The sequence below is a fragment of the Streptomyces sp. NPDC001407 genome (genome assembly GCF_042895325.1).
Classification (GTDB): Bacteria; Actinomycetota; Actinomycetes; order Streptomycetales; family Streptomycetaceae; genus Streptomyces.
On the sequence record NZ_JBIAWF010000001.1, the window covers coordinates 580421 to 633806 of the forward strand.

General features: G+C 67.3%; 81 protein-coding genes and 1 other RNA gene (2 of these 82 cut by a window edge). 50 read left to right on the forward strand and 32 right to left on the reverse strand.

All coding sequences use genetic code 11. The features are described from left to right. Together ACFY1P_RS02600 and ACFY1P_RS02605 are read right to left on the reverse strand one after the other, a co-directional pair. A protein-coding gene (locus ACFY1P_RS02600; protein WP_361528813.1) for an APC family permease crosses the window boundary here: on the reverse strand, window positions 1–80 show its start. The gene continues 1564 nt to the left of window position 1, outside the view; only the first 80 of its 1644 coding nucleotides appear in the window; the start codon lies at window positions 78–80; its stop codon lies beyond the left edge, outside the window. 338 nt (window positions 81–418) lie between these two features. After that, the gene (locus ACFY1P_RS02605; RefSeq protein ID WP_361528823.1) at window positions 419–1171 is read right to left on the reverse strand and encodes a GntR family transcriptional regulator; all 753 of its coding nucleotides are present in this window, start codon (window positions 1169–1171) and stop codon (window positions 419–421) included. Window positions 1172–1540: 369 nt separating this feature from the next. Between ACFY1P_RS02605 and ACFY1P_RS02610 the strand changes: the two genes are divergently transcribed. From ACFY1P_RS02610 to ACFY1P_RS02625, 4 genes are all read left to right on the forward strand, one after another. After that, the gene (locus tag ACFY1P_RS02610; protein WP_390749408.1) at window positions 1541–2467 is read left to right on the forward strand and encodes an alpha/beta fold hydrolase; all 927 of its coding nucleotides are present in this window, start codon (window positions 1541–1543) and stop codon (window positions 2465–2467) included. Between the two features lie 73 nt (window positions 2468–2540). Then, window positions 2541–3116 carry a Uma2 family endonuclease gene (locus ACFY1P_RS02615; protein ID WP_390749409.1) on the forward strand — a complete coding sequence of 192 codons (576 nt, stop codon included), beginning with the start codon at window positions 2541–2543 and terminating at the stop codon, window positions 3114–3116. A 215-nt stretch (window positions 3117–3331) separates the two neighbouring features. Then, on the forward strand, window positions 3332–3601 hold the full coding sequence (locus ACFY1P_RS02620; RefSeq protein WP_039633133.1) for a type II toxin-antitoxin system Phd/YefM family antitoxin: 270 nt from the start codon (window positions 3332–3334) through the stop codon (window positions 3599–3601). After that, window positions 3594–3857, forward strand: coding sequence for a type II toxin-antitoxin system RelE/ParE family toxin (locus ACFY1P_RS02625; protein WP_390749410.1), 264 nt, complete (start codon window positions 3594–3596; stop codon window positions 3855–3857). The genes ACFY1P_RS02620 and ACFY1P_RS02625 overlap by 8 nt, the downstream gene beginning before the upstream one ends. Before the next feature lie 252 nt (window positions 3858–4109). On the opposite strand, the gene ACFY1P_RS02630 is transcribed toward ACFY1P_RS02625, so the two are convergent. From ACFY1P_RS02630 to ACFY1P_RS02760, 27 genes are all read right to left on the reverse strand, one after another. Next, on the reverse strand, window positions 4110–5372 hold the full coding sequence (locus tag ACFY1P_RS02630) for a tyrosine-type recombinase/integrase (protein WP_390749411.1): 1263 nt from the start codon (window positions 5370–5372) through the stop codon (window positions 4110–4112). A 35-nt stretch (window positions 5373–5407) separates the two neighbouring features. After that, window positions 5408–5590: a helix-turn-helix domain-containing protein gene (locus tag ACFY1P_RS02635; RefSeq protein WP_390749412.1), complete on the reverse strand. Its 183-nt coding sequence runs from the start codon at window positions 5588–5590 to the stop codon at window positions 5408–5410. After that, entirely contained in the window at window positions 5587–5862 is a 276-nt protein-coding gene (locus tag ACFY1P_RS02640) for a hypothetical protein (protein ID WP_390749413.1), read from the reverse strand. The genes ACFY1P_RS02635 and ACFY1P_RS02640 overlap by 4 nt, the downstream gene beginning before the upstream one ends. Then, window positions 5859–6089: a hypothetical protein gene (locus ACFY1P_RS02645; protein WP_390749414.1), complete on the reverse strand. Its 231-nt coding sequence runs from the start codon at window positions 6087–6089 to the stop codon at window positions 5859–5861. Before ACFY1P_RS02645 ends, ACFY1P_RS02640 begins: the two co-directional genes overlap by 4 nt. 22 nt (window positions 6090–6111) lie before the next feature. Next, window positions 6112–6543, reverse strand: a complete 432-nt coding sequence (locus ACFY1P_RS02650; RefSeq protein WP_390749415.1) for a hypothetical protein — start codon at window positions 6541–6543, stop codon at window positions 6112–6114. Next, a complete protein-coding gene (locus ACFY1P_RS02655; RefSeq protein ID WP_390749416.1) occupies window positions 6540–6776 on the reverse strand; it encodes a hypothetical protein in 237 nt (78 codons plus the stop codon). Before ACFY1P_RS02655 ends, ACFY1P_RS02650 begins: the two co-directional genes overlap by 4 nt. A gap of 66 nt (window positions 6777–6842) precedes the next feature. Continuing rightward, window positions 6843–7679 (reverse strand): hypothetical protein, encoded by an 837-nt coding sequence (locus tag ACFY1P_RS02660; protein WP_390749417.1) that lies wholly within the window; start codon window positions 7677–7679, stop codon window positions 6843–6845. A gap of 29 nt (window positions 7680–7708) precedes the next feature. Continuing rightward, window positions 7709–8050, reverse strand: a complete 342-nt coding sequence (locus ACFY1P_RS02665) for a hypothetical protein (RefSeq protein WP_390749418.1) — start codon at window positions 8048–8050, stop codon at window positions 7709–7711. Between the two features lie 214 nt (window positions 8051–8264). After that, on the reverse strand, window positions 8265–8834 hold the full coding sequence (locus tag ACFY1P_RS02670; RefSeq protein ID WP_390749419.1) for a hypothetical protein: 570 nt from the start codon (window positions 8832–8834) through the stop codon (window positions 8265–8267). Window positions 8835–8851: 17 nt separating this feature from the next. Continuing rightward, entirely contained in the window at window positions 8852–9280 is a 429-nt protein-coding gene (locus ACFY1P_RS02675; protein ID WP_390749420.1) for a hypothetical protein, read from the reverse strand. Window positions 9281–9296: 16 nt separating this feature from the next. Continuing rightward, window positions 9297–10589 carry a DNA cytosine methyltransferase gene (locus ACFY1P_RS02680; protein ID WP_390749421.1) on the reverse strand — a complete coding sequence of 431 codons (1293 nt, stop codon included), beginning with the start codon at window positions 10587–10589 and terminating at the stop codon, window positions 9297–9299. Continuing rightward, a complete protein-coding gene (locus tag ACFY1P_RS02685; RefSeq protein WP_390749422.1) occupies window positions 10589–10789 on the reverse strand; it encodes a hypothetical protein in 201 nt (66 codons plus the stop codon). Before ACFY1P_RS02685 ends, ACFY1P_RS02680 begins: the two co-directional genes overlap by 1 nt. 7 nt (window positions 10790–10796) lie before the next feature. Continuing rightward, on the reverse strand, window positions 10797–11339 hold the full coding sequence (locus tag ACFY1P_RS02690) for a hypothetical protein (RefSeq protein ID WP_390749423.1): 543 nt from the start codon (window positions 11337–11339) through the stop codon (window positions 10797–10799). A gap of 21 nt (window positions 11340–11360) precedes the next feature. Continuing rightward, window positions 11361–11678 carry a hypothetical protein gene (locus tag ACFY1P_RS02695; protein WP_390749424.1) on the reverse strand — a complete coding sequence of 106 codons (318 nt, stop codon included), beginning with the start codon at window positions 11676–11678 and terminating at the stop codon, window positions 11361–11363. A 74-nt stretch (window positions 11679–11752) separates the two neighbouring features. Continuing rightward, window positions 11753–12043 carry a hypothetical protein gene (locus ACFY1P_RS02700; RefSeq protein ID WP_390749425.1) on the reverse strand — a complete coding sequence of 97 codons (291 nt, stop codon included), beginning with the start codon at window positions 12041–12043 and terminating at the stop codon, window positions 11753–11755. Window positions 12044–12049: 6 nt separating this feature from the next. Further along, window positions 12050–12373: a hypothetical protein gene (locus ACFY1P_RS02705; RefSeq protein ID WP_390749426.1), complete on the reverse strand. Its 324-nt coding sequence runs from the start codon at window positions 12371–12373 to the stop codon at window positions 12050–12052. Beyond that, window positions 12370–12912 (reverse strand): antirestriction protein ArdA, encoded by a 543-nt coding sequence (locus ACFY1P_RS02710; protein ID WP_390749427.1) that lies wholly within the window; start codon window positions 12910–12912, stop codon window positions 12370–12372. Before ACFY1P_RS02710 ends, ACFY1P_RS02705 begins: the two co-directional genes overlap by 4 nt. A 59-nt stretch (window positions 12913–12971) precedes the next feature. Then, the gene (locus ACFY1P_RS02715) at window positions 12972–13160 is read right to left on the reverse strand and encodes a hypothetical protein (protein ID WP_390749428.1); all 189 of its coding nucleotides are present in this window, start codon (window positions 13158–13160) and stop codon (window positions 12972–12974) included. Between the two features lie 21 nt (window positions 13161–13181). After that, window positions 13182–13246: hammerhead ribozyme type II (locus tag ACFY1P_RS02720), an RNA gene on the reverse strand. Between the two features lie 9 nt (window positions 13247–13255). Then, complete coding sequence (locus ACFY1P_RS02725; RefSeq protein WP_390749429.1) at window positions 13256–13591, reverse strand: hypothetical protein; 336 nt, start codon at window positions 13589–13591, stop codon at window positions 13256–13258. Window positions 13592–13712: 121 nt separating this feature from the next. After that, complete coding sequence (locus ACFY1P_RS02730; RefSeq protein WP_390749430.1) at window positions 13713–14033, reverse strand: hypothetical protein; 321 nt, start codon at window positions 14031–14033, stop codon at window positions 13713–13715. Between the two features lie 18 nt (window positions 14034–14051). After that, on the reverse strand, window positions 14052–14486 hold the full coding sequence (locus ACFY1P_RS02735; RefSeq protein ID WP_390749431.1) for a hypothetical protein: 435 nt from the start codon (window positions 14484–14486) through the stop codon (window positions 14052–14054). 23 nt (window positions 14487–14509) lie between these two features. Continuing rightward, on the reverse strand, window positions 14510–14824 hold the full coding sequence (locus tag ACFY1P_RS02740; protein ID WP_390749432.1) for a hypothetical protein: 315 nt from the start codon (window positions 14822–14824) through the stop codon (window positions 14510–14512). A gap of 75 nt (window positions 14825–14899) precedes the next feature. Continuing rightward, complete coding sequence (locus ACFY1P_RS02745) at window positions 14900–15718, reverse strand: hypothetical protein (protein ID WP_390749433.1); 819 nt, start codon at window positions 15716–15718, stop codon at window positions 14900–14902. Window positions 15719–15787: 69 nt separating this feature from the next. Then, window positions 15788–16120 (reverse strand): hypothetical protein, encoded by a 333-nt coding sequence (locus ACFY1P_RS02750; RefSeq protein WP_390749434.1) that lies wholly within the window; start codon window positions 16118–16120, stop codon window positions 15788–15790. A 1290-nt stretch (window positions 16121–17410) separates the two neighbouring features. Continuing rightward, window positions 17411–17851, reverse strand: coding sequence for a Pycsar system effector family protein (locus tag ACFY1P_RS02755; protein WP_390749435.1), 441 nt, complete (start codon window positions 17849–17851; stop codon window positions 17411–17413). A gap of 11 nt (window positions 17852–17862) precedes the next feature. Continuing rightward, the gene (locus tag ACFY1P_RS02760) at window positions 17863–18162 is read right to left on the reverse strand and encodes a hypothetical protein (RefSeq protein WP_390749436.1); all 300 of its coding nucleotides are present in this window, start codon (window positions 18160–18162) and stop codon (window positions 17863–17865) included. Window positions 18163–19157: 995 nt separating this feature from the next. Here ACFY1P_RS02760 and ACFY1P_RS02765 point away from each other — a divergent pair. The 23 genes from ACFY1P_RS02765 to ACFY1P_RS02875 all read left to right on the forward strand — a co-directional run bounded on the left by ACFY1P_RS02765 (window position 19158) and on the right by ACFY1P_RS02875 (window position 39012). Further along, window positions 19158–19316, forward strand: a complete 159-nt coding sequence (locus ACFY1P_RS02765; protein WP_390749437.1) for a hypothetical protein — start codon at window positions 19158–19160, stop codon at window positions 19314–19316. 765 nt (window positions 19317–20081) lie between these two features. Next, window positions 20082–21014 carry a hypothetical protein gene (locus tag ACFY1P_RS02770; protein ID WP_390749438.1) on the forward strand — a complete coding sequence of 311 codons (933 nt, stop codon included), beginning with the start codon at window positions 20082–20084 and terminating at the stop codon, window positions 21012–21014. A 34-nt stretch (window positions 21015–21048) separates the two neighbouring features. After that, a complete protein-coding gene (locus ACFY1P_RS02775) occupies window positions 21049–22473 on the forward strand; it encodes a phage portal protein (protein ID WP_390749439.1) in 1425 nt (474 codons plus the stop codon). Continuing rightward, window positions 22470–23597 (forward strand): hypothetical protein, encoded by a 1128-nt coding sequence (locus ACFY1P_RS02780; RefSeq protein WP_390749440.1) that lies wholly within the window; start codon window positions 22470–22472, stop codon window positions 23595–23597. The genes ACFY1P_RS02775 and ACFY1P_RS02780 overlap by 4 nt, the downstream gene beginning before the upstream one ends. Window positions 23598–23600: 3 nt before the next feature. Next, window positions 23601–24098: a hypothetical protein gene (locus tag ACFY1P_RS02785; protein ID WP_390749441.1), complete on the forward strand. Its 498-nt coding sequence runs from the start codon at window positions 23601–23603 to the stop codon at window positions 24096–24098. A gap of 80 nt (window positions 24099–24178) precedes the next feature. Then, entirely contained in the window at window positions 24179–25240 is a 1062-nt protein-coding gene (locus ACFY1P_RS02790; protein ID WP_390749442.1) for a hypothetical protein, read from the forward strand. Window positions 25241–25311: 71 nt separating this feature from the next. Next, on the forward strand, window positions 25312–25767 hold the full coding sequence (locus ACFY1P_RS02795; protein ID WP_390749443.1) for a hypothetical protein: 456 nt from the start codon (window positions 25312–25314) through the stop codon (window positions 25765–25767). After that, window positions 25764–26099 (forward strand): phage head-tail adapter protein, encoded by a 336-nt coding sequence (locus tag ACFY1P_RS02800; protein ID WP_390749444.1) that lies wholly within the window; start codon window positions 25764–25766, stop codon window positions 26097–26099. The genes ACFY1P_RS02795 and ACFY1P_RS02800 overlap by 4 nt, the downstream gene beginning before the upstream one ends. Then, entirely contained in the window at window positions 26099–26482 is a 384-nt protein-coding gene (locus ACFY1P_RS02805; protein ID WP_390749445.1) for a DUF5403 family protein, read from the forward strand. Before ACFY1P_RS02800 ends, ACFY1P_RS02805 begins: the two co-directional genes overlap by 1 nt. Then, on the forward strand, window positions 26483–26980 hold the full coding sequence (locus ACFY1P_RS02810) for a hypothetical protein (RefSeq protein WP_390749446.1): 498 nt from the start codon (window positions 26483–26485) through the stop codon (window positions 26978–26980). Window positions 26981–27057: 77 nt separating this feature from the next. Beyond that, on the forward strand, window positions 27058–27798 hold the full coding sequence (locus ACFY1P_RS02815; RefSeq protein WP_390749447.1) for a hypothetical protein: 741 nt from the start codon (window positions 27058–27060) through the stop codon (window positions 27796–27798). 100 nt (window positions 27799–27898) lie between these two features. After that, complete coding sequence (locus ACFY1P_RS02820) at window positions 27899–28237, forward strand: phage tail assembly protein (RefSeq protein ID WP_390749448.1); 339 nt, start codon at window positions 27899–27901, stop codon at window positions 28235–28237. A gap of 134 nt (window positions 28238–28371) precedes the next feature. Beyond that, window positions 28372–28614, forward strand: a complete 243-nt coding sequence (locus tag ACFY1P_RS02825; RefSeq protein ID WP_390749449.1) for a hypothetical protein — start codon at window positions 28372–28374, stop codon at window positions 28612–28614. Window positions 28615–28617: 3 nt separating this feature from the next. Further along, window positions 28618–32628, forward strand: a complete 4011-nt coding sequence (locus tag ACFY1P_RS02830) for a hypothetical protein (RefSeq protein ID WP_390749450.1) — start codon at window positions 28618–28620, stop codon at window positions 32626–32628. Between the two features lie 4 nt (window positions 32629–32632). Then, complete coding sequence (locus tag ACFY1P_RS02835) at window positions 32633–33478, forward strand: phage distal tail protein (protein ID WP_390749451.1); 846 nt, start codon at window positions 32633–32635, stop codon at window positions 33476–33478. A gap of 27 nt (window positions 33479–33505) precedes the next feature. Further along, a complete protein-coding gene (locus ACFY1P_RS02840) occupies window positions 33506–34693 on the forward strand; it encodes a siphovirus ReqiPepy6 Gp37-like family protein (protein ID WP_390749452.1) in 1188 nt (395 codons plus the stop codon). Next, on the forward strand, window positions 34693–34995 hold the full coding sequence (locus ACFY1P_RS02845) for a hypothetical protein (protein WP_390749453.1): 303 nt from the start codon (window positions 34693–34695) through the stop codon (window positions 34993–34995). The genes ACFY1P_RS02840 and ACFY1P_RS02845 overlap by 1 nt, the downstream gene beginning before the upstream one ends. 293 nt (window positions 34996–35288) lie before the next feature. Then, window positions 35289–36092 carry a hypothetical protein gene (locus ACFY1P_RS02850; protein ID WP_390749454.1) on the forward strand — a complete coding sequence of 268 codons (804 nt, stop codon included), beginning with the start codon at window positions 35289–35291 and terminating at the stop codon, window positions 36090–36092. A 13-nt stretch (window positions 36093–36105) separates the two neighbouring features. Then, entirely contained in the window at window positions 36106–36336 is a 231-nt protein-coding gene (locus ACFY1P_RS02855; protein ID WP_390749455.1) for a hypothetical protein, read from the forward strand. A gap of 13 nt (window positions 36337–36349) precedes the next feature. After that, window positions 36350–37606 (forward strand): tail fiber domain-containing protein, encoded by a 1257-nt coding sequence (locus ACFY1P_RS02860; RefSeq protein WP_390749456.1) that lies wholly within the window; start codon window positions 36350–36352, stop codon window positions 37604–37606. After that, window positions 37596–37949, forward strand: coding sequence for a hypothetical protein (locus ACFY1P_RS02865; protein WP_390749457.1), 354 nt, complete (start codon window positions 37596–37598; stop codon window positions 37947–37949). Before ACFY1P_RS02860 ends, ACFY1P_RS02865 begins: the two co-directional genes overlap by 11 nt. A gap of 74 nt (window positions 37950–38023) precedes the next feature. Next, complete coding sequence (locus ACFY1P_RS02870; RefSeq protein ID WP_390749458.1) at window positions 38024–38788, forward strand: N-acetylmuramoyl-L-alanine amidase; 765 nt, start codon at window positions 38024–38026, stop codon at window positions 38786–38788. Further along, window positions 38785–39012, forward strand: coding sequence for a hypothetical protein (locus ACFY1P_RS02875; RefSeq protein ID WP_390749459.1), 228 nt, complete (start codon window positions 38785–38787; stop codon window positions 39010–39012). The genes ACFY1P_RS02870 and ACFY1P_RS02875 overlap by 4 nt, the downstream gene beginning before the upstream one ends. A 48-nt stretch (window positions 39013–39060) precedes the next feature. Here ACFY1P_RS02875 and ACFY1P_RS02880 read toward each other — a convergent pair whose 3' ends face one another. From ACFY1P_RS02880 to ACFY1P_RS02890, 3 genes are all read right to left on the reverse strand, one after another. Further along, entirely contained in the window at window positions 39061–39528 is a 468-nt protein-coding gene (locus ACFY1P_RS02880; protein WP_390749460.1) for a hypothetical protein, read from the reverse strand. A 76-nt stretch (window positions 39529–39604) separates the two neighbouring features. Then, window positions 39605–40306 carry a hypothetical protein gene (locus ACFY1P_RS02885; protein ID WP_390749461.1) on the reverse strand — a complete coding sequence of 234 codons (702 nt, stop codon included), beginning with the start codon at window positions 40304–40306 and terminating at the stop codon, window positions 39605–39607. 44 nt (window positions 40307–40350) lie between these two features. Next, window positions 40351–41298 (reverse strand): hypothetical protein, encoded by a 948-nt coding sequence (locus ACFY1P_RS02890; RefSeq protein ID WP_390749462.1) that lies wholly within the window; start codon window positions 41296–41298, stop codon window positions 40351–40353. Between the two features lie 230 nt (window positions 41299–41528). On the opposite strand from ACFY1P_RS02890, the gene ACFY1P_RS02895 reads away from it, so the two are divergent. The 23 genes from ACFY1P_RS02895 to dapF form a co-directional block, all read left to right on the forward strand. Then, on the forward strand, window positions 41529–41978 hold the full coding sequence (locus ACFY1P_RS02895; protein WP_390749463.1) for a hypothetical protein: 450 nt from the start codon (window positions 41529–41531) through the stop codon (window positions 41976–41978). Between the two features lie 222 nt (window positions 41979–42200). Beyond that, window positions 42201–42458: a hypothetical protein gene (locus ACFY1P_RS02900; protein WP_390749464.1), complete on the forward strand. Its 258-nt coding sequence runs from the start codon at window positions 42201–42203 to the stop codon at window positions 42456–42458. A 101-nt stretch (window positions 42459–42559) separates the two neighbouring features. Then, window positions 42560–43396 carry a hypothetical protein gene (locus tag ACFY1P_RS02905; protein ID WP_390749465.1) on the forward strand — a complete coding sequence of 279 codons (837 nt, stop codon included), beginning with the start codon at window positions 42560–42562 and terminating at the stop codon, window positions 43394–43396. A gap of 46 nt (window positions 43397–43442) precedes the next feature. Next, window positions 43443–43907 (forward strand): hypothetical protein, encoded by a 465-nt coding sequence (locus ACFY1P_RS02910; RefSeq protein ID WP_390749466.1) that lies wholly within the window; start codon window positions 43443–43445, stop codon window positions 43905–43907. Continuing rightward, complete coding sequence (locus ACFY1P_RS02915) at window positions 43904–44041, forward strand: hypothetical protein (protein ID WP_390749467.1); 138 nt, start codon at window positions 43904–43906, stop codon at window positions 44039–44041. Before ACFY1P_RS02910 ends, ACFY1P_RS02915 begins: the two co-directional genes overlap by 4 nt. 23 nt (window positions 44042–44064) lie before the next feature. Continuing rightward, the gene (locus ACFY1P_RS02920; protein WP_390749468.1) at window positions 44065–44502 is read left to right on the forward strand and encodes a hypothetical protein; all 438 of its coding nucleotides are present in this window, start codon (window positions 44065–44067) and stop codon (window positions 44500–44502) included. 124 nt (window positions 44503–44626) lie between these two features. Then, window positions 44627–45433: an AAA family ATPase gene (locus tag ACFY1P_RS02925; RefSeq protein ID WP_390749469.1), complete on the forward strand. Its 807-nt coding sequence runs from the start codon at window positions 44627–44629 to the stop codon at window positions 45431–45433. A 60-nt stretch (window positions 45434–45493) separates the two neighbouring features. Continuing rightward, window positions 45494–45868, forward strand: a complete 375-nt coding sequence (locus tag ACFY1P_RS02930; protein ID WP_390749470.1) for a hypothetical protein — start codon at window positions 45494–45496, stop codon at window positions 45866–45868. Then, complete coding sequence (locus ACFY1P_RS02935; RefSeq protein ID WP_390749471.1) at window positions 45865–46011, forward strand: hypothetical protein; 147 nt, start codon at window positions 45865–45867, stop codon at window positions 46009–46011. Before ACFY1P_RS02930 ends, ACFY1P_RS02935 begins: the two co-directional genes overlap by 4 nt. Before the next feature lie 123 nt (window positions 46012–46134). Next, window positions 46135–46572: a CHC2 zinc finger domain-containing protein gene (locus ACFY1P_RS02940; protein ID WP_390749472.1), complete on the forward strand. Its 438-nt coding sequence runs from the start codon at window positions 46135–46137 to the stop codon at window positions 46570–46572. 34 nt (window positions 46573–46606) lie between these two features. Further along, window positions 46607–47074 (forward strand): toprim domain-containing protein, encoded by a 468-nt coding sequence (locus ACFY1P_RS02945; RefSeq protein WP_390749473.1) that lies wholly within the window; start codon window positions 46607–46609, stop codon window positions 47072–47074. After that, window positions 47071–47406, forward strand: a complete 336-nt coding sequence (locus ACFY1P_RS02950; RefSeq protein WP_390749474.1) for a hypothetical protein — start codon at window positions 47071–47073, stop codon at window positions 47404–47406. The genes ACFY1P_RS02945 and ACFY1P_RS02950 overlap by 4 nt, the downstream gene beginning before the upstream one ends. Further along, window positions 47403–47606 (forward strand): hypothetical protein, encoded by a 204-nt coding sequence (locus tag ACFY1P_RS02955; RefSeq protein WP_390749475.1) that lies wholly within the window; start codon window positions 47403–47405, stop codon window positions 47604–47606. Before ACFY1P_RS02950 ends, ACFY1P_RS02955 begins: the two co-directional genes overlap by 4 nt. 7 nt (window positions 47607–47613) lie before the next feature. Then, entirely contained in the window at window positions 47614–48807 is a 1194-nt protein-coding gene (locus ACFY1P_RS02960; protein WP_390749476.1) for a hypothetical protein, read from the forward strand. After that, complete coding sequence (locus tag ACFY1P_RS02965) at window positions 48804–49124, forward strand: hypothetical protein (RefSeq protein WP_390749477.1); 321 nt, start codon at window positions 48804–48806, stop codon at window positions 49122–49124. The genes ACFY1P_RS02960 and ACFY1P_RS02965 overlap by 4 nt, the downstream gene beginning before the upstream one ends. Further along, window positions 49121–49504, forward strand: a complete 384-nt coding sequence (locus tag ACFY1P_RS02970) for a hypothetical protein (protein ID WP_390749478.1) — start codon at window positions 49121–49123, stop codon at window positions 49502–49504. Before ACFY1P_RS02965 ends, ACFY1P_RS02970 begins: the two co-directional genes overlap by 4 nt. A gap of 260 nt (window positions 49505–49764) precedes the next feature. Next, window positions 49765–50034 carry a hypothetical protein gene (locus ACFY1P_RS02975; protein ID WP_390749479.1) on the forward strand — a complete coding sequence of 90 codons (270 nt, stop codon included), beginning with the start codon at window positions 49765–49767 and terminating at the stop codon, window positions 50032–50034. Beyond that, on the forward strand, window positions 50012–50524 hold the full coding sequence (locus ACFY1P_RS02980) for a DUF6879 family protein (RefSeq protein WP_390749480.1): 513 nt from the start codon (window positions 50012–50014) through the stop codon (window positions 50522–50524). The genes ACFY1P_RS02975 and ACFY1P_RS02980 overlap by 23 nt, the downstream gene beginning before the upstream one ends. Before the next feature lie 28 nt (window positions 50525–50552). Beyond that, entirely contained in the window at window positions 50553–51395 is an 843-nt protein-coding gene (locus tag ACFY1P_RS02985; protein WP_390749481.1) for a helix-turn-helix domain-containing protein, read from the forward strand. A gap of 94 nt (window positions 51396–51489) precedes the next feature. Beyond that, window positions 51490–51876, forward strand: coding sequence for a hypothetical protein (locus ACFY1P_RS02990; protein WP_390749482.1), 387 nt, complete (start codon window positions 51490–51492; stop codon window positions 51874–51876). Then, entirely contained in the window at window positions 51873–52415 is a 543-nt protein-coding gene (locus ACFY1P_RS02995) for an NUDIX domain-containing protein (protein ID WP_390749483.1), read from the forward strand. The genes ACFY1P_RS02990 and ACFY1P_RS02995 overlap by 4 nt, the downstream gene beginning before the upstream one ends. Window positions 52416–52554: 139 nt before the next feature. Beyond that, window positions 52555–52743 (forward strand): hypothetical protein, encoded by a 189-nt coding sequence (locus ACFY1P_RS03000; protein ID WP_390749484.1) that lies wholly within the window; start codon window positions 52555–52557, stop codon window positions 52741–52743. Between the two features lie 54 nt (window positions 52744–52797). Further along, window positions 52798–53386, forward strand: partial view of a diaminopimelate epimerase gene (gene dapF / locus ACFY1P_RS03005; RefSeq protein ID WP_390749485.1) — the 5' portion only. 212 nt of this gene lie beyond the right edge of the window; only the first 589 of its 801 coding nucleotides appear in the window; the start codon lies at window positions 52798–52800; the stop codon falls past the right edge of the window.

Below are 53386 nucleotides of genomic sequence, written 5' to 3' on the forward strand. Positions count from 1 at the left end.
GACCCGAGGCCGACGGCGGTCAACGCCACCGGACCGAGGGTCCGGCGGTAGTTGGAGTGGGAACCCTGCTCGGTACTCAACGCCCCGGATCTCCTTTGCTTTCTTCTCCCCCACGGGCAGGACACAAACCGCGCCATCGTACGAGCGATTTGGACGATTGCGTTCCGCGAAAAGGCTCTGACCTGGCCGTATGTGAGTTTTGCAACAGTAAAAAACGCCCTGCCCTATCGGGGCAAAGCGGGACAGATCACACGGTTCCTACCTGCTGGTACGGAGCGGGGAGTGGATCACCAGCGGCCGAAAATCGATCTTCAGGAGACGCATGGCGAGCGCTCCGGAACCGTTCACGCGGAGGCCATCGGCGCGTAACGGACAGGTGGTAGATGACGGGGCCCAGCGCGGCCTCCCGGCGGCCGGGCTATTTGACCGGGAGGTGGTACGCGACGCGATAGCGCTCGGCGAGCACCACCACATCCGCCGTCTCCACCGGGCAGCCGCCCGCGTAATAGGTGCGCGAGACGACCACCACGTAGTGCCCGGGGACGCCGCCGAGGGACAGCACCTCCTCCGCGAGGCCGGGCCGCGCGCTGACCTCCTCCGCGACGTTGTCCACGATCAGGTCGATGGCGGCCATCCGCTCGACGACCCCGCGCCCGGCCAGCGGGCCCTCCTCGGGGAGCATCACGGGCGTGCGCCCGGTGAGCGCGAGGGGCTCCCAGGAGGTGGAGAGCATCACCGGCTCGCCCGCGGCCCGGAAGAGATAGTCGGTGCGCATCGCGCGGTCGCCGGCGGCGACGCGGAGCCGGCGCGCCAGCGCGGAATCCACGGCCACCTGCTCGCTGCGTGACTCCCAGGTGCCCTTGACCCTGCTGTCGGCCTGCTCCTGGCGGAACGGCGTGGACTCGCCCGCCGTGCGATAGCCCGTACGCGCCAGGGCGCGCGGCACGGGCTGCTCGCGCACATAGGTGCCGGACCCGGATCTCCCCTCCACCAGACCCTCGGCCATCAGGACCTTGCGGGCCTCCAGGGCGACGGTGTCCGAGACGCCGTACTGCTCACGGATGCGGGCCTGGGACGGGAGGCGTGTGTGCGGCGGCAGCTCGCCTGCGACGATCTTCTGACGAAGATCACCGGCGACTCGGAGGTATGCGGGCTGGTCACCGAAGGCCACGGCCACTCCCAACAGGTTGACAGTCCGCAACAGCTTGGCAACTCTAGGTTGCCATCCGCAACTACAGGCCAAGGATTCACTAGATGCAGTGAATTGCAGTTCAGGGACGTGTAGTTGGCGATGTGAGCCGCATGTGCGACCGGCACTCCCCTGAGGCACTTCTGCAATTATGCGCTGCACGCTCACCTTCCGACAGCACGCGTCCACCACTCTCCGTGATGGTGCGTCGGGCCGCCAACTCGCTTCGCGGGCAGCACAGTTGCCCCCGAGGGACTCTGGCCGATCACCCGCGATGTTGTTATCTTCATCGAAAACCGAAGGGTTTGATTTTCAAACTCGCCGGAGGCTTCGAGGAACGGGGGAAGCGACATGTCGCCGAGCACGGACACGGCGCCGGGAGTGCTCACGGCCGAGGAGACCGACGACGCCCGGCTGGCGGCGGCGCTGGGCGGGGGCTTCAGCAGCCGGCACGCCGAGGTCAACGGGGTCAGGCTGCACTATGTGACGGGGGGTCAGGGCTCCCCGCTGGTCCTGCTGCCCGGCTGGCCCGAGACCTGGTGGGAGTACCGCAAGGTCATGCCCGCGCTGGCCGCGCGCCACCGGGTCATCGCCGTGGACATCCGGGGCATGGGCGGCTCGGGCAAGCCGCGGTCCGGTTTCGAGAAGAAGAACATGGCCCGGGACGTCCACGAACTGGCCCGCCACCTCGGCCACGAGCGGATCGACATCGCCGGGCACGGCATCGGCGCCATGGTCGCCTTCGCCCACGCCGCCAACCACCCGGACGCCACCGGGCGGGTGGCGATCCTGAACACCACCCATATCGACGACAGTTACTACGACTTCCCCCTCGTCCCCCGCCCGGGCGACCGGGGCCCCCACCGCTGGTGGCTCGCCTTCCAGCAGGTCCAGGACCTCCCGGAACAACTCCTCGCCGACGGCCGCTACCGCCACCTCGTCGACTACATGTTCAACCTGAGCCTGCTCAACCCGGACGCCATCACCCCGCGCGACCGCGACATCTACGCCCGCGCCTACTCCACCCCCGAAGCGATCCGCGCCAGCAAGGGCTGGTTCCAGGCCTACCAGCAGGACATCGCGGACTTCAACACGTATGCCAAGGTGACGGCGCCGATGCTGGGCCTGGCCTACGGGGCCTTCTACGACTACATGCGCGAAGCGCTCCCGGCCCAGGGCACGGACGTCCGCGTCGCGGAGATCAAGAACACCCGCAACTACCTGGTGGAGGAACAGCCGGAGGCGGTGGCGGGGGCGCTGCTGGAGTTCTTCGGGTGAGCGGAGACGACAACGAGTCGGCTCCGTTGACGATCTCGTGGCCCGGGTGCCGTCGGGTCGCTACGGTTGAGCCATGACCGCACTGCCCGACTGGATGCGCCCGCCGCGTGCGGAAGGCTGGTTCGCGGAGGATCTGGACCGCCTCCCCGAGGCGCCACGCCACACCGAGCTGATCGACGGAGCCCTTGTCTTCATGATGTCGCCACAGCGAGCCTGGCACGGCCGCCTCGTCACCGCTCTGACTTCCACGCTCATGGGCGGCGCACCCGCCGGTTTCGAGATCGAGCGGGAGATGACGATCCGCCTCGACGCGCGTAACCGACCGGAACCGGATCTTCTCGTGACGACCACCCCCTACGACCCGGATCGCACGTGGTACGCGCCGGAGGAGGTCCAGCTCGTCGTCGAGGTCGTCTCCCCCGAGTCCGCCCACCGCGACCGCACGGTCAAGCTGCGCAAGTACGCCGAGGCCGGCATCCCGCACTACTGGTGCGTCGAGGACGAGGAGGGCGCGCCCGTCGTCCACGTCTACGAACTCGACGAGCCGACGCGCGCCTACGCACCCGCCGGCATCTTCCGGGGCACCCTGAAGCGACCCGTGCCCTTCGACATCGAGCTCGACCTGAGCGCACTCGTCCCCAGCAAGTAAGGCAAGAAAAGGGCCGGACTCATGGAGTCCGGCCCTTCTCGACGTGCGGGATCAGACGTTGAAGCGGAACGTCCACGGGCAACGCTGCGACCTGCGGAAACGCGCCTTTTCACGATCGCATCCAGCACAGGTCCAGCACGGTGGCGGTTTACCCCGCACCTCCGAGCGACAGTGAGCCGTTGTGTACACATGAGACACTCGGTACGCTTGGGCGCATGACGCAGCCGCTGCCCATAGAGTCCATCCGCGATGTCCGGGCGCACCTGGCCGAGGTCGTGGAACGAGCCGACCGTGACGACGTACCCACGGTGATCACGCGCCGAGGCAAGGAGGTGGCTGCCGTGGTGTCCATCGATGTGCTCCGGAAATACCAGGAGTGGGAAGAGCGCGAGATCAACCGGATCATCGACGAGCGCATGGCCAACCCAGCACCTGGCATCCCGATCGAGGACATCATGAGGGAGACCCTGGCGCGCAGTGAGTGAGTACCGCACCGCCTTCCGGCCCGAGGCTCAGGCCGAACTCCGCAAGGTCCCGCGAGACATGGCTCTCCGCATTCTGGCCAAGTTGACCGAGCTGGAGAATGACCCTCTGGGGTTCAACACCACCGCCCTCGTCTCCCAACCCGACCGACGCCGCCTACGCGTGGGCGACTACCGCGTGATCTACACGATCGACAACGGCGAGCTGGTGGTGTGGGTCGTGCACGTCGGGCATCGCTCCACTGTGTACGACACCTGAGTACGCCTGACGTCGAGTCAGAAGATCCGGCACCGATCCAGCACGGGATGGACGAAGGGGTCGGCCTCTCGCGAGTCCGACCCCTTCTGACCTGCATGTTTGCCACGTTAAGCGACGTGGTGTTATTTCATCCGCTCAGACGTTGAAGCGGAACGTCTGACGCAGAGCTCCCACCTGCGGAAACGTTCCTCCTGAAGATCGCATCCAGCACAGATCCAGCACGGTCGGAACCTATCCAGCACATCCAGCACGTCAGGCTGCCGGGCCGTACTCGGAGGACTCCTCGGGCGCCTCGGTCGGGACCTCGACGGGCACGGGCCCGATGGCCTTCTGCATGACCTCGCGGCAGCGGTCCCACGCCTCCGGGACAAGGTGACCGTACAGGTCGACCGTGGTCTTGATCGACTTGTGGCCGAGCCAGCGCGAGACCTCGTGAATCGGAATGCCGGCCGCCAGGGCGGTCGACGCGAAGAAGTGCCTCAGCGCGTGCGGGGTGTACTTCGGTTTGCCGTCGGCGTCCACCACCCCGGCCGCTATCTGCGCCTTCTTGAAGTGATAGCCGAAGGTATTGGCGGTGGGCATAATGCCCTTCCCACGCTCCCGAGGCGCGAAGAACACCTCCACCTGCCGCGTCTTCCCCGTCTGGTCCTGGAAGGTCAGGGGTATCGGCGGCCACAGCTTCTCGTGCTCGGCGATCTCGTCGCACAGGAAGGGGGCGGCCGGCACATCGCGATACTCGCCCTCTTTGCGGTGCTTAAGGGGAACAAGGCGAGTCTTGCTGTCCCCTCGGTTGGCCTTCGAACTGATTTGCCAGCGGACGCGGATCACACCGTCTTCGCGGAGGCATCCGCAGTGAAAGGCGAGGGCTTCGCTGACCCGGAGGCCGACTCCGGCCTTGAGCCAGATGACGAGCTTGTACTGAGGCGAGATGTGCTCGTGGATCAGCCGCACCTCGGGGAGGGTGGGGATCTCGTCCTCGTCGACCGCAGTGTTGCCCGGTGCGGTCTTAACGCCCTTGGTCGGGTCCTCCTGGATGACCTTTTCTTCCTTGGCCGACCAGAAGATGTGCCTGACCATCTTCATGCGGTCGTGCACAGTGCTGGCGGCGAGCTCCTTACTAATGGCCGCCTTGAAGCGCTCGATGTCCGCCTTCGACACCCCGGCCATGGTCTTCCGGCCGAGTCGGGGGACGAGGTGGTTGTCGATGAACGCCTTGTAGTTCGAGTACGTCGCGTCCCCGATCACGCGACGGTTCAGCCAGTCCTCGGCGTAGACGCGAAGCGTGACCTTCCCCGCGTTGGGGTCGATGTACGTCCCTACGTTCTTGTCGTTCTCCATCTTGTTGGCGAAGTTGTCCGCCGCCGTCTTCTTGGTGAAGCTCTCTTCGCGCTGCCGGGCCGTGCGCCCGCCCGGCTCCCTGTACCTGACGGTCCAGTCATGGCCGCAGCGCACCTTCTCGCACGGGTAGAGCGGGCTTCTCTTGTCGGTCTTGCACCTCTGGAAAACGGTAGCCATGGGCCCCTCTCTCTTGCCGGGGCAGGGCTGTGCCGTTACCCGTAGTTGTCGTCGAGGTAGGCGACGATGTCGCGCTCGCGGAAGCGCAGGAGGCGGCCCACTTTTTGGGCCTTCAACCCCCACGTCCGGTACTTGTTCTTGACGGTGATCTCGCTGACCTTGAGCCAGTCGGCCACCTCTTCCGGCGTCAGGAGCCGGTTACTGCCGCCCCGGGTCAAGCGCGCCCCTCCAGGCCGCCGTCGAGGCGGGTGAAGTTGTGCACGGCGGCCCAGGCGGTCGCCGCGGAGGCGACGGCCTGCCTCTTGTCCTTCTGGAGCTGGCGGACGGCGGCCGGCACTCCCGCGATGTCCTCGACGCCGAGGAGCTCGGCGACCTGTTCGAGGATCTTGGCGGGGTCGGCCTTCGGCCTGGAGTACACCCGGCACTCCTGACCGCTCACTCCGAGCACCCACCCCCAGCCGTTGTCGAGGGCCTTCTGGCTGGGCTTCATGCGGCGGCTCCTAGGTACTCGCGTCGGCTCTGCTTGGTGAGGTGATAGAGGTCCCGGTCGCACCGGTAGATGCGGTGCTCGCGGGCGATGCCTCGGCGGACGCCCTGGCGCTCTGCGTGGCGATCTCGCTTCGCCTGCGCCCGGCCGAGGGCCTTCTCGGCGGAGCGTCGATCGGCGAAAGCGCGCTTCGAGCTGCACAGGCAGGTCTGCCACTCGACGGGCTTCATGCTGGCGGGGGGGCTTTCTGTTCTACGCGGACTTGAATTTCGTGCAGGGGCAAGTGGGGATGTGGCAGCCGCCTCGCGCGGCGCTGGCGATGGAGTGGGTGAAGGGGGCGTGACCGCACTCGCGGTCGAAGCAGTAGCCCTTCCACCCCTTCTTGCCGTCGTGGTTGGCGAGCATCACGCCGGGGCTGTAGAGCTTGACGAGGCGGCCAGACCCGCCGAACGCCATCTTGGTGCCGAAGGACTTCGCTTCCGCTTCGGAGGCGAACGGGCCGAAGTTGAGCCCGCGGCTTCCGTCCTTCCAGGTGTGGACGAGTACGAACGTGTCGCGCATCTGGATGAGCTCGGCGGCTTCCTTATAGACGGCCTTGGCGAGGTGGGTGGCGCTCTCAAAGGTGGGGTCCTCCAAGAGCGCCACGATCGCTGCGATCTCCTCCTTGCGGGGAGTGATCCTCATGCAGCCGCCGGTTCGAGGAGGCTCACCAGGCGGCGCCGGACCGACCCGAGCAGGTCGGCGTCCTCGACGAGCTGGTTGTAGGTGATCTCGTCGTACTCGGGGAGCTCTTCGGTGGGTACGTCGCCGTCCTCGCCCCACCGCTCGACGAGGGTGTTGCGCTGCTCCTCGTAGAGGTTCTCGATGTCGGCGACGATGCGCGCGAGTTCGGCGGTCACGTCCTGGTTCTGACTCACTGGTCTTCCCTTCCGTTCTTGCTACACGTTAACACGTCGGTCACAGGTTCACACCTGCGTTGTGGGTCACACGGGGCGGAGAAGGCATTCCGCGGACTTATGCAGGTCTTCGATCGTGCCCGTGTTGAGGACGATCACGTCGAAGTCCCAGTCCTTCAGGGCGTTCTCGCTGATGTGGTCCGCTCCGTTGATCAGGATCTGCTGGGGGCGGCGCACCTGGACGACCAGGCCGCCCCGGTCCTTGATGGCCCGCGCCTCGTTCGGGAAGCGCACGTCGGTGATGACGACCGGCGCGTCCCACTCCCCCTCGTCCTGGAAGAGGGCGTTCACCCACACATCGGAGCCAAGGATGTGGCGTCCGGCCTCGGTGCCACACCGCTGGAGGAGCTCCCGGACGCCGGGGTACTTCTTGACCTCGTCCCACCCGAAGGCGTCGACGTCGGCCGCCAGCGAGTACGCCCCGGCGTCTTCCTCGTCCGGGAGGAGCGGGTTCATCGCGTAGAGGAAGTCCTTCACCTTGTCGGCGAACGCCTTGCGCTTCCAGCCCTTTGCGGCGAGCGCGCGGCCCACTTCGTCCTTGCCTGCCCCGGCTGCACCCGCAAGACCGATGAGCCTCGGCTCGCCTGCGGGATGCCTCACGTTCTCGTTCAGGGCGGCGCTGGCTCGCGCCTCGAACTCGGTGTACTCGACGTTCAGGGCCTTGGCCCACCGGGGCCAGAACCGGTACGCCGGCATGCCGTGCCCGGCGAGGATGCGCTCGGCGGACGAGCGGGTCGTTCCCACGGCCGCGGCAACCTTGGCGGCGCCGCTGGCCCGGGGGACGTTCACCGGGTGGCCGGCATGGACGGCCTTGCGGTTGATCCAGTCGGCGAAGTCCTGGTGCTTGGCGGTCATGCTGGTCATTCCGTTACTCCTTGTCACAGGTTAATAGCTCAGCTGTAGCAGTGTTCGACGGGGATGCCCTCGGCCCTGGCGTGCTGGATGCAGGACTCCGCGCACTCGGCGAAGAACCCGAGGGCCAGCTCGGCAGCCTCGCCGACCGTCTCGGCGCGCTCGAAGCGCGGGTTCAGCATCCTCATGGCCTCGTCGCCGTTCATGAGGTAGAGGCGCGAGATCCGCCAGTAGATCCGGCCCCCGCCGTGCGGGTTCATGGCGTTCTTCTCGTGCAGCATCACGTCCCCCGCAGGGCCGCGTTCGACGCGGACGCTCAGGTGCGCCCCGTTGGACAGGGTGACGGTCTCGGTGTGGGTGTTCATGTCGTCCTCACGGTTCATGGCGGAGTAGTGGTTCATCCGGCATCTGGCGCCGGGCGCCCGTAGAGGCGGCCAGCCTCGTCGACGGCCCATGTATGGCCCGGGTCGAGCCACAGGTCGAGATCGGGATCAATGTGCGCGTCGCAGCGCGAGCAGGCGAACTCTCCGCTCGGGTTGGCGTACAGACGCCCTTGTCCGCAAGGCCCGCACCAGACGTAGTCGGAGGAAAAGGTGCTCACGCCGTCACCCGCTGCTTCCCGACATAGAAAGTGAGAGCGTGACGAGCGGCTGATACAGCCCAGTCGAAGCCGTAGTGCCCCCAGCAGGAGTCGACCTCTTCCCAGGTCGACATGGTGTCGTCGGCGTCGGCGCGGAGCCAGTCGACAGCCTCTTCGACGACGTAGCCGTATACGTCGCCGTCGGCCCATGCCTCGTACTCGGCGCGCTCGGCATCGAGGTACGCCTCGGGCAGCATGCCGAGGTCTTCGGCGTCCTCGCGCAGCAGGTACCACAGGGAGACCGGACCGCGTGCCGGCCGGGACTCGATGACGATGGCGTCGTGGAAGATGTTGGCCCAGCGGGTGAAGATCTCGATGCCCTTCCATCGGTTCCAGCTCACGCGCTCCCAGGCTTCGGCGAAGGGGCCGCCGTCCTTGTCGATGGGGGCGTACTGGCCGAGGTGGGTGTCGATGGTGACCACGTGCGCGAGGTGGTCGAAGTCCTCGCGGGGGCTGCGGGCGTCCTCGTCGGGGACCAGGCGCACGCGAAAGCGGCCGTCGGTCGTGGTCGCGATGATGTTGTCCATGTTGAGCTCTTTGCTGATCAGAGGGTCGGGGCAGGGAAGTGGACGAGGCAGGAGGTCCGGCGGCAGGGGTGACCGAGGGTGGCGATGAACTCCTTGTGGGCGTCGAGTGCTTCGGTCAGCCAGTCGTCGCCCTCGACGAACTCGGGGCGCTTCTCGGCCCACAGGCCGCGGGCCCATGCGATGTCGCGGACCTCGTGGAACTCACTGGCGCCGTGCTGGCGGATCAGCTCGATCCAGGAGGCGCGGGCGCGGTCGTACGCGGCGCGGGAGTGGTTGTATCCGGTGGCAGGGTCGATGTCCTCTATCGCGACGCCGGACGCCAGGCAGATGGCCGTTCGGGCGTCGGCCATGGAGGTCAGCCGGTCGGCTTCGCACGCGGGGCAGTCGAGGGGACTCCGGGCGAAGGACATGAGCAGCAGGTTCGGGTTGTGGCGGAAGCCGGGCATGGTCTCTCTTCGGTAATCAGGCGGCGAGTACGTGCTCAGGCCGCGCAGGTGAGGGGGTGTAGATCTCGGCGAGGTACTGCCGAAGCTGGTCCTCCCAGTGCTGGGACAGGAGGCTTCCGATCACGACGGCGCCCATCGGCGGGGCGACGACGTCGCCGATCTGCTGCGTGCAGGACGAGCGGGAGCCGGTCCAGGGGTGGCCAGGGCGGAAGCCGACCAGGAGTGCCGCCTCGTCGAGGCTGAACTTCCTGTCCTTGTCGTGCTCCCAATACCAACCGCGGATTTTGCTGGTGATGCCGTTCGCGGGTTTGTCCGCGCTCCAGCAGTTGCCTCCGGCCGTCCGCCTGACCCCCCGGGTGTTGACACGAATGCCGGCGGGCCAGCCGAGGGCCTCGGCAGCGGTCGTGGTCGGGAGCGGTTCCTTGGGGGTGAGCGCCTCCATGTCGACGTACGAGTGCCGGGCCGCCATGAGGAAAACGCGCTTGCGGCGCGAGGCGAGGCCGTAGTCCACGGCGTCCAGGACGCGGTACTCCGCGCTGCACCAGTCCGCCGACCACAGCTCCTCGCGAAGGCCGTCGAGGATGTTCTCCGGCAGGGCCGAGCTCTGCTCCATGGCCAGCCAGCGGAGGTTGTCCCACTGGGCGGTCAGTGTGAGCGACCAGATCAGCACCTCGGCGAGCAGGCCGATCCGTTCGTCGGTCATCTCGGCTATCGGGGCCCGCACCTCGTCGAGGGTGAGCAGGGGGCCGGTGAAGCCTGAGTATCCGTCCCACTCGGGGTCGCTACAGATCATGCAGATGTCGGCTACCTCGCAGGGGCCGCAGTCGGCGCTGTCGTGCCAGTGCCCGAACGTGGCCTCGAAGGCTGCGGTGAACACGTCGAGCAACAGGTCCTGATTCCGCGGGTCCTGCCCGGCCCTCTTGCCGGCCGGGGTCCAGCACTGGCACGGCGCCGAGACCATCAGTCCGCGCACCCAGCGCAGCGCGGGGTGTTTCGGGTCGAGGGAGCGCACGTCGGCGATGATCCGCCGGAACCCTGCCGCGCGGGCGGTGGCCGAGGCATCCTTGTGCATCTCGACGCCGACGGTGTCGAGGTCGTGTCGGAGTACGTCACGTACTCCGACGTCCCAGCCCCCAGGGCCCGCGAACAGGTTGATGACGCGGTCGGGGTCTCCCGGCTTCGGCGGGAAGAGCCAGTGGACCGGCCAGGGGGCAGCAATCGCCTCCAGCTCTTCGGGCGTTTTGTTACTGAGGTCGAGCTCTTCGGGGGTGCCCAGTGCACCGGCCGTGTCGAGGCGGGTGAGGGACACTAGTCCACGTCCACGGTCTCGGCGCTGGTCAGCCAGTCGCCAACGATCTCCCAGTGGTAGCCGGGGCGTATCAGCCCGTCGCGCATGTAGACATGTCGCTGGCAGTCGGCGCACTCGTAGGGCTTGCGGTCGATGTGGCGTATGGGGCCGTTGCAGGAGACGCACCGCACGACGTTGGCGGGCGGGTCGATGGTGATCACTATGTTCCTAAGCGGTGTAGGCGGCGATCCGGGCGGTCAGGACGGTCACGCGGGCTTCGGCCTTACGCAGTTCGTCGCGCACCGTGCCGACGGCGGCTTCAGCCGTCCCGAGCTCGCCCTCCAGCTCCAGGCGCTCGCTGATGAGCCGCCAGTCCGGGTGGTCGGCTTCGAACCGAGTGGCGGCGTCTTCGACCATCTGGCGCAGCCGTCCGCGGGCTGCGGTGGACTCGCCAATCTCCTGGTCGTTCTCGTTGGTGAACTCCCATCGGCGCAGCGGGCTCTCCCAGCTCCAGACGGAGCAGTCAGTGCTGCGCAGCCACTTCTCACGCCGGGCATGGGCCCTGGTGCGTCGGGAGGCGACCCTGTACCTCCGGCCCCGGATCTTCACGAAGCCGGGGGCGTCCTTTTCGTCGAGCGAGGAGCTGATGGCGAGTCGCGGCTCGGGGAGGAGCACCGACTCGCTTCCCCAGATCTCACTCTTCGTGCGTGCCGGGATGATGGTGACGTACAGCTCCCCTTCGGGGAACGCGTACTTGGCGTCGTAGCTCATGGTCGTGTCCTTTTCGGGGATTCAGGCGGGAAGGGGCAGGCCGGCACGCAGTGCGTCGAGGAGTTCGGCGGTCGCGCGCCGGTAGTGCCACAGCGCGTGCTGGGCCTTGTCCCAATCGCCCCGGGGGAAGTCGGCGATCTGCTCGATCCACTTCAGGCAGGCGGCCGGGGTGAGGTAGTGCTGAAGGGTGCCGGTCTCGTCCACGAGCACCACCTCGTCGGGGTCGAGATACATGGCGTCGAGGTCGAGGCGGTGGCCGCATTCGGCGCAGTGGAAGAGGCCGTCCGGCATGGCCCCGTACGGGCCGAGGTCGCACTCACGGCAGGTCATGGCGCTCATGGGTATCCTTTCGAGCGCGCCCGCCCCTCCCTCCTCCAACGGGAAGGGCGGGCGCCTTCGTTGTGGGGTGGGGCTCAGAGGCCCAGGTGTTCGAGGAGCTCGTCCACGAGCCGTTCCTCGTACTTGCTGAGGGGTTGGTCTCCGGGCTGGGCCGAGGGCTTGGCCTGGAACCAGGTGTCGGGCCAGAGCAGGGTGGGGAGGGCGAGGATCAGAGCCTCGGCCGCGTCGGCGAGGTGACTGCCGACGTTCTCGTCATCCCACGACCAGGCGTGTCCACCCTCGGGCTCCTTGCGCCAGGTCTCTACGGCCTCGTCGAGCTTCGTGACGGCGGCCTTGATCTTCTCCGTGTTTCGGTCGGTGATCATCAGCGGTCAGGCCGCCGTTCCGTACACGTCGGTCACAGTGCGCTCTGCGACGTGCTGGGCCGTCGGGTCGATGTCGTCCACCCAGGCGTCGTCGTTGTCCTCCAGCCAGTGCAGGAGCTCGTCATCGTCGTCGATGACGTCGATGGGCACCTCGACCGTGGCCACGACTTCGCAGGTCACGACTTCCTCGATCTCGAAACGGACCTCAACAAGCTTGGTTTCCATGACAGTTGCTCCCAGGTGGATTCGGATGCGGCAGGGCGCGCAGGTGAGGTCTTCGTCGAGCAGCTCGGGCACGTCGCCGCACTCGACGCAGGGTTCGGCGTTCACTGCGGATCGAAGACGTAGATGCCGCCGGACACTTCTTCGGAGTGGAAGCCGCCGCTGAACAGCTCCTTTGCGGCGTAGTCCCAGTCGATGGCGTTGAAGGGCCAGACCTGCATGCGCTTCTGGTCCTCCGGCTCGGAGGTGTCCTCGGCCCACTCCGCCGCGAAGTCGCCCTCGCTCTTGTAGAAGCCGCGGTACTCGTCGTGGAAGCGCTCGACCCAGTGGTTCCGCTCGGCATGCACGCCCCACTCGCGGACCCACACGGCGAAGGGTGCGGCCTCGTCCGCCGATAGGTCGACCATGGCTTCGGCGATCTCGGCGGCCTCGTGCGGCGAGCACTCTCCTTCCAGGGCGCCGTAGAAGTCCTCGTGGTCGAAGACCCACAGCTCCTCGTGGGAGGTTTCGCGGCCGTGCAGGTCGGCCGGGGTGACGAGGCCGGCTATGTCGGCGTCGTACCACTCGCCGGTCAAGCGACCGCCGTTGTAGCAGGCGAGGCAGCCGATCCAGACGCGCGGCCGGATGGCGGTGGACAGGGTGGGCATGTTGCTCCTTGCTGAGAGTGGGGGCCGCCGGACCGGGCGCTCGACCCGGCGGCGGGTGATCACTTCTGGGCAGTGCGGCGGTCGACGTACTGACGCAGCGACCGGACCGCTTCCAGGACGAGGAATGCGCCGACGGTCGAAGCCGCGAACTGCACGGTGCTCGGGTCCTCGTCGACCAGGACCCAGAAGGCGCTGGTGAGGGCGACGACCATCAAGGCGTCGAGGATCACGGGGCCGATTCGCGTCATGGTGTTACTCCTTGTGCGCGATGCGGGCTGGCATCGTCAGGGGGGAGGGGCCGCCTCCCGCCGACCTCCTTTCGGAGGTTTCGCCTTTGCGTCGGTCAGGAGTGGGCGGCGAGGTGGTTGGCGAGGTCGCGGCGCACGCCCGCCCATGCCGCGATGGCGAACTCGGCGGTGGACACGTCCAGGAGCGCCACGCGGCGCCGGGTGGCGGTCCTGGCGGTGGCCCAGCGCTGCTTGGCCTCGGCAAGCGCATCTTCGAGGTCGGCAGTGATGGCTGCCTCGGGCTTGCCCTTGATGCGGGCCTCGGCGAAGCCGGACAGGATGATCGGCAGTCCGTCACGGACGAGCCGGTTCGCCTCCGAGCGGCGCATGCTGCCCTTGCGGACGTGGCGGTTCACGACCTCCCGGACGGCCTTGTCGGCTTCGGGCGTCATGGGCGTGATCATGTTGGTCTCCAGGTCTCTGCTGGGGGGCGGTCCTCCATGCCTCAGCACGGAGGACCGCCCGCTTGTTACAGGTTCACAGCTTGGTGAAAGGAGAAGCAGCCTGCGGGCTTCACAGAGGCTGCTTGGTGGGCCGTCCGGCCAGCACCGTGGCGAAGTTGGTCATGACGACCATGGCCATGTGCTCCAGGTCCGGTCCGCCGTCCGGCAGGGGTACGCCGAGGATGCGCATGGTGGTGAAGGACCGGGCGATCAGGCGTTCCATGTCGTCGGTGTCGACGAGGTCGGAGCACAGGTCGCATGCCCGCCAGCGGCCGTCGCTGGGGAGCGGGACCACCACGCCGTCATCGGTCATCAGCGCTGCGACGGCTCGATCCTGGGGGATGTACAGCCAGCGGGCGGTGGGCATGGTGCAGAAGTCACACGTGGACATTCTTGGCCTTCTTCCTCGTCAGGCGGCGATGGCGAGTTCGGTGGGCTCGGAGCGCTCCCCCACGTAGTGGAGGTCGTCTTCGTCGCCGTCTCCCTCGCTGTGGCACTCCAGCCAGAGGTCGGCGACGTGGGGGTGGTCGACGGCGCGGAAGAAGTCGGCGAGCTCCTCCGCCTCCGAGCAGGTGAGCTTGTCCGCGATGTGCGACGCCAGCATGCCGTCGTTGAAGAGGGTGGCGAGGTCGCACGTGGCGGAGCGGTACTGGCCGAGCTGCTCCTCGGAGACCTCCACAACCTGGGAGGCCAGGGTCATGTAGAGCACGGCGGCCTGTCGCTCCGCCCGGAGGGCACCCCAGGGATTCAGGGCGCGACGGAGCCGGGACGGCGCGGCCGGCATAGGTGCGGGCAGGGGCGTCCGCTTGGTGAAGATCGAGGTGAGCCGCTTGAAGGCGCGCATGGTCAGTCTCCAGTGGTGGGTGTCTACAGGCAGAGAAGGGGCGGGGTGATCAGGGAGAGCTCGGCTTCGACTTCCTGCACCGAGATGCCGTGGGGCTCCCAGAAGCCGCACTCGGGGTCGCCCTCGCACGGGCAGTCGCGGCGGGAGGTCTCGACGAGGGCCTCGGCTCCGAAGCGGGCGAACGACAGGGCCTCGCCCTCGCTGTCGAAGCGGGTCTCCTCACGGTGGTCATGGGTAACGACGTACTGGCCGGCATCCTGCTGGATCTCCCAGAGGCCGAGCAGGTCAGCGACCTCGTTCCAGACGCGCACCTCGTAGGGACGGGTGGCGGTGTTCATGGGTCCTCGCATTCGCGTGGGGAGCCACCCCTCCCCGAGAGGGGAGCAGGGGAGGGGTGGCGGTTCAGGGGAGGGTCAGGCCGGCATCAGGGCGAGCTGGCCAGGGATCTCGTTGCGCATGAACTCTCGGCCGAGGGCAAGGAAGTGCTCACCGCGGCCCGCGTCGTACGCGTCTCGTACGGAGTCCCAGTCCGCGTAGCCGTCCGGCTCGTTGTACTTCAGATCCCAGAGCTGGTCGGAGGCGTGCTCAACGATGCTCCGGTGATCGTCTTCGGTGTCGTAGGGGTAGTGGAGCTTCACGTCGTCCAGTGCCTCGTTGAGGTTCTTCTCGAACACCTCGCGACGCTGGTCGTCGTAGTCGTCTTCGTCGAGGAACGGGTACTGATGCTTGACGTACTCCGCGAGGGCGACGGCCTCACGGAAGGCTGCGGTGTACGTACGCCCGCGACAGTCGCCCTCGCATTCGGCGCCGTAGCACTCGTCCTCGTACGGATCGCAGTTCGGCTTGCAGTCCTCGGTGTGAGTGCCGAGACAGCCGAGGGGGCAGGTCTCCTCGTAGACCTGGACGAAGAGCTGGGCGGTGTCCCATGCGCCCGCCCCTCCCCCGCACTCATAAACGTGTTCGCCGGAGACCTCGGTGTCCTCGCGCCCTGCGTCAGCGGCGGTGCGGATTGCGTCGCGAGCCACCTCGAAGTTGCTCTTGTCCCCGATCCAGCCCGCTCTGTCGTCGTTCCACGTGAACATCTCCACGTGGGTGGGCAGGTCGTCTACGGAGTACCGGCCCGTATGCCAGGAGGGCCAAGCGTGGTAGTCGTCGCCGAGTCGGGCTGCGTACGCGGTCAGCGTCTGGTCGGACGGCGGATCGAGCCTGTAGTACATGATCCTCGCGATCACTCAGGACGACGCCCCCTCCCAGCCTCCAACACGAGAGGGGGCGTCAGTCACAGGTTAACAGCTTGGGCGTCAGTTGGCGCGGGCGAGCGCCTTGTAGTGCTCCAGCTCGCCACGAAGGACGCGCTCCCGCTCGTCACGGATGCGGCGGGTCTCGTCGAGCGACTCACGCAGGAGCGTGATGACCATGTCCGCCTCGTTCAGTTCGGCGGAGAGCTGGACACCGACCTCGTGGTAGAGGTCGAGCATGATCTCCGCGTCCGCCAGGGCCCGGCGGGTGGTGTCGAGCTCGCGGCCGAGCTGGAACACGCGCTCGCCGAGGTTGTGCGAGGACTCCATTGCGATCTCCAGCAGGGAGCGGCCGGAGTAAGCGAGCGGGTTGTTCTTGATCAGGGAGACGGCCATGTGACCTCACCTTTCAGTTACAGGTTAACACTTGCGGGCAACGAAAAGGGCCTCGCGGCCCGACTCGACTCCCGCCCGAAGGCGGGAGGAGTCCGTACCCCCCAGAGGTTTGACCCTGTGAGGGGCTTTGCGGCCACTCGCCGGAGGCGAGTGGCCCCGGCCGCATTCGCTGGCCGGTAGAACAGAGTGGGTGATTTCGCTTGTCGGGACGGACGCTCACTCAGGCGCCCGTCTCACCGTCCGTCATCGTGCCGTTCCCGTTCCTCCCGGTTGGTTTCCCTCCCGTTCGGTCCGTTTCCGGCCGTCCGATGGACGGTGAGCCCTGGATCGACCAATCAGGCCCCTACCTCACGCCCGTCCCCGACCCCATACCGCGCCTGCATCGGGTGCCCTCCGCAGGTCAGCATGGCTTCAGTCGGTTGGAGCGCTCCCGGTGCGCTGGGGTGGATAGCCCCAGCCGGTATGGCAGTGCGCGTTCACTCAGTCGTCTGTACCCGAACCTCGTACCCGAACAGTCCAGCACGCTTCCGGTCCGTACTGCGCAGGGTCACCCCGCTAGACCTTTCACGCCCCTTGGCCGGGCGATGATTCCTCAGACCCCGAAGGGCCCGCGAGCTTGAGCAACCCCGGAAGGGGGTGGCCTTCAGCCCTTGCGCTCGATCCACACCGGAGAGACCCGGTTGCGACGTCCAGCGTCCCACTTGGAGACAGGGGCCGGATCGAGCGTCCATGCAACGTTGGTGTGCTGAGCCTTGCGGCTCGGCGGTTCCGATCCTGTCACAGGTTAACACCTGCTTTCGAATCAGAGCCCCTTGCGGGGCGGGTTCGCCACTGACCTCCGGCGGCGGCTCTCATGAGCCCCGTTCTCAGCGACCTTGCGGCGAGTCCAACTCTAGGCGGTTGGTGTCTGCGCTGTCAACCTGTGACTTGCGCTTGCCTGTCGCCCCCTTGCCTGCCTTGCGGCTGGCGTCGTTGGCGACATGGAGAACATTAGTCACAGGTTCACAGCATGTCCAATCGTGCAGGTCAGAGGCGGTTTCCCTGCCCGTTCGATGCCCGATCCTGCCCAGCAATGGCGGAAGTGTGCGCGCGTTCCTCGGCACCGCGTGTCGCGCGCGTACGCGTACGCAGCGGCGGCCGAGCGGGGTGGGGGATGACCCCCGGTACGATCGCGCGCGGACCGCCCTGTCATAGCAGCTCACTTTCTGCCACGGTTCCAAGGTCGACGAGGGCAGCGAAAGGGGCCCTCACCTGCGCGAACGCCGAGCGGCTGCCGCGCAGGAATGGGCCCTACTCGACGAGGCTGACCGCGAGCGCGAGCGCCAGGACGACGATGGAGCCAGCGGCGATGTGAATGGCCACCCGGAGGGCCTCGAACTTCCGGCGGGCCAACTGTGAGCGGACGATGAGCTGCGCGGTGCGACGGTCCACAGCCAGGTCCGCGAGCACCTCGTCCGCAGTGCAGTCCGCCCAGTGCAGGAAGGAGCCCTCGGTCGCGTTGCCGATGTGAGGCCGCAGGACGAAGAGCGTGACCAGCACCGCGGCGACGAGTCCCGCCACCGCGACCCCGGCCAGGACGGTGCCGGTGGCCGGCAGGTTGTGCCCAGGCAGCACCGCCACCAAGACGGCCAGCGGAATGCCGAGCGCCGCGAGCAACGCTGACGCCTTGCCGTCGGTCCGGCTGATCTCGGCGGACACTTCAGCGTGGGCGCGAGCAAGCGGCTCGCTCACGTCCTCCACGGTCATCCCTGGACGCGGAGCGCTGCCCGCACCCTGTCCAGGCCGACCGTCCTGATGAGGTGAGCGGTGCCGACCCGGAAGTCCTTGCCGACGCTGATCACGGGTACGGGGTACGTGCCGGCCTGCGCCGCACGCAGACCTTCTGCGGGGTCCAAGTCGAGCACCTCGGACGCCTTGTCGAGCGTGACCGCTGGCGGCAGCTCGTAGTCGGGGGACGTGCTGTTCTCGTCGCCTCGGACGGCCAGGACCAGGTCGTCTAACGGGTCCATTCCGGCCTGCACGATGCGCTCTTCGTTTGCCATGAGGTCAGGCTAGCGGCGCCCCCTGGGCGCTGTACCCAGATCACGTATGTACGTCCCAATCACGTATGTACGTAAGGCGTCTTCGCCAAGGGGCGGCCTTTCGGCCGCCACCGTGTCCTAGCTGTCTTCGGGTGGCCCGCCCTCCGGGCGGCTCTGCTCTTCGCCGCCGCCTCACGTACGTGTGAGCACGATCACGTGCTTGCGCGTTTCCAAAAGCATGATCTTTTTGCGACTTATAAGTGTAAGTACGTAAGTCGCGAGGCTTGAGCCCCTGACGGGGCTCGCCAATTGAAGACGAAGTACGTACTTACGGCAATCCAGGCCGAGGCCCCAAAGGGGCCCGCTTGATGAAGACCGAGTACGTACTTACGTGCTTCTTGCAGGTCGAGGTTCGCCATTCCCCAATGGAAGGGCTCGGGCAGGCGTGATCGCCTTCCGTCCGACTGGCCCAAGATTCGTCTTCGCATTCTTCGACGTGACGGCTATCAGTGCACGGAGCGAAACCAGTACGGGGAGCGCTGTGCTGAGCCCGCTACAGACGTCGATCACATTCTTCCTGGTGACGACCATCGAGAAGCCAACCTTCGAGCACTCTGCGGGTGGCATCACCAGGTCAAGTCCTCCCGTGAAGGGGCAGCGGCCCGGCATCGGGCCCGGCGCCGGCATGCGCAGAGATTCCGCAGGACGGAGGCTCACCCCGGCCTGATCGAGTAGGTGGTGAGCCCATGTCCGGACCTGTACCGAATCGCGAGTCGGACCTAGCTCGCCCCCGCGAGCGCAAGGGCAGCGACGTGCAGTCTGTGACGCGCGGCGTTGCCCGGCCCACGAAGGTGCCGAACGCGGACCGGTCGTGGCATCCGATTGCGAAACGCCTCTGGGACTCGCTGAAAGATTCTGGGCAATCCGACTTCTACCAGCAGTCCGATTGGGCCCTCGCCTTCTCTCTTTGCGAAGACCTCTCTTACTACAAGAAGGCTGGGAAGAGGAGCGGCCAGATGCTCCAGACCATCTACAGCGCCTTTGAGCGGCTCCTCGTGGCCGAGGGTGACCGGCGCCGTGTGCGCATCGAGCTGCACGAACCTGAGCCGCAGGAGCAGTCCGCGGCCGTGCTCGCCATCGCCGACTACCGGAAAGAACTGGGGCTCGCCGAGTAAGGCGAGCCGTCCTCCGGGCGGCCCGACTGTCGAGAGGGGGTGAGTCCCATTCCAGCCCTTACGACAGACGAGATCGAGGCCCTTGAGCCCTCCTTCCTCGGCCCCACGTGGCAGAAGGCCACAGACGGGTCCTGGGAACTTCCTGAGCGCACGCTCGGGTGGCAGGTTGCCGGTTGGTGCGCTGAATACCTGCGCTCCGATGATGGCGGCCCATGGCGTTTCACTCGCGAGCAATTGCGCTGGACGCTTTGGTGGTACGCGGTCGACGCAAACGGTCGGTTCATATACCGCAAGGGTGTCTTGCAGCGCCTGAAGGGCTGGGGCTTACCGGCAAGGACCCGCTCCTCGCGGTAATTTCCCTCGTCGAGTTCGTCGGGCCGAGTCGCTTTTCGCACTGGGATAAGCACGGACAGCCGGTTGGAGTTCCACACCCGCAGGCGTGGGTGCAGGTGGCTGCCGTCTCGCGGGATCAGACCCGAAACACCATGACGCTTATGCCGTCCTTGATGTCGGACAAACTGATTGAAACGTACGGGATCAAAGCTGGGTCGGAGCTCATCCGCGCCAATGGTGGCCGCCAGAGACTTGAGGCGGTGACTAGTAGTTATCGCGCCCTGGAAGGGGCGCGTTCTTTAGTCCACGTTTGTCGTTCTGAACGAAACACATCATTGGGTTGCCTCCACAGCGGGCGACCGCATGTACTCCACAATTGATGGAAATGCAACCAAGCGAGACAGTCGCTACCTAGCGATTACTAACGCCTTCTTGCCCGGTGAGGATTCCGTCGCCGAGAATATGCGCGAGGCGTACGAGAAAATCCTCGAAGGCCGCGCCTCGGACGTCGGCTTCATGTACGACTCGATCGAGGCCCACCCTGCGACACCCTTGACGCCGGAGGCGATCCGGATCGTCCTGCCGAAGATCCGCGGTGACGCGGTGTGGCTGCGGGTCGAGACCATCCTTCAGTCGATCCTCGACACGACGATCGCCCCCAGCCGCTCGCGTCGGATGTGGCTGAACCAGATCGTGGCGAGCGAGGACGCACTGCTCAGCCCGGCCGACTGGGACGTCCTCCGGGACGAGTCGAAGCTGCTTCAGCCCGGCGACGAGGTCGTGCTCGGCTTCGACGGCGGCCTCCGCGACGACTCGACTTGCCTGCTGGCGCTCCGCGTCAGCGACATGCACGCCGTCATCCTGGGCCTCTGGGAGAAGCCTGACGGCCCGGCCGGCAAGGACTGGGAGGTCCCCCGCGACCAGGTCGACAGCGCGGTGCACGAAGCATTCGCCACCTTCGCCGTGCAGGGCTTCTTCGCCGACGTGGCTCTGTGGGAGAGCCGGATCTCCGAGTGGTCCGCGACCTACGGCGAGGGCCTGGCCGTCCGGGCTCCGGGCAAGGATGCGATCGGCTGGGACATGCGATCCAGCTTGAAGGCATCGACCATGGCCCACGAGAGGTTGCTGCGCTCGATCCTCGATCGAAAGATCAGCCACGACGGCGACCGGAAACTCCGCCGGCATGCACTCAACGCCGTCCGCCGCACGAACAACTTCGGCGTGTCCTTCGGCAAGCAGAGCCGAGAGTCGCCCCGGAAGGTGGACGCCTACGCCGCGCTCATGTTGGCGCACGAGGCACTCGTCGATCTGCGGGCCCGTGGCCGGACTGTGCGGAAGCGCAGCGGTCGCGGCTATTTCCTTTGACCAAGCTATTAACCTGTAACAAGGGCGGTGATCCATGGCCGACCCTTCCCCGCTGACGCTCGCACGTCAGCTCCTGGCCATCCTGCATCGGGACGGCGATCGGCTGGCCCATATCGACGCCTATCTGCACGGGCGCCACGCGGACCCGTACATGCCGCCCTCGGCTGACGATGAATACCGGCTCCTCGCCAAGCGCTCGATTTCCAACTGGTGCCCGCTGTTGGTCGGCACTCCCGCGCAGGCTCTCTATGTCGACGGCCACCGGTCGGGCTCAGGAACCGCGGCCTCGACGGAGCCGGACTCGGCCACCCCGGAGTGGGAGCACTGGCAGCGCTCGCGTCTCGATGCCCGGCAGGCAGCCGTGTACCGAGGCGCCCTGTCATACGGACACGCCTTCACCGTCACGGAGACGAACAGATCCGGCGCCATCGTCACCAAGGGGCTGTCGGCCCTCAAGACGAGCGCGCTGTTCGAGGACCCCGCGAACGATGACACTCCGGCGGCGGCGCTGACCGTCACGGCCTGGCCGCAGGACGACCAGCCGGGCTCCGCCCGGCTGTGGGACGCCAAGCGCGAGTACGCCGTCACCTTCCGGTCGCTGAGCGACGAGAAGTCGGTGCGTGTGCAGGGTGGCCGGCCGCACGGCAGCGGTGAGTGCCCTGTGACGCGCTTCGCCGCCTACGTGGACCTGGAGGGTCGGACGCTCGGCGTCATCGAGCCGATGATCGCCCTCCAGGACCGGATCAATCAGACCGTCTTCGATCTGTTGCTGGCACAAAGCTATGGCAGCACGAAGGTGAGGACGGTTACCGGCATGGCGCCGCCGATCCAGCGCGACCCGGAGACAGGCGAGCCGGTTCTCGACGAGCTGGGGAACCCGGTCCCGTTGCGGATCAATCACAACAGCAGGCGTTTTCTGTTCGCCGAGGACCCGGACGTTAAGTTCGGCTCGCTGGACGAAACCCCGCTCGGTGGGTTCATCGAGTCGATCGACATGAGTGTCCGACACCTCAGCGCGCTCGCGCAGGTGCCACCGCATCATTTGCTTGGGCAGATCGCGAATCTGTCAGCGGAGGCCCTCCAGGCGGCGGAGGTCGCGCTGAGCCGCAAGATCTCGGAGTTCAGGACCTCATTCGGCGAAAGCTGGGAGCGAGTGTTCCGGTTGGCCGCCGAGCTAGCCGGCAACGCGACCTCGTCCGAGGACTACCGCGGCGAGGTCATCTGGCGCGACATGGAGTCGCGCAGTCTCGGCCAGGCCGCAGACGCCCTCGGAAAGCTCCGTCAGCAGCTCGGCATTCCCGAGCGCGGCCTGTGGCGCCGCGTCCCCGGTGTCACCCAGACGGAACTTGAGGACTGGGAGCAGATGCGCGAGGACGACGACTCGGTGGCGCAGCTCGCGGGCGCGCTGACCCGGGCAACGCCCGAGGCCGGAACGCAGGCCGAGAAGGTGGCGGCGTGACGCGGCCCGCGCGGCAGGCCGAGACGGACGACGTCTCGGCCGCCTTCCACGTTGCCATGACTCAGATCGGCGTGCACACAACGGCCGAGGCGCTCGCCCTGTGGGCAGAAGTGCCGGCCGATCTGCGTGCAGCCACCGCTGGTGGCTGGCTCCGGCGGGCGATCTCGCTCGTTATGGGGCGCAGGCGGCAGGCCCGGGACCTTGCGCGTGCGTACTACAGGCTCGCCCGTGCGCTCCAGACCGGCACGACGGTGGCCGACCCGTACCACCCGGAGCCCGAGCGGGTGACCCTTGGGGACTTGAGGCGCGAGTTCGCGGCCCTGGCCGGCACGTACAACCCGCCTGGGTCCTCGCGGGAGGGTGAGGCTGCGACCGGTGAGTCCGGGGAGACCTCGGCCTCTCACGAGGTGCACCAACAGCCTGCGGAGGAGGGGAACCCGGCTTCGTCTCACGGCGACGGGGGCCATGAGCTCGACGACGGCGCCGACGACTGGGAGAACGTCCTCGTCGAGGAGCTGCGGGGACTCCGTGAGGAAGAGGAGCGCATCGAGCGGGCTGCGGAGGAGGAGCTCCGAACCGTCCTCGACGCCCTCGGCACACAGAACTTGAACCGGCGCCTGGCCAAGATGGACGACCAGCAGTCGGCGAAGGACGCCGACGCTGCCCGCGCTGAAGCACACCGGCAGGCCGGTGCCCGCCAGGCAGCCGCGGCTTCCCGCGTCGCGATGAACGGCGGCAGGTCCTCGACCTGGGCGCACATGCGTCGCGACAGGCGAGCGCTCGGCTATGTGCGCTTGTCCCGCACCGGCACCCCGTGTGGCTGGTGCGCGATGCTCATCAGCCGAGGGCCGGTCTACAAGAGCCGCGAGTCCGCCGTCTTCTACGACGGCGACAAGTACCACGACAACTGCAACTGCTACGCGGCCCCCATCTGGAACCGAGGCGAGTACCAGTCGAGCGAACTGACCGCACTTTCGCGGGAGTTCGAGTCCCTGTGGCCGGAGGTCACCAAGGGCCACACCGGTAAGGACGCCATATCGGTCTGGCGCCGATTCATCCGCCAGAAGCAAAGAGCCGCCGCCCGGGAGGCGCGGCAGTCCACGACCACGACCCCGGAGGCGTGAACCGTGCCCGAAGAGATCACCCAGGCCGAACAGGCGGCGCCCAGCGAGGAGCAGCCCCCGGCCGAGCAGCCGGCACCCGGCGCGACGGCCGAGTCGACCGTCGAAGACGTCCTGCCCGAGTGGGCACGCAAGGAGCTGGCCAAGATTCGCGGCGAAGCCGCGAGCTACCGCACCCGGCTGCGCGAGGCCGAGACGAAGCTCTCCGAGGCCAAGAGCCCGGAGGAGGTCGAGGCGGCAGTCGGCGAGCTCCGCCAGCAGAACGCCGAGCTGGAGCGGTCCATGCTGCGGGCGTCCGTCGCCCGCCGCTTCGAGCTGCCCGACGACCTGGCCGACGCCCTGCGCGGTGAGGACGAGGCCGCCCTTGAGACGCACGCGAAGGTGCTGGCCAAGTACATCCCGGCCCCGCTCCCCCAGTCCCTGGGCGGGGGCCTGACGCCGGATGACGGCGGCGACGGAGAAATGGACCCGCGCAAGCTGGCGCGACTGTCCCGACGCTTTTAGCCCGCATTTGCCGAAACGTTCCACTTAAACCCCCGGTGCTACCAGCCCCGGGGTTTTTTTATGCCCGGAGGTAGCACTACTTGCCCACCGTTCAGCACCAGGTCGTAAAGCCGCAGAAGCTGGTCAACACTGCGGTTGGAATGCTTGAGCAGGAGCTCATCATTCCGAACCTCTTCACCAAGCAGGGCGTCGATCAGTTCAAGGGCGCCGAGAATGACACCATTTCCATGAAGGTCGAAGGAATTCTTCCTTTCCACGACTATGCATGGCGTAACGACCGCTCCTCGCCGATCCAGTTCGACGAGTACAGCGAGCGGACCATCGCCGTTTCCTTCGGGGGCAACGTGTACTCCGCGGTCAAGCTGACCGACGAGCAGTACGACTTCGACATCGACGGCTGGGCCAAGCTGCTCCGTCCGCAGTCCAAGGCGATTGCCCGAGGTCTTCAGCGACGGGCGGTCAAGCTCCTGACCAGCCAGAATTACAGCGTGACGATCGGCAACGCGGGCAAGAACCTGCGGTCGGCGCTCATTGAAGCCCGCAGGGTTCTCAATGCCTTCCACGCTCCGCGAGAGGGTCGCTACCTGCTGGTCGGCACGGAATTTGAGTCGGCTCTCCTGACCGATCCGGCGCTGAACCTTGCTCAGAATGTGGGCGATAGCGAGGCGGAAACCGCCCTGCGCACTGCGAGCATCGGCGAGCGATTCGGATTCCGCATCGTCGTCGACCAGACGATTCCCGCCGACGCCGCCTACGCTTTCGCCAAGTCGGGCTTCATCTTCCTCTCCGGCGCCCCCAGCGTCCCGCAGTCCGTCCCGTACGGAGCGACGACTTCTTTCGAGTCCATCGCCCTTCGCTGGGTCCGCGACTACGACTCGCTCTACATGCAGGACCGAAGCGTGGTCAACACGTACGCGGGATTCCGCAGCGTGCCCGATATTCTCGTCGGCTGGGATGCGGCGAAGGAGAAGGAAGTTATCTCCTCGGAGCAGCATTTCGTGCGCGGTATCAAGCTGACCCTCGACGGCAAGTCGGACTACCCCGAGGTGGGCTCCGAGCTGGCGACCATCACCGGCGTTTCCGCCGCGAAGGTCTTCACTCCGACCGGCCCGGCGGCTGAGACCGACCCGGCCAACGCCTGATTCGCTCTGGCGGCCGTGTGAACCTGTAACGATGGTGCACGGCCGCCAGCCCTTTCCTGAAGGAGGGCTCCTTGGCGTACGCCACACTCGACGACCTCAAGGGCCGTCTGGACTGGGAGCTGGACGCCGACGAGCTGCGTATCGCGGCCGGGGCGCTGGAAGACGCTTCGGCACTCGCCGCGGCCTACGGCCGCGACTGGCCGCCGGACCGGGCTCCTCAGCTCGTGCGGACGCTGGTCCTCAAGGCGGCGGCCCGGTACATGAGCAATCCCAGCGGCTACACCCAGTCGCGCGCGGGCGACGAGACGCTCGCCTGGGCCGACCTCGGTCATGATGCGGGAACGGTGCACTTCACGGCGGAGGAGAAACGGCTCCTGGAAGGACTGGCCGGCACGCGGCCTGGCCTGACCAGCGTGATCGTCAGCTCCTGGAACTCGACCATCCGGCCCACGGCCGGGGGCCTGGTGCCCGTCGACTACCCCGGCGACAGGTTCCCGCTGTTCTCCGACAACCGGGGGCCCTGGTGAGCTTGCAGCGCAGGCGCGGCCAGCGCGCCCGGGTCTGGAAGACGGTCGAGGTCATCGACTCTCGCGGCAACGCGGTGACCATGGCCGATCCGGCGGGGCCGGTCGAGGTCCGGGCCGCCTTCATCCCGCAGCGATCGGCCCGCGCGGAAGTCCCTGGCCAGCAGCAGATCAACGTGACGAGGATGATCGTGGACGCCCACCTCGACGGCGTCTCCCTGTGGTCCCGCGTCGAGTACGCGGGCCGCCAGTGGGACATCGTCAGCCCACCCGCCTACCACCACGGGGACAGGCGCACCCGGCACTGGTCCATCGACATCCGGGAGCGGCCCTGATGGCGCATGTCGAATCAGAGATCGGCGGGCGGCGGCTCGAAAAGTGGCTCGCTGTCCACAAAGGCGTCCAGGCGGAGCTGACGGCCCGCGCCTTCGAAATCGCGGTACGTGCCGAGGAGATCCTCGTCCGGCACCGCGCAGACGGTCACGCGGAGATTGACATCGAGGCGGGCGACAACAACCGCTACGTCATCCTGTCCGATGATCGCGGGCAGAAGGCTGCCCTCAGCATCGAGTACGGCCGCGAGGAATCCGTCATCGTCCGCGAGGACAGGCGTGGAAAGAAGTACCTCGACACGCTCCCGGCGATGGACGGCCTCTACATTCTCGCCACCGCCTCGAATTTGCCCAAGAAGAGAAAGGGCAAGGTGAAGCTCGACTAAGTGGCCGGCATACCCGATCACATCAAGGCGCTTGCTGAACTCTCGCCCGTGGAAGACCTGTTGCTCGCGATCCTCCGCAAGGGTCTGCCGGGCATCCGCGTGAAGAGCCTCATCGACCGGCATGAGAGCTTCCCTCTCGTGCTGGTCCGCAGAGACCCCACGTTCGGGCAATGGGCGACCGACACACGCTTCACGGACGCGGCACGCGTCGTCGTGAACTGCTTCGCCGCAGACCCGAATGGGGACGAGGACGCCGCCGTCCTCTCCGAGGCCGTGCGCGTGGTCCTGCGGGACTCCTGGCTCAACCACGAAGTCGTCCCTGGCAGAGGCCATATCACGCGGGTGGACATGAACTCCTCCCCTCGCCGGGCAAGCGACTGGGCCACCGCGACGGGTCCGGTCCAGTACGCCGACCTGCCCACGGGTGTGTGGCGTTACGAGTCCGTCTACGACATTCAGATCCGCAAGCCGCGGACGCGCCCCTTCCCACTCCCATAGTCCATCCCGCACGCACCTCAATTAGCCCACGGCAGTTGGGGTTTCTGGCGTGCGCGCATTAGGAGAATCGTTCCTCTTTGGCGCTTAACGACAACGCTACCTTGGTCGTTGGCAACGGCAATTATCTGACCGCTCCGGTCGGCACCGCTATGCCCGACGACCTTCTCGTACCCGTCTCCCCCTGGCAGAACGTCGGCCACACCTCGCTTGAGGACGTCTTCGGCATTACGTCCGAAGGCGGTGAGGCGACCACGATCGGCACGCTTCAGAACAAGTCCCTGCGCACGAAGTATTCGGCTCGAACCGAGTCGATCACCTTCACGCTGAACCAGTTCGATACCGCCGCGCTGCGGCTGTACTTCGGCGCCAACGCGCCGCTCCTGCCAGATGGTTCGGTCGGTGTGCCAGCAGACCCGCAGCCGACCCAGTCCGCATTCATGGCCATCTTCATCGACGGCGAGTCGCACTTCGCCGTCTACGCGCCGAAGGCCGAGATCTACCGGGCCGACGACATGGCGATCGGTGATACGGAATCGCTCGCTGGTCTTCCGCTGGGCGTCAAGCCGATGGTTTACGGCAACAACGCGTGGACGTACGCCGTGACCCCGCTCGGCGGCACCGTCGCGACCGGCGCCAGCGCGGGAACGCCTGGCTCCTTCACTCCGTCCGGGGCTGTCGCTCCGGCCGACCTCGCCGCGCTCAGCTCCGTGATTGCCACGCCCACCGCGAAGTGGGCCACCGGCCAGTACGTGAGCCTCGCCGACTCCTCGAAGGCGCACTGGGACGGCTCCAAGTGGGCTGCCGGCACGGTCGCCTGACCTCCTCCTTCGTCCCGGCGTGAGCGCGCGGACCCGCTCACGCCGGGCTTCCCCCTCGGTCCGCTCCCCCTGCACTTCAACCCCGGAGGTCCGCACCCTCATGGCTTCTTTCTCCCTCGACGACATCCGCACCGCCGCTGAGGCGAAGTACGGCTCGACCGACATCGAGCTGGGCGGCGACACCGTTCGCCTGCTCAACCCCCTTCGCCTGCCGAAGGCCAGCCGCACCCAGCTCTCGCAGCTCCAGGACCGGATGGGCGGCGACGACGCCGACCAGGAGGAGCTGCTGTCGGAGGCCATTCGTCTGGTCGCCGAGAACCCGAAGGCGGCTGACAAGCTGCTGACGGCCATCGGCGGTGACCTCGCCGTCCTGGCCGAGATCTTCGACGCCTACGGCCGGGGCACCCAGGCGGGGGAAGCCTCGGCCTCGCGCGACTGATCGACGACTGGGGCGAGGGGCTCTATGCGGACCTGCGGCATTACTACGGCGTTGACCTCGCCGATGTGATCGCAGGTCGCGGGCCCTCCCCCGCCCTGTGTCTCCTCCTCGTCGCGAGGCTTCCCGACACGAGCTTGACCGTCGCCTTGGCGTCCGGCGGCCGGGGTCACTTCGGCTGGGGTCAGGACCGACACCTCCTCGCCGATCTCTTCGATGCCATCAACAGCAACACGAAAGCCACCGGCCAGTGGGGCCGCGGCAAGGCGCCCAAGATCCCACCCTTCCCCCGCCCGCAGGCAAAGGCCAAGGCGAAGAAGGCCGGCAAGAAGGCCGCCACGGTGGCACAGCTCTACCAGCACTTTCAGCAGCGGAGGTAGCCCTTGTCAGCGGGCCAGATCATCGGCCGTGTCTCCATCAAGGTCTCCCCCGACACCAAGGAATTCAAGCGGGACGCCGAGCGCCAACTCGACCGCATCGAGCAGCAGCTCGAAAAGCTCAAGGTGTCGACGAAGATCGACATGAGCGGCGCATCGACGGAGTTCATCGAGGAGCTCCGGAAGATCAACAAGCGGAACCGGCAGAGCGATGCCCGCAAGATCCGCTTCTACACGACGATCAGTACCGACGGCATGGCCACCGCCGTCCGGAACGCCGCCCAGGAGCTCCAGCAGCGCGCGAACCGGCAGAAGGTTGACTTCAAGGTCGACAACCTCAAGGCGACGGGCAAGGTCGAGCTGGAGCTCGACAATCAGTCCGCCGACCATGTGAAGCGCAAGCTCAAGGATTGGGCCGACGACCTCAGCCCGCTGAAGGTCAAGGTCGAGCCCGACGTCGCGAATGGCAGCGGCGCCAGGATCGCAGCCCGGCTCCAGGTGCTAACGCGCCCGCGTACGGTGCCGATCGTCCCCGAGCTAGACAACACGGCCGTCATGAAGGTCGGTACCGCCCTCGCCGCATTGTCCGGCGCGCGGGTGCTGAACAACATGTTCGAGCGGCTCGGCCGGACGCTCAAGAACTTGGACAAGAGCGTCCCGGTCATCGGCTCGCTCTCCCTCGCGATTGCCGGCCTGGCCGGGTGGGGCCTCTCGGCCGCGAGCAACCTCGCCGCGCTGTCGTCGAGCCTCGCCTCGATCGGCGCGGCGAGCCTTCTGCTGCCCGGCCTATTCGGCGGGATGGCAGTCGGCCTCGGCGTCACCGTCGCGGCTTTCAAAGATTTCAACAAGGTTCTACCCGAGGTTAAGGGCGCCCTGTCTGGCCTTCAAGACGCAATCTCGGCGAACTTCTGGGAGCAGGCCAAGAAGCCCATTCAGGAGCTTGTCGACGGACTCCTCCCGAAGTTCACGGCGGGAGTCCGGCAAACCGCTACCGAGCTCGGCCAATTCTTCGGCGCATTCGCCACGGGCCTCCAAGGCGCCCTTGACCCCGCGCTGAACCAGATGTTCACCGACCTGTCGCGGTCGATCGACATCGCGACAAATGGCACGGGCGCCTTCGCGAACATCATCGCCGTCCTCGGCAAGGTCGGCACGTCCTATCTGCCCTCCCTAGCGCAGTGGTTCGTCGACATCTCGACGCGCTTCTCGGACTTCCTCAGCGCCACCGAGTCGGACGGCCGCCTCAAAGGCTGGATCGACGAGGGCATTCAAAACCTCCAGGACCTCGGCCGGGTCCTGAGCAACCTCGGCGGCATCTTCGCGGGCATCTCCCGCGCCGCCGAAGCGGCTGGCGGCTCCTCGCTCGGCATGATGGCCGACACGCTGGAGCGCATCCACAACACTGTGGACAGTCCGGGCTTCCAGTCCGGGCTGACCGACGTCTTCCGCGCGGCCCACGAGGCGATGAACCAGATCGCCACTCAGTCGGGTCCGGCGGTCAAGTCCCTCTTCACCGAACTCGGCCAACTCCTGACCGAGGTCCTGCCGCAGGTCGGCACGATCATCGGCACGGCGCTCGACGCGATTGCCTCGGCGCTCGCGCAGCCTGCCGTCACCGAAGGCGTCAAGAGCCTCTTCGACGGCCTCCAGGCCGCGGTGACCGCACTCGCTCCGGCGATGGCGCCACTCGGCGAAGCGCTCGGCGCTCTAATGCAGGTCATCGGGGCTTTCGCGGCAATGCTCGGCCCCCTGGTCGCAGCCGCCCTCGTTCCGCTGGCACAGGCGTTCACCGCACTGGCCCCGGCGGTCATCCCGATCATTCAGCTCCTGGGCGGCGCACTCACCGGAGCGATCCAGTCCCTTGCGCCGATCGTCGCTCAACTCGTCCCCGTCGTCGGCGAGATGCTCGGAGCCGCCTTCGGCGCGCTCCAGACGATCCTGCCGCCGATCGCCGAGGTCTTCACGCAGATCATGACGGCGGTCGCCCCGCTCGTTCAGCAGCTCGTTGCCGGCCTGGCGCCCATCCTCCCGGTCATCGCGGGCTTCATCGCGCAAGTCCTGACGGCGATTGCGCCGTTGGTCGCGATCCTGATTCAGATCGTGTCGGCGGTGATCACACCGCTGATCCCGATGCTTCAGTCGATCGTCGAGGCGGTGCTGCCTCCGCTCGCGGAAGCCTTCACCCGCCTCGTCGAGGCGATCCAGCCGCTTCTTCAGGCGCTGCTCAAGGTCGTTGAGTTCCTGATGCCGGTCCTGGTACCGGTCCTTGAGTTCATTATCGGGATTCTCGCCGACTCCCTCGTAGGCGCGATCAACGGTGCCGCGCTGGTGCTGGAAGGTTTCGTCGAAATCTTCCGAGGCGTCTGGGACGCCGTCAAGGGGATCTTCGAGATCTTCTGGGGCGTCTTCGAAGGAATCTTCACAGGCAACTGGTCGACATTCAAGCAGGGATTCGTAGACCTGTGGAATGGCATCTGGAGCTTCCTGAAGGGAATTTGGGACGTCATCGTCGGCGCCCTGGCGGTATTCCTCAACGTTGGAATTCTCGGCGCCGCGGGCAAGGCCCTGAAGGCGATCAGCGCTCTCTGGAAGGCGGCCTGGGGCGGCATCCGGATGGCTGGTGTTGTCATCTGGGATGCCATCAAGGGTTCGTGGAGCTCCTTCCTGAACTGGCTGAAGTCTCTGGGCAGTTCGGCCATGAATGGCCTGAAGTCCCTATGGGACGCAGCCTGGAATGGGATCAAGAATATCTGCTCCCGCGCCTGGGACGGCATCAAGAATGCTGCGAAGGACGGCGTGGTTAGCACCGTCAACGCCGTCAAGGAGCTACCCGGCAAGGCCCGTTCCGCACTGAGCAATATCGGCAGCACTCTCCTCGATGCGGGCAAGAAGCTCATCCAGGGCTTCGTGAACGGCATCAAGGGCATGTTCGGCTCGGTCAAGAGCACCCTGAGCGATCTGACGAGCAAGCTCACGGACTGGAAGGGCCCCGCCCCCAAGGATGCGGTCCTTCTTTACGACGCGGGCAAGCTGATCATCAAGGGCCTCATCAAGGGCCTTGAGTCCGAGTACGACAACGTCAAGAAGTCCCTCACCGACCTGACGGCGAAGATCCCGAAGAACGCCTCCCAGGGGTTGAAGGACCGGATCAACCGGGACCGCACTCAGCTCCTGAAGCTCGCGGCCCAGTGGGACGCGGGATCGAAGCGCCTCGAAGCGGCCCGCGACAAGCTCGACAAGCTGCGCGAGCAGGCCAAGGACTACGCGGGGCGGGTCGCTGACCGGATCATCGCCACGGGCGACGTGACGAAGGCGAAGGACAGCTCCTTCGGCGGCATCGTCACGGACCTCAAGCAGGCCGTCGATCAGGCGCGCCGCTTCGCCAAGGCGCTCGCGGTCCTCAAGGCCAAGGGGCTCTCTCAGACGGCGATCGACCAGATCGCGAGTGCTGGCCCCGACGCGGGCCTCGCCGCAGCCGAGTCGATCGCCGCGGCCGGCAAGAGCGGCATCGACGAGATCAACAAGTTGCAGGCCGAGCTCGCCAAGTACGCCAAGCAGGCCGGGAAGACGGCAAGCGACGCGATGTACGCCAACGGCATCGCGGTGGCCGACGGCATCGTCAAGGGCCTGGAGGCCCGCCAGAAGGCGATCGAGCGGCAGATGCTCACGATCGCCGACGCCATGGTGGCCGCGATCAAAACGAGCCTCGGCATCCACTCGCCGAGCCGCGTCTTCGCCCAGCTCGGCAGCTACGTCGGCCAGGGCTTCGCCCGGGGCATCGAGAGCGAATCCGGGCGGGTGGCCAAGGCGGTTGACGCCATCACCGCTCGCCCCAGCTCGACCGACTACGCCAGCGCGGCGCGGTCGGCGTCCGCCGCCGTCACAGGCGGCCTCGGCCCTGCCGGAGGTGGCGGGGTGACCAAGGTTCTCAACTACTACGCGGCAGCGGGAAGTTCGCTCAGCTCCCACGAGGAGCTGTTCGCGGCGTCCCACCGCGCACGAATGGTGGGGTGGTGACTGAGTGACTGCACTCCTGTTGGAGACCGAGCGGGACGCGCTCGACCTCAACGGGGTGGCAGCCGACGGATTCGGATACCAGGCCACGGCCGGGGCGACCGGCTTCGGCCTGCCGTCCGTGAATGCGCAGTGGCTGGAGGGGGCCGGAGACGGCTCCCGCTTCCGGGGGCAGCGCGTTCTGCCCCGTGACCTCGACATGCCCCTCGACATCGTCGGCCGGAACCGGCACCACTTGCGCTCGCTGATCTCGCGCCTGGCGCGAGCCGTCGCGCAGGAGTGCTCGCTCGTCCTGGTCGACGACGAGGGGGTGCGCTGGTCGACCCCCGTCTACCGGACGGGGGGCGGCGAGATCGAGCTCGCCTCGACGAACGACGTGCAGACCACGATCTCGTTCCGCGCCCCCGACCCGTACTTCACAGCGAGCACCGTCTCGACGCAGCGGGTCGGGGGCGACCCCGGCGCGAAGCCGTTCCTGTCGTCACTGGTGTCGATGCCACTCGCGGCGTCGCAGGCCATCGGCGAGATCCAGCTCGACAACCTCGGCGATGTGCCGGCCTACCCCGTGTGGGAGATCTACGGGCCCGGCCGGGACCTCACGGTGACATCCCCGACCGGCGAGACGCTGCGCTGGACCGGCTCCCTGTCGGCCACGGAGAAGCTCGTCGTGGACACCCGCAACGGCACCGTGAAGGACGGCAAGGGGGCGAATCGTTACGCCCTGCTCGACACCGCGCCCCGGTTCTGGACCGTGCCGCCCGGTGTCTCGACCGCGACGGTCCGCCTCCTCGACACCACCGCGGCCTCCCGAATCGTCTGCTCTTGGCGCCCGCGCCGCTGGATGGTGATCTGACTGAAGCTCGACCACCTCACCGTCGAAGTGCGGGACCGAACCCTGACCAGGGTAGGACTGATCAGGCCCGAGGACCTGTCGCTGGAGCTGGAGGACAAGTTCAACAACGTCGGCTCCTGGAAGGCAACGTTGCCCAGCGAGCACCCGCTCGCCGACACCCTCCGCCTGCCCGGCGCGGGCCTGGTCATCACAGGCCCCGGCGACGTGCTGATGTCCGGACCGGTGGCCTCGTCCGAGTACGCGGCCAGCCCCGAGGACCGCTTCGGCTCCATCGTCTTCGAGGGCGTCTCGGACTCAGTGATCCTCCTCGACATGCTCGCCTGGCCGGAGCCCGCGAACGCAGACGTGACCACTCAGAAGGTCGGGCACGACGAGCGCAGCGGTCCGGCCGAGACGCTGATGCACGCGTACGTCAACGCCAACTGCGGGCCTGGTGCCCCGGCGGCACGACGCCGCGCGGGGCTGATCATGGGCCCGAACGGCGCCCGGGGACCGGTCATCTCCAAGAGCGCCCGGTTCCCGACGCTGGGCGAGTTGCTGACCGGCATCGCGGCCGTGGCCGATCTCGGCTTCCGCATCGTGCAGCGCGGCTCGAACCTCCAGTTCGAGACCTTCCAGGTAGCCGACCGTTCCCGTGAGGTCCGGCTCGACGTGCTGGCCGGCACGCTCGCCGGGCAACGCGTCTCGGTCTCCACGCCGGGCGCAACCCGCGTCATCGTCGCAGGCCAGGGCGAGCAGGAGGCCCGCACGTTCGTCCCCGTCGACAACGCCGCCTCGGTGGAGGCAGAGGGCGACTGGGGACGGAGGATCGAGAAGTTCGTCGACCAGCGCAACACCAATGACGCCAAGGAGCTCAAGCAAGCGGGCGACGAGGTGCTGGCCGACGAGGGCTTCACCCGGACCGCCGTCCAAGCCGTACCGGTCGACGACAGCGACTTCATGGAGTTCGGCGTCGACTGGGGCCTCGGTGATCGCGTCTGCGTCGTCGCAGGCGGCCAAGAGCTGACGGCCCCCGTCACCGGCATGGTCCTCAAGGCGGGCGACGAGGGCTTCAAGGTCGGCGCGATCTTCGGCGATCCGACGGGGTTCAACCCCCGGGCCGCGTCCGCTCAGCGCTCGCAGAACACCGAGCGCCGCGTCTCCGCGCTGGAACGCACAGCTGAGGGCGGGACTGATCCCGCCGGTCAAGTCATGAACCTCATGGGAGCTCTGTAGTGGCGCACACGCCCAAAGCCTTCTTCCGGGGCAGCGTCCCCGCGTCCTGGCACGACGTCTACAAAGTGCCCGACCCTGGCCTCGCCGTCGTGACGAACATCGTCGCCAGCAACCCGGAGACGACCGCCGCCAGCGTCAGCGTGCACGTGGGCGACACTGCCCTGCTTTCCGGCGTGGGCATCGCGCCGTCCGGCGTTCTCACCCTCGACGTCCGCCAGGTACTCAACCCGGGCGAGCTCATCAACGTGCGGGGTTCAGGTGCCCGCGCACACCTGCACATCAGCGGCGTGGAGGTGGTCTGATGAGCCTCAGCGTGTGGCCCGCCCCCGAAGACAAGGGAGTCATCGGCCCCACCGGAGCGACCGGTGCCCAAGGCCCGAAGGGCGACACCGGAGCCGCCGGACCGCAGGGCCCCAAGGGGGATGCCGGGCCCACCGGTCCGGCCGGGCCGACAGGCCCACAGGGCGCGAAGGGCGACACCGGCCCAGCCGGACCCACAGGGACGCAAGGGCCCAAGGGTGATACAGGTTCGGCCGGTCCCCAGGGAGCGACGGGGCCGCAGGGACCGGCGGGGTCGGCGGGTGTAGTTCAGTCGGTGTGCGGCATCAGCGCCGCCTCCATCACGCTCACCGCGGCCAACGTGGGCGCCGTGGACTCGGCCGAGAAGGGCGCCGCCAACGGGGTGGCCCCTCTCAACGCCTTCGGCAACGTACCCACCGCGAACCTCCCCGACCTCGGCGCAACGTACGTCAAGGTCTCCACGCGCGGCGCCGCAAGCGGTGTCGCCTCCCTGGACGCCTCCGGCCGCGTGCCGGCCGCCCAGCTCCCCGACGCCGTCTCGAACACGTGGGGGCCGGAGGACCACGGACTCGTGGCATGGGCCTTCGACCCGGCGGTGGCCACCAGCATCGGCCTCTACCCCGGCTCGGGCCCAATCCGCGTCACGGCCGTACGCCTGCGGCAGTCCGCCCAGGTGAGCCGCATCGTCTGGCACGCCACCGGGTACGCAGGCGGCCTGGCCTCCGGCTCCTGGGCCGCGATCTACGACGCGAGCGGTAACCGCGCGGGAGCCACCGAGGACATGTCGACGGCGACGTACGAACCGGCGGAGGTCCACACCGGGGGTGGCGCGGCCATCAGCTCGCCCCTCACGTCCGCCGTCACGCTGGCGGCCGGGACCTACTACATCGCTTGGCGCATGCAGTACAACACCTCGACCGGCGACGGTCCGATGCTCCTGGCGGCCGAGTCCAGCGCGGGTGCACCGCCGAACTGGTTCGGCCTGAACACGCTGAAGCGGTTCGGCTATTACACCTCGGGCGGCGCGAGCGCCCCCGCCTCGATCACTGTCAGTTCCATGCTCAACGGGGCCAACCGCTTCTGGGCGGCCCTCGCGTGACGAAAGGCCCTGTGTGAAAGCCATCTCAGCCACCGTCCCCCTTCACCCGACAGGCGAGGTACAGAAGATCTTCGGCACGGTGGAGATCACCATCAGCGAGCCGTTCGCCTCGTATCCCGACCTGACGCCCGAGGAGCGCGAGGCGATCCTCCGCGCGGGCGTGACGGCAATCCGCGGCGCTCTGCCGACCGATCTGGAGTCCCTGTTCCCCTCGCTGCGCGTCGCTGAGGACCGCACCCTCTGAAAGGAGCTCGCCCTTGGCGATCACGTCCTATCCCTTCGACGGCCAGTCCGTCACTGAGTCGCAGTTCTCTCAGCTCTTCCGCGAGTTCGTGGACAGCGGCATCGCAGCGTCTGCCTGGGCCAACGCCTTCCAGGTGAGCGCAGATGGCGCCGCCATGTCGGTGAAGGTGCAGCCGGGCTTCGCGATCGTGCGTGGGCACGCCGTTCTGTCCACCGCCGTGGAGACGCTGCCGATCGCGGCGGCCGGCACGTCCACCCGGTACGACCGCGTGGCCCTCCGTCTCGACCCCGCCGCGAACAGCATCACCCTCACCGTCGTGCAGGGCGCTGCGGGAGGCAGCGCTCCCGCGATGACGCAGACCGACACCGGCATCTACGAGCTGCCCCTTGCGACCGTCACGGTCGGCGCGAACATCACCGCCGTCACGTCGGCCGCGGTGAGCGGCGACCGCCGGTTCGTCGGTCAGTCTGTCGGCGCGTGGGTCACCACGACCCGGCCGGTCACTCCGCGCCTGGGCAAGCTCGGCCTGAACTACGACACGAGCGTGTGGGAGTTCTGGAACGGGACGGCGTGGACACCTCTGGTCGCGTCCGTCTCCTGGTCGAGCCTGACCGGCAAGCCCGCCACCTTCTCGCCCTCCTCCCACTCGCACCAGTGGTCGGACATCACCGACCCTCCGGTGTCGCTGCCCCCGTCCGCACACAAGCATCCCTGGGGCGACATCACCGGCACACCGAGCACATATCCGCCCGCGACGCACTCGCACTCGTGGTCGTCGATCTCGGACAAGCCGAGCACGTTCCCGCCGAGCTCCCACTCCCACGGCTCGTACCTCGAATCCGGGGACACGATCGCGTGGTCCAACGGGACCAAGCGCGCACACAGCTCGTCGGTATCCGGCTCGGGGACGTACTACGCGGTGTGGGTCAATGGCTCCGGGCAGTTCTGCCGCAACACCAGCTCGCGCCGCTTCAAGCAGAACATCCGGGACATCGACATCGCCCCCGAGGCAGTTCTGTCCCTGCGTCCCCGCGTCTACGACCGACGCCCGGACGAAACAGGAGGCGACTACGCACGGGGCGAGTTCGGCCTCATCGCCGAGGAGGCCGCCGAGACGCTCCCGGAGATCGTCACCTACGACGAAGAGGGACGTATTGACGCCCTCCGGTACGACCTCTTGAGCGTGGCCCTCCTGCCTGTCGTGCAGGACCAGGCCGCTCGGATCGAACGCTTGGAGGCCCTCGTCGAGGAGATGTCCCGTGCCTCTTGAGCCCTCGGTGCAGGTCGCCTTCGTCTCTGCCGGCGGGGCCATCACCGTGGCCCTGGTCGGCGTCCTCGTCGAGCTCGTGCGACGCCAGGGAACCGCGCTGGCCGAGGTGCGCGAGCACGCCCAGGAGGCCCGGGAACAGGTCTCGAACGATCACTCCACGAATTTGCGCGACGACGTGGACCGGGTGATCCGAGGACTTGATCGCGTCCTCGACGGTCAGACCCAGCACAGCCGGGACATCGCCGCGTTGCGCACAGACCTGGCCCACGAGAGGACAGAACGCCTGGCCGTCTCTGAGCGGCTCGACGTGCACCTGTCGACTTCTGTCTCCACGCCCGGCTGAACCAACCAGCCCATCACGGCCCTGCCCGCTCTCGCGGGACAGGGCCTTTCATCTATCTGGAGGAGTCCCCTCTTTTGAGCATCAGCATTGTGTCCCGTAAGGACTGGGGCGCGAAGCCCTGGGACGGCTCGCCCAACACTGCGTCCCTGTCCCAGCGGACCGAGTTCTTCGTTCACTACGACGGCGCGGACCACATCACCCGGACCGGCAGCTCGGTCCCGCAGGCCATCGAGCGGAGCCACCTCGGCCAGGGGTGGGCCGGGATCGGCTACAACTTCGTCGTCGACCAGGACGGCACCATTTTCGAGGGGCGCGGGTGGACCCTTCAGGGCGCCCACTGCCCCAATCACAACGTCTCCGGCATCGGCGTCCAGGTCGCGATCGGCGGCGACCAGGAGCCCTCGGCGAAGGCTCTCGCCGCGACCCGTGCCCTGTACGACGAGGCGTGCCGAAAGACCGGTCGGGCCCTGGCGAAGAAGGGTCACAAGGACGGTTTCGCGACCGAGTGCCCCGGCCGTCGGCTGTACGCCTGGGTGCAGGACGGTATGCCGGCCGGTTCCTCCGGAGGCGGTGACGGTGGCGGTGTCACCGCCCTCGCGGCGGGGGTGACGCCCGGCGCCCGGCACCCGCAGGTCCGTGAGCTTCAGCGGCTGCTGATCGCGGCGGGCTACGGACCGATCAAGGGCGCGGTCACCGACTTCTACGGCGTGAACACCGAGGGGGCCGTGGCCCGCTTCCACGACGCGAACCCCTCGCTGAAGAGCACTGGCGTTTCCCGGGACGTGGCGATCGGCGGCCGTGGGTGGGCCGAGCTTCAGAAGGAGGCTGGTCGACGATGAGCAAGATGAAGACGCCCGGCTTCAAGCCGGTCAGCCTGGTCGCTCTGCTTCCCGTCCGGTACCGCTCGCGCGTCGGTGCGGCCCTCGCCGCGCTGGGTGTGGTGGTCAGCATCGCGTCCATCGTCTACGCCGACAGCCCGGAAGTGGCCGTGATCGTGCAGATCCTCACGGCTCTCGGCGTGGTCGCCCCGAGCGAGGACGACTCCCAGGAAGAGCCGCAGTAACCCTCAGCCCCCGCTGGCCCACGTGGTCGGCGGGGGCCTTTCTGCGTTTCAGTCGCCGCTGGCCGCTTTCTGGGCCTTCTCAGCCGCGATCTCCTCCAGGGTCGTCTTCCGGGCCCCGAGGCGTCCCCGGCCCGTCGTCTTCTTGGCGACGGCCTTCTTCGTCGTTGTCTTCTTGGCGGCGGCCTTCTTCACTGCCGCCTTCCTCGCGGTCGTCTTCTTGGCCGCCGCCTTCTTCGGCGCGGCGGTCTTCTTGGCGGGGGCCGCCTTCTTCGCCGGAGCCGCTTCGGGCGCTGCCTCTTCGATGGCCGGCTCGGGAGCGGGGACCTCGGTCTCCGGCTGCGTGAAGTCGGTGACGGGCGCTTCGGGCCAGAACAGCTTGATCAGGGGGGCCGCGTCGTCGAGACACAGGTCCTTCCGGATCGACTCACCGCCGTCCACGGCGAGCGTGTACTTCTTGGCGGGTACGTCCCGTCGTTCGCATGCGTCGCACACGAGCATGGTGACCTGCACTTCCACGTCTTATATCTCCTCGCCGTACGGGACGTTCCGTCTCGGAGATTGTCCCGTACGGCGAGCGCTGCGGCGGTCCTGTTCAGGCGGTCGGGGCGGCGTTGAGCCGGGCAAGGTAGCGCGAGCCCTGGCGGCGGTCGCGGCCCAGGGCCTTAGCGAGGGCCGGTCCGGTGACCTTCTGCCCCTCGGCCTTGATCCTCATGGCGGCAGCGCGCAGCTCATCCAGGGACGGCCCGGGACGGCCGGGGCGGCGGCGGGCGCGGGCCTGGGCCACCTCGTCGACCGGGGTGTCACCGTCGAGGGTCGGCTGCACCGGCTCGTCGACGGTCGGCTCGTTCTGCTGGTCCTGGAGGTCCTGCTCGGCCACGTGCGGCTGCGCGGCCATCTCTGGACGGGCCGCCCGGATGATCATGTGGGCGACGTGCCCGACGACGATCGAAGGCACCGAGGAGACGGCGGCGGTCAGCGCCATGGACGACTCCATGTATCCGGCGGAGATCCAGTGCGCGACGACCTGACCGGAGAGGGTCATGCCAAGGGCGAGGATCGCGCCCACTATGGCCGTGCCACGGCCCTTCTCCCCCTTGCGGCGGGTCTCGACGAACCAGACGGCGAAGGCGGTGTACACGGACATGCAGACCGGCATGCCGGCTGCGACCCACTCGTCCCATCCGGCGGCGCGGGCGAGCTGGTACTCGCCGGGGGCGGACATGGCCAGGGCGACGACGAGGACGACGGCGCCGACGACGTAGGCGTACCAGGGCAGGCGGGCGTGCTTGGGCATGGCTGTGCCTTTCAAGGTGGTGCGGGGAGAGGTCGAGGAGGCCGTCAGGCGGTGCGCATGGCCGCGCGGGCAGCACGCCAGGCGGCGTTGGGGCCGCCGATCAGCGGCTCGGTCGCGGGAGCGTCCGGGGCCTCGGTGACCTCGCCGGAGGTGCAGTCGATCTCGAAGTACGTGGTGGTGCCGAGGGCGCAGTCGGCGCAGATGCCGGCCTCCTGGCCAGCGGGCAGCAGGCCGCCGCACCCGGTCTCGCAGTCGGCGTAGGTCTTCCACTGCCGCTTGCGCTCGGGGCGCTTCCGGTCGAGGCGGTCAGAGATCAGGCGCGAGGCGGAGTAGACCTTCGGGGGAAGGCCCTGGGTCACGGCGTCGGTGATCTCGGCGATGGTGGCGCCCCGGTCGAGCCAGTCAGCGACCTCGGGGGCGAGCTTGGCCACGTGTCGCTCGGACAGCTTCAGACGGCTGTCGATCGCAGCGAGGCGGCGCAGGATGCGAGCGGCCTCGGCGAGGTCCTTGTCCTGCGTTCCGCTGGTGCCCTCCCTCGCAGTCGGCGACGCGGCGGGCGCGGTCTGTTCGGCGGGAGGGTTGGGAGGGGTGTTTCCCCTGTCCTTACCGGAGTCCTTTATCCCCGAAGGGGACGTTCCCGCAGCCCCGGGCGTCGTGGGGCCGGTTCCCGGCGCGGAGGGAACCGGGGAGAAGGTGTCCTGCGGGGTGTCGAAGACATAGGTGTCGGTGCGGACCCGGCCCCGGTCGTCCCGGTAGGTGTGGCGGAAGTAGTAGCGCTTGGCTATCAGCTCGTCCACGGCGTCCCGGATGCCCTTGCGGCCGATCCGCGGGTTCTTGTCGGCGAGCTTGCGCACGTCTTCGTCGGCGCCGTCGGGAAGGCTGAGCAGGTAGCCGAGGACGCCTCGGGCCGTGAAGGACAGCTCGCGGTTGCGAAGCACGTCATTGCCCAGCACCGTGAAGTTTGCACGGCGCGGGGTACGCTGAATACGCACTGGGAGGTCACATCTCCTGGTGTCGGGCCCGACCGGCGTTCCAGCGCAGGACGGGCACGGCCCCGGTCAGCGTTTCCAGCGCAGGTCGGGGCCCTTTTATGTATGTCGTCAGCGTTCCAGCGCCGACGATCTTGTCTGTCACAGTTTGACAGCTCAGTGAACCTTACGCAACCATGGCTATGGAACTGATCATCCTCAAGCATGAGTGAACGTGAGACGGAGGGAGGACGATGGGCGCCAAGAAGATCGTCGACGAGGACGAGGTCCTCCGCTGGTTCCGCGAGGGAAAGACGTACGACTGGATGATCCAGGAGTACAAAACGAAGTACAACACCGAGACGACCAGAGCGATGTGGTCGACCTTCCGCAGTCGCAAGAAGCTTCCACGGCGGAACGTCCGCAACACGGACCTCATCCCCTGGATGGTCAAGGAAGAGCACCGCTACGCGTACCCAGTGATGATGCTGCGCGCCGAGGGCCGCAGGCTTGCCGGCGAGGAGCTCACCGCGACCGACAAGAAGCGTCTGGCCTCCTGGAAGGCGGAGTTGGAGGCCGAGAAGCTGGTCGTCCACTACGACCCGGACACGGCCGACGGGTGGTTCCTCATCCCTCGCGCCGAGGGTGACCACGAGCTGATTCACCCGCCGCAGAAGGCCAGTGGGCGGAAGCCCCGGAACTGAGTCATCCTCGAACGCTTGTTCGTATCATCCCCCCGTCGGAGAACCGGCGGGGGTTTCTCGTTCTCCAGGCTGAGTCCGGAAGTACACCTTCCGCATACTGTGGAGTAACCCTTAAGGGGCAGGTCAGGGGATACCGGGGGAAGTAGACAAAAGAGTTGACACAGGTTTAAACGCCACATACAACTATGGAAGTCACAGGTTCATAGAAGGAACTTTTACCTGATGAGCGCAACTGTGTCCCGGGGGGACACCCTGCGCGTCGCGGAAGGCGTCGCGCTGTACGTCAACGACGAGGAGTGGGAGTACCACATGACCCTCGATCCGGACGTGAGACCAAATACGGTGCGCTCGGCCCTCGACACCCTTGAGGCCATGGGCCTCAAGCCGATCGATGAGGACGAAGGTGAACCGTTCTTCCTCGACGACGGGCGTATCCGGATGGAGCTCGCCCGAGTCGACCACTTTGAAGGGGCCGCTTAGCTGTGCGATTCATCGACATCCCCACACCCGCGTCGGGTGTTCCCCGCGACGGGTGGGACCGTCCGCTGGTTGTCCCGAAGGCGGGCGGGAAACCGCAGTCCTTGACCAGGACGACAACGTTCATCGATGCGATCGAGGACAAGACAGCCCTGAGCACCTGGGGCAGGCGCATGACCCTGGTCGGCGCCGCACGCCAGCCGTCCATCCTGGATGCGGCACGCGGCCTGAACCCCGAGAGCGCCGACGGCAAGCGTCAGCTCAACGCCCTGGCCGACCGGGCGGTGGACCTGTCCGGAGCGCACGCCAAGCGCGAGCGCGGCACGCACCTGCACACCCTGTCCGAGTACGTCGACCGCGGCGACCCTCTGCCGGCCACCGCCTCGCAGCTCGACCTGCGGGACATGTCCGCGTACATGGCCGAGACCGTCGACTTCGAGGTCAAAGCCGTGGAGCGGTTCGTCGTCGTTCCCGAGCTGGGCGTGGGCGGCACCTTCGACCGCCTTCTCGAATACAGCGGCCCCGGCCCGGACGGCGAGCCCGTGGAGGGCTTGTTCATCGGCGACTTGAAGACCGGCTCCGTCGAGTACGGCGCACTGAAGATGGCCAGCCAGCTCGCGGTGTACTCGCGCGGCGAGTTCTACGACCACACCCATTTCCCCGTGGACGCCGGGGACAAGAAGGCGCTGGCCGCCTGGAAGAAGACCTCCGTGCCAGCCGACGAGGCGGCGAGAGCGTACACCCCGCTGCCCGCCGTCTCGCAGCAGTGGGGCGTGATCGTCCACCTGCCTGCCGGGTCGGGCGAATGCACCCTGTACTGGGTGGACTTGGAGATCGGCTGGCGGGCCGCCAAGCTCGCTCGCGATGTCCGGCAGATGCGCGGCGTCCGGCACGCCATGCGCCCGTGGGTGAGCCGTATCACCCGACCGCAGGCCGCATAAGACGATCCACAGTGTTAACCTGTAACAGCAATCGAGAGAGGGCGGAGTGAGTCAGTCGCACGAACACGGCATCAGCGTGACCATCAAGTACGGCGAGGGCTACAAGGACACATGGGCCGTCTTCCGGGGCCCTTCGGAGGTCGTCCGCGCCCAGATCGTCGATTATTTCGGCTTCGATAGTGAACCTGTAACAAACCTGTCGCTCAGTGAGCTGGTCGTGGAGGCCACCAGCATCGCGCACGGCACCGGCAACATCGCCGGTCTGCTCGGCGGCCGGATCGTCCCCGAGCAGGCTGCGCCCGCACAGGCGACCGGCGCCCCGGACCCGTGGGCGCAGGCCGAGCAGCCGGACGCCAAGGAGGAGCCGCACGGCTGGATTCTGGGCGAGATCGCCAAGCAGGCCAGCATCGCGGACCTCCAGCGGCTATGGGCCTCCAACCAGTCCTTCTTCGCCGACCCGTCCGTCATGGCCGCCTACAAGGCCAAGGGTCGGGAGCTGAAGGCGGTATGAGGACCCGCCCCGTCCTCGCCGTGACTGTCGCCGCGGCCTTGCTCGCGGCGTCCATCTGGACCTGGGTCGCAGCCCCGTACGGGCTGTGGGCCACCGAGGCGGGCGACGCGCCCGCCCACTGCATCAACGAGTAACCGAACACCAGGAGACGAACTTAGTGACCCTGAACTTCATCGACATCCCCACCCAGGGCGGCGGCTGGTTCAAGCCCAAGGACAACCTTGACGCCCTCGCCATCCTCGTCGAGGTCAACTCCTACGACCGGCAGCGCCCCACCCCCAACGGGCCGAAGGACTCGGCCCTGTGCGACATCACGGTCTTCAAGACCCGCGAGCAGCTCGACGCCCTCAACCCCGAGATCAACAAGGGCACGCGAGTCGAGCAGACGCTCCTCGCCCGTGACCTTGAGACCGTCGTCGGCGGAGCGACGATCGTCTCCCTGGCCCAGGTTCCCGCGAAGCGACCTGGGGGCCATCCGGCGTGGGTGTGGCGGCCGGTCGCGGATGCATCGGTCCGCCAGGCCGTCATCGACTACGCCACCAAGCGCGAAGCCGCGGTGAACGCGGCCGTCGCCGAGGCGCCCGACTTCGACTGACCCGTGCGAGGTAGGGGCCGACCTCCGGGTCGGCCCCCTCGCCCCCTGAGAGGAGATCCCTGGATTGCTCACCCCTGCACGGTCACTTGCCCTGCACGCCGAGTCCGGCAAGGAACTGCCCCGCGTGCCGGCCTTCGAGGCGCTGTACGCACTCGGCTGCCGCCCCCGTCACGGCGAAGTCGTGATGATCGCCGGTCGAAGCGGCACGCAGAAGTCCGGTTTCGCCTTGTACTGGGCGGCGCAGATGAACCTGCCCACCTTGTACTTCAGCGCCGACATGTCTGCCTTCACCGCGTCCTCCCGGCTCGCGTCGATGGCGACCGGCGACACGACCGAGATGGTCGAGGCCGGCATGGCGGCTGGCGGCCGGCACCGCCAGGATTACCTGTCCGCGCTCGCGGGCTCGAACATCACCTTCGCCTTCGGCAGCCCGATCACGTGGAAGGCGGTCGACGAGGAGCTGGAGGCGTTCATCGAGCTGTGGGACGCGTTCCCGCAGGTCTTCGTGTTCGACAATTTGATGGATTTCGACGGGGCCGAGTCGGACTACACGGAGCAGATGTCGGTGATGAGCAACCTCACCGAGCTGGCCCGCGCGACCGGCGCGACGGTGATCGTCCTGCATCACGCCTCGGACAAGTCCTGGGAGGCGAAGTCCGACCCGTGGGCGCCGCCGTCCCGTGATCAGGTCAAGGGCGGACTGTCGGAGAAACCGGAGCTTTCGTTGTCGGTGGCGCTGGACCCGACCTCGTACGAGTACCGGGTCGCGGTGATCAAACAGCGCATGGGCGCGTGTGACCCGACGGGGAAGCGGTACGCGTCGATGCGGTGCCACCCGGAGGTGACGCGATTCTCCAAGCTGGAGACACGTATCCCTCTCGCCTCACCCTCGAAGCCCTGGTCGCCAACGAAGATCCTTGAAGCGGCCTAACGTGTTAACCTGTATCAAGCCCGCAGGAGCGGGCGTTTCTTTGAGGAGATGTGTGAACCTGTGACCGAGATAGCAAACCGCAACCGGGCGAACAAGCGCAAGGGCGCGATGTGGGAGACCGACCTGCGCGAGGGCCTGCGGGCTGCTGGCGAGGACGTGGAGAGCCTGCGACTGGCCGGCACCGAGGACGAGGGCGACATGGTCATCCGGGAGGGCGACGGCCGCTTCCTGGTGATCGAGGCCAAGAACGCGAAATTCGAACCCGGCCCCTTCCTCGACGAGGCGATGCGCGAGCGGGCCAACTTCGCCGGGCACCGCGGCCTCGACCCGGACCTCGTGGACTCGGTGGTGGTGGTCAAGCGGCGCGGGAAGTCCTGGAGAAAAGCATTCGTCCTCACCACCGTCGAGGAGTATTTCGGCCTGGACCCCGAGTGATCACGTACGAGGAGGAAGCCGAGCTGGTGCGCCTGGCGAAGGAGCTGGGCGACCTGTTCGCCGAATTCACCGAACCGCAGGGCCTCGGTGATCTCGGCTACGACACCCTCGGCGGCTTCTTCCGGGGGGAACAGATCGCGTGATCCCCGCTGAGGAAGCCTTCGGATTCGAGGCAGTCTCAACGACCGCGAGTTCGACGCCCAACTCGTGCTGGCAATAGAGGAGTTCTACGAGGTGCCCGTGGGTGACCTGGAATGGATGCTGCCATGAACTTCAGACGCGTCGACCGAGGCGGCGAGGGCCGGGAGCAGGAGAAGCCGACGCTCGAAGCGGTCTTCGAGCACTACGGCCTCGACTACAACCCCCAGCGAGCTACCGGCATGGCCCCGTGCCCACTGCACGAGGACAGGACCCCGAGCTTCTCCTACAACCTCGACCGGCAGGTGTGGAAGTGCCACTCCTGCCAACAAGCAGGCGACAGCTACGAATTCATCATCGACTACGAGACGACCGTAAACAGGAATGGGATAACTTTTGTCGGAGCCAAGTCTCTTGCAGCCTCTCTCGGCCTCGCAACGAGCGATGCTGGAAGAGGCAACGAGCACCTATCAGGCAGCACTTACGCCGGACGCCGCAAGGTATCTGCTGAACCGAGGGATCGGAAGGGCGGAGGCGGCTACATACCGGCTTGGCGTCGTCGGTAACGACTCCTTCCCCGGGCATGAGCGATTCCGCGGAATGCTCGCCATCCCCTACCTGTCGCATACCGGGCAGCCCCTCACCATCCGCTTCCGCTGCCTCGAAGACCACGACCATCGGGCGCACTTTCACGGCAAGTACAACACCATCAAGGACGACCCGCCCCGGATGTACGGGGTCGACTCGGTGCACACGGCCGGGGACACCATCGACGTCACCGAGGGCGAGCTCGACCGGATCATCCTGCGCAAGATCGGCCTCCACGCGGTCGCCATTCCCGGCGCCGCCCTGTGGCTGGGCCGCCATCGGCGCATGCTCGCCGGGTTCAACAAGATCCGCGTCTGGGGCGACCCCGACGATGCGGGTTCGGAGTTCACCGCGAAGGTCTGCCGCTCGCTCCCCCGTTCCGCTCGCGGCATGCGGCTGCGGCTCGGCGACGTGACCGAGACCTACACGCAGGGGGGCGCGCAGGCCCTCCTCGCGCTGACCAAGGAGGACGAGAAGTGACCGACCCCAAGACGAAGCGGCCGGCATCCGTAACCGCGATCCTCTCCGAGGTCCGCGCGGCCCGGAAGGACATCGACGAACGTCACGTGCCCCTGGCTGGCGGCCGGCATCCGCACAAGGGCCGCGACCACCACCAGCAGGAGGCGAACCGCTGGCGCGCGATCGACACCAGCCGTGACCTGGACGGCGTGCCGGGCTGGGACTCCACGCTCCTCGCCGGAGCCTTCGGCGCCCTGGCCGAGCAGGACCCCAAGCACGTACGCGGCGGCCTTGTCCGACTGGCGGCCCTCGCCGTGGCCGCGGTGGAGTCCATCGAACGGGAGGCCGCGTGAACGAGGGGCTGCCCGGGAACCCCGGCCCGACCCTTCAGCGCATCTACGACGAGTTGGAGCCCAACGAGCGCGAGTCCGTGGTGATCCGGCTCCTGGACGGCTCCTCGGCCGAGCGGCTCGCCCTGGTGCTGCGGAAGCACGGCCACACCGTCAGCGCGTCCACCATCCGCACGTACCGACGCTCTCTCATGGAGGCTTAGTTAACCTGTGACTGACACCCTGCTGGCCGACCTGCTGGCCACGCCCACCCCACCGCCCATAGCCGCCCGTCAGACCGACCCAGACCGCGACTACACGCGGCAGATCGAAGTCTCCGGCGACGCGGCCGAGGTCACCGTACGCGGCCCCGTGGAGATGGACCCGGACTCCTCGGCCACCGATGTCCTGCGCGCCCACCGCCTCGACCCGGCCGACTGGGAGGTCACCGGATTCAGGTCGAGCGAGTGGACCATGCCGACCGGAGAACCCGGCGTGAGCGCCCGGTTTTCCTTCAGCCGCCGTAAGGCCCGGCGCGCCGAGCGACCCAGCCTCGACGAGCTGCTTGCCGTCTTCGAGCAACATCCCCCGGCCGTCCGCACCGCAGTGGACACCGAGGGCGAGTGGACCTACGTGGTCGCACTCGGCGACATGCAGTTCGGCAAGATCGACAGCGACGGTCCCGAAGGTACGATCCGCCGCGCGATGGACTGCATCGACAAGGCCGCCGACCTGCTCGCGGAGTACCGCAAGCGCTTCGCCATCGACCACGTTCACCTGGCCTGGTTGGGTGATCACATCGAAGGCTTCGTCTCGCAGGGCGGGGCGAATACCTGGAGAACGCAGCTCACTCTCACCGAGCAGATCCGGCTGACCCGGCGCCTGATGGCGCACGCCGTGCTCAAGCTCGCCCCGCTCGCCGCCCGCCTGACGGTCGTCGCCGTTCCCGGGAACCACGGCGAGGCCGTGCGGCCGGGCGGCAAGGGCGTGACCCGCTACGACGACTCCCACGACACCGACGCCTTGGTCTCGGTCGGCGAGGCCCTGGCCCTGGCGGGCGAGGAGTACGCACACGTCGAAGTCTTTGTGCCCGACACCGACGAGTTGACGGTCACCGTCGAGTGCAGTGGGACGGTCGTCGCGCACGCGCACGGTCACCAATGGCGCTCCGGCAAGCACTTCGACTGGTGGAAGGGACAGAGCTTCGACAAGACCTCCGCCATGCACCAGGCCGACGTCCTGCTGGCTGGCCATCTGCACCACGAGTTCGTGGACACGGACGGCCCGCGCACGTTCATCCAGGTCCCCGCCATGGAGGCCGAATCGACGTGGTGGCGCCACCGCACCGGCACCCGAGGCGCCCCCGGCCTGATGGTCATGGTCACCAAGGACGGGTCGGTGCCTGTGAAGGAGGTGGTCCGGTGAACGAATCCGCGGACTGGTCCCTCCTCACGCCGGACGTGATGGCCCTTGCCGGCCGGGCCGCCCGACGCATCGCGAACGGCTACGAGGACCGGCTCACCATGGAGTACGACGACGCGTTCCAAGAGGCCGTCCTCCTGCTCGCCACGAAGCCCGCGATGGTGCGCGAGTGCCTCGCCGACCCCGAGCTGGGCCTCGGAGTGCTCTACCACCGCCTCGTGCTCGACCTGACGGACCTGATCAAGACGCAGGCCCGGCGCCGAGCCCGGCACACCTCCTACGAGGCGGCCTGCGAACGCATCGGCGCAGGTGGGCTATGACCAGCTATAACCGATCGCTGGTCGAGTACCTCATGCCGGCCGTCTGGGATGTGGAAGCCGCGTACGGCATCCGCAATCCCACGGCGCCGGACGCCGACATGCCCCGAGGCACCGTCGACAAGAAAGCCGCGGGCACCCTGTTCGCCCACCTCGCCGACATCCGGCAGGCGTGGAAGACGTGCGAGCTGTCCCTCGGCGAGCGCCGGGCCCTGTTCTTGCGGTACGCGCTCGACTGGCCGGACGACCTGATAGCCGCCCGCGACGGAGTCACCGGCCGAGCAGTGCGCTACCGCCTGGAACGGGGGGTCGGGAAGCTCGCCGCGCACCTCAACGGCTTTCCGTACGTGGACGGGTACGACCAAATTGAGGAAGCAGCCTGATCAAAGCACTACCCGAAGGTGTGGTCCTCGGGGCGACGAGAGGGCTCGGGGTTGGTCGCCCATCTGACGCTGGGCTAGCAGCGATTGAAACCAGCCATCACCGGAACGCTGCGGCTGGACCACTGCTGGTCGCAGCGTTCTCGTCCCACGTAAGGTCAACTTCCCCGGCTCTGGCAAGTTCGGGCAAGGTCCTCGCTCTCCAGCGAAGTCCCGGGCAAGCTCTGGCACAGGAATCGCTACCGGCATCCGAGGAGGTCATCATGGCCCTGATTAAGCTCGGTAAAGACCCGAACAGCCCCGACGGCAACTCGCCCACGGTCTACCTGGACGACAAGAAGGACAGGTACCTCGTCCAGGGGTTCACGGTCCTGGACGAGGAGCGGCTCAAGCAGATGAACATCCCCCCGCACGAGACGGTGGTCGAGATCCCGCGCTATATGGTGCAGTTCTTCCTGGCGAGCGACAGGGAGCCTGCCGCCAAGGACGCCGAGCCGGAGGTGAGGAAGCGTGCCGAACACCCCGACGTTTAAGGAGCTGTTCCGCGACTGCCAGAGGACCGCTGTCCACCTGGAAGCCCGCGACGCCTACAGCAAGACGCACGAGACCTTCGTCGACTGGAAGGCCGGCAGGCCGATCGACCCCGCCGAGCGCTGGTCCGCCTGGCACTCGATCGTCTCGAAGGCGGTCTCGCGGGGTGTCGAGGTACGCCGGGCGCGCATCGTGTCGACGCCCGTGAGTGAGTACATCCGCTTCGAGCACGAGGTGACCGAGGGACTCAACATCGCGGCGGGCGAGCAGGTGCGGTGGCTCCCTCGGCGGAACGCTTCGGATCTGCTCGTGCCGGGAAACGACTTCTGGCTGTTCGATTCCCGGCTGCTGTACCTGAACCACTTTGACGGAGAGGGCGAGCCCACCGAGCCCGAGATCACCGATGATCCGGAGATCGCGAAGCTCTGCGAGTCAGCCTTCGACGCCATCTGGAGCAGGGCGATCCCGCACGCTGCGTTCGAAGCACGCTGAGCACCTCGCATAGGACCGTCACCCCAACATGGAACCGGCATCTTCGAGCGCGCAGGACGCCCGCAAGGCGCTCGGGAAACGCCTAGCAGAGATCCGGGTGGCATCCGGACTCACCAAACGAGCCCTTTCCGCGAATCTGGGCTGGCACGAATCGAAGGCATCGCGCTTCGAGAGCGGCTCACGAGCCCCCTCGGAGCGCGACCTTCGCGATTGGTGCACCGCGTGCGGCGCAGAAGGCGAAGCTGAGGATCTCGTCACGACGGCCCGCGGAATCGAGGGCATGTACGTCGAGTGGCGCAAGATGGAGCGCCACGGGCTTAAGTGGGCTCAGGAAGCCGCACTCCCTCTTTGGGAGCGGACAGAGCACTTTCGATTCTACTCGCCGTGGCTCATCCCTGGCCCGATTCAAACCGGCGCATACATCAAGGCGTTGCTGACCTCCATACGTGACCGTCGCGGTCTCATCGACGACGTGGACTCGGCTGTTGAGGTCCGCCTTGAGAAGCAGAAGATCGTCTACACGCCTCGCACCTTCGCCATCATCTTGGAGGAGGCCGCCCTCTACCACCGGATCGGTGGAACAGAGGTCATGGCAGGTCAGATCGGCTACCTGCTGAGCGCCATGGCCTTGCCCAGGGTGAGCATCGGCATCATCCCCCGCGACATCGACCGTCCGCTCATGCCGGTCGAGGGCTTCTTCATGTTCGACGACCATACCGTCAAGGTCGAACTGGTGTCTGCGCATCTGACGGTGGTCCAGAAGCATGAGCTTGCCATGTATGCCAAGACGTTCGCTGAGCTGAAGGAACTTGCCGTATACGGCGCCGCAGCCCGTGAACTCATCACCACTGCCATCGATTCTCTGGGGTGAACGTCGGGCAAGTTCCGGCACACTCCTGGAGCCTTTCGCCTTTCCCTTCCTAGCTTTGTGGGCACCGCTCATAACTTGCCCGGAGGGGGCAGTGATGGCTTTGGCAAGTACCGGCAAGGCGTTAGGGACGGCCGAGGGCGCTGCGATCGACGGGCTCCCCATCGACGTCGAGGAGATCTCCTCGCGCACTGAATCCGTCCTCGCTATGCGGATGGACACCACGACTCGCGCGGCAATGGACGGCGCCACGCCGGCCATCGTCGGTCACCTGAACCTCTTGCTCTGCGAGGAACTGGGCGCGGACGGGGACCAGGACGTTGAGGCGCTGGTCCGCGAGGGGTACACCCTGGTCGACTACACGAGCCGACCGTCCGAGAGCACCCCCACCTTCGGTGCGTACATCTACATGCGGGACACCGCGCTTCTGACTCGACGGCTCCTGTGGATCTACACGCAGCACAACGGGCTGGATGCACCGTGAGCGTCGGCCAGGACCAGATTGTCCGGGAGCTCAATCACTACATCCACAGGCATCCCGAAGATCAGATGGCCTTGATGCCGGCGTACGACGCCGCCCTCGACCACGCGCGCCGAGGTGCCTGCACCCACAACCAGCGCTGCCCCCTCGTCATGACGGCGGCCGTCGTCGTCGACGAACAGGACCGCGTCCTGTGCTTACGGCACGAAGGCGGTTTTGCGCTCGCGGAGGCTGAACCGGAAGACCAGGACGGCTCTCTCGCCGAAGCGGCCCTCCGTCTATTGGCCGAGGAGGTAGGCATCCGGGATGTGTGGACGCAGGCCGCCGACGAGAGCGCCTTCTTGGTCGACGTGACGGAACCGCGGCGACACGGGTACGGGCCGCGCCTACGTGTCGGCTTCCGCTTCCTCTTCCGAGCGCACTCGGGCGCGGTCTTCCCCGCAGCGATCGAAACGGGCGCGGCAGCCTGGATGCCTCTTGCCGACATAGGCATCACGGCACTCCGCAGCCGCCTGGAGAACCTCCTGAGCGGTGTCCGATGAGCCCTCGAAGCCAGCAGATCTCATACGTTCTCTGCCTTGTCGCGATCGGCAGCTCCCTCCTTCTCGCCATCTGGAGGGGCTGATGGGGCAGTCCAGGGGAGCGGAGCAGCCCTCCGAGCCCCCTCCGCCGGTCGGAACGGTGCGAGCCACCAGGACCGCGACAGACGTCCGCGTAGGAGACTTCGTCCTCCTCGACGGCAACTACCTGCGGGTCCGCGACGTAAGGGCCACTGGCGGCTCTGCCCACCGGATTCTGCACTTCGTCGGACACGCCCCGCTGATCATGCGCACCCCCCGGGCCGTTTGGCGGCCCATCTCCCTGGGCTGAGTGCAGCCTGTTCGGCGCGCCATCCATCTCATCTCTCACGCGAGGAGCTTTGCCATGCGCTTTCGCAAGATTCACGGAGCGGGCAACGACTTCGTCCTCTTCACGAACCCCACCCCGGGAGCTGGGATGGACTGGTCCAAGGAGGCGGAACGCCTCTGCGCCAGGCGGACCGGCGTAGGTGCGGACGGCCTGGTCATCAGCCGCTTCGCCAACGAGGGCCCCGCGGTCCTCGAAGTTGACTGCTTCAACGCGGACGGCACGACCGCGACCATGTGCGGCAACGCGCTGCGCTGTGCGGCATGGGCGGCCCAGCGCGATCAGGGCTTCCTGACGATGCAGATCCGCATGGCTGGCGTCCTGCACGCGGCAACCGTCAGTACCGACTCTGTGTGGGTCACGGCCGAAGTCGGCGCCATCCAACCTCGCGTCTTGCAGACGATCATCAACGGCCGGCCGACGTGGTTCGACAGCGCCCACACCGGCACGGAACACGTCGTCGCCGTCGTGGACGACGTGGACGCCATCGACGCGGACGTGGTCGGCCGAGTCGTCCGGCACCACAGGAACGTGGCGCCACTCGGCACGAACGTCAACTTCGTCCAGCGCCTCGGCGGCCAAGCACTCAAGATCCGCACCTACGAAC

Bases quoted from the DNA above. Each gene is read 5' to 3' on its own strand.
- ACFY1P_RS02660 (WP_390749417.1), bottom strand. From the start codon at position 7,679: ATGACCAGCATGACCGCCAAGCACCAGGACTTCGCCGACTGGATCAAC.
- ACFY1P_RS02760 (WP_390749436.1), bottom strand. From the start codon at position 18,162: ATGGCAAACGAAGAGCGCATCGTGCAGGCCGGAATGGACCCGTTAGAC.
- ACFY1P_RS02645 (WP_390749414.1), bottom strand. From the start codon at position 6,089: ATGAAGCCCGTCGAGTGGCAGACCTGCCTGTGCAGCTCGAAGCGCGCT.
- ACFY1P_RS02765 (WP_390749437.1), top strand. From the start codon at position 19,158: ATGCTCCAGACCATCTACAGCGCCTTTGAGCGGCTCCTCGTGGCCGAG.
- ACFY1P_RS02695 (WP_390749424.1), bottom strand. From the start codon at position 11,678: ATGAGCGCCATGACCTGCCGTGAGTGCGACCTCGGCCCGTACGGGGCC.
- ACFY1P_RS02895 (WP_390749463.1), top strand. From the start codon at position 41,529: ATGGGCGCCAAGAAGATCGTCGACGAGGACGAGGTCCTCCGCTGGTTC.
- ACFY1P_RS02715 (WP_390749428.1), bottom strand. From the start codon at position 13,160: ATGACGCGAATCGGCCCCGTGATCCTCGACGCCTTGATGGTCGTCGCC.
- ACFY1P_RS02875 (WP_390749459.1), top strand. From the start codon at position 38,785: ATGAGCAAGATGAAGACGCCCGGCTTCAAGCCGGTCAGCCTGGTCGCT.
- ACFY1P_RS02805 (WP_390749445.1), top strand. From the start codon at position 26,099: ATGGCGCATGTCGAATCAGAGATCGGCGGGCGGCGGCTCGAAAAGTGG.
- ACFY1P_RS02630 (WP_390749411.1), bottom strand. From the start codon at position 5,372: ATGGCTACCGTTTTCCAGAGGTGCAAGACCGACAAGAGAAGCCCGCTC.
- ACFY1P_RS02900 (WP_390749464.1), top strand. From the start codon at position 42,201: ATGAGCGCAACTGTGTCCCGGGGGGACACCCTGCGCGTCGCGGAAGGC.
- ACFY1P_RS02750 (WP_390749434.1), bottom strand. From the start codon at position 16,120: ATGGCCGTCTCCCTGATCAAGAACAACCCGCTCGCTTACTCCGGCCGC.
- ACFY1P_RS02710 (WP_390749427.1), bottom strand. From the start codon at position 12,912: ATGCCCACCCTGTCCACCGCCATCCGGCCGCGCGTCTGGATCGGCTGC.
- ACFY1P_RS02990 (WP_390749482.1), top strand. From the start codon at position 51,490: ATGGCTTTGGCAAGTACCGGCAAGGCGTTAGGGACGGCCGAGGGCGCT.
- ACFY1P_RS02885 (WP_390749461.1), bottom strand. From the start codon at position 40,306: ATGCCCAAGCACGCCCGCCTGCCCTGGTACGCCTACGTCGTCGGCGCC.
- ACFY1P_RS02675 (WP_390749420.1), bottom strand. From the start codon at position 9,280: ATGCCCGGCTTCCGCCACAACCCGAACCTGCTGCTCATGTCCTTCGCC.
- ACFY1P_RS02740 (WP_390749432.1), bottom strand. From the start codon at position 14,824: ATGAACACCGCCACCCGTCCCTACGAGGTGCGCGTCTGGAACGAGGTC.
- ACFY1P_RS02665 (WP_390749418.1), bottom strand. From the start codon at position 8,050: ATGAACCGTGAGGACGACATGAACACCCACACCGAGACCGTCACCCTG.
- ACFY1P_RS02940 (WP_390749472.1), top strand. From the start codon at position 46,135: ATGAACTTCAGACGCGTCGACCGAGGCGGCGAGGGCCGGGAGCAGGAG.
- ACFY1P_RS02615 (WP_390749409.1), top strand. From the start codon at position 2,541: ATGACCGCACTGCCCGACTGGATGCGCCCGCCGCGTGCGGAAGGCTGG.
- ACFY1P_RS02700 (WP_390749425.1), bottom strand. From the start codon at position 12,043: ATGATCACCGACCGAAACACGGAGAAGATCAAGGCCGCCGTCACGAAG.
- ACFY1P_RS02915 (WP_390749467.1), top strand. From the start codon at position 43,904: ATGAGGACCCGCCCCGTCCTCGCCGTGACTGTCGCCGCGGCCTTGCTC.
- ACFY1P_RS02640 (WP_390749413.1), bottom strand. From the start codon at position 5,862: ATGAAGCCCAGCCAGAAGGCCCTCGACAACGGCTGGGGGTGGGTGCTC.
- ACFY1P_RS02820 (WP_390749448.1), top strand. From the start codon at position 27,899: ATGGCTTCTTTCTCCCTCGACGACATCCGCACCGCCGCTGAGGCGAAG.
- ACFY1P_RS02620 (WP_039633133.1), top strand. From the start codon at position 3,332: ATGACGCAGCCGCTGCCCATAGAGTCCATCCGCGATGTCCGGGCGCAC.
- ACFY1P_RS02945 (WP_390749473.1), top strand. From the start codon at position 46,607: ATGCTCGCCATCCCCTACCTGTCGCATACCGGGCAGCCCCTCACCATC.
- ACFY1P_RS02730 (WP_390749430.1), bottom strand. From the start codon at position 14,033: ATGTCCACGTGTGACTTCTGCACCATGCCCACCGCCCGCTGGCTGTAC.
- ACFY1P_RS02775 (WP_390749439.1), top strand. From the start codon at position 21,049: ATGGCCGACCCTTCCCCGCTGACGCTCGCACGTCAGCTCCTGGCCATC.
- ACFY1P_RS02725 (WP_390749429.1), bottom strand. From the start codon at position 13,591: ATGACGCCCGAAGCCGACAAGGCCGTCCGGGAGGTCGTGAACCGCCAC.
- ACFY1P_RS02735 (WP_390749431.1), bottom strand. From the start codon at position 14,486: ATGCGCGCCTTCAAGCGGCTCACCTCGATCTTCACCAAGCGGACGCCC.
- ACFY1P_RS02690 (WP_390749423.1), bottom strand. From the start codon at position 11,339: ATGAGCTACGACGCCAAGTACGCGTTCCCCGAAGGGGAGCTGTACGTC.
- ACFY1P_RS02975 (WP_390749479.1), top strand. From the start codon at position 49,765: ATGGCCCTGATTAAGCTCGGTAAAGACCCGAACAGCCCCGACGGCAAC.
- ACFY1P_RS02970 (WP_390749478.1), top strand. From the start codon at position 49,121: ATGACCAGCTATAACCGATCGCTGGTCGAGTACCTCATGCCGGCCGTC.
- ACFY1P_RS02650 (WP_390749415.1), bottom strand. From the start codon at position 6,543: ATGAGGATCACTCCCCGCAAGGAGGAGATCGCAGCGATCGTGGCGCTC.
- ACFY1P_RS02985 (WP_390749481.1), top strand. From the start codon at position 50,553: ATGGAACCGGCATCTTCGAGCGCGCAGGACGCCCGCAAGGCGCTCGGG.
- ACFY1P_RS02670 (WP_390749419.1), bottom strand. From the start codon at position 8,834: ATGGACAACATCATCGCGACCACGACCGACGGCCGCTTTCGCGTGCGC.
- ACFY1P_RS02610 (WP_390749408.1), top strand. From the start codon at position 1,541: ATGTCGCCGAGCACGGACACGGCGCCGGGAGTGCTCACGGCCGAGGAG.